Here is a 57671-nt window from a genome sequence, read left to right on the forward strand (position 1 = left end):
AGTAACTGACATTGTAACGTTTGATGTTTGGGCTGGAACAACCCAAGCCTATGGTGCGGATACCCATTTTCTGGATGGCTTCACTGACTTTGGCTTCCAGTGAAACAGTGATGACTCCTTTGGGGCGGATGTCTCGAAGGATGATTTTTAGGTCCTGAAGTCTTCTTGGGAGGACAAGGTACTCGGCCTGGAGGTTTTCACGGCTACAGAGCTTGCTGAAAGCCTTGAAGCGCTCCCGGTTGAGGTAGTTGGTGTCAGGGAGAGATCTGTCGCAAATGTAAAGGATTCTGCCGACGCCTAGCCCTCTGGATTTGGCTTGGTCTCTGAGGGCTTTTTGATTGATCTCTCGGCGCATTCCCCGCTGGGCGGGGAGAAGGATTTGCAGCTGCTCCAGGTGATCAAGTGCACGCTCTACGGTGATTCGGCTGACTTGGTATTTTTTGCCGAGAGCCTGTACTCCGGATAAGTACCTGCAGGGCTCGCGGGTGAGGTCTTCGATGAGAGCCTCGGCGAGATTCTGCCAGCGGTAGAGGTGTTGCAGCTGCATAGCTACTTCTATAGCGGATGAGGTGTGTGCGGCAAAGGTTTTGCGATTGCTTCTGAAAGAGACGTTTCTCAAAAGAAGAAAACCCTCCCGTCCCAAGGAACGAGAGGGTCACTTTGTGTTCTGCTCTCTTTACACACAAAAATGATTCACAGCACAGTCGCCAAATTTACACGCATATACTCAGGCTCCTGCATTTGCTGTTGCTCATTGATAGTTGATATCACAGGGATTTGCAAAAAATTGCAGTGAGCTTGTGATGGTTCAATTTATATACCAGTTCGGATGAAGTGGTCGGAAATGAAGCTTGGGCTTGCATACTGGCTGACGTGATTTCATGTTTCCAGCGTTATGGGAAAGCAGAAGAAAGTCTTGTTTGTCTGTACGGGGAATACATGCCGTAGTCCAATGGCCGAAGGGCTGTTCCGTAAAGCCGTGGGCGGCCGTGGTGACTACGTGGTATTGGGCTCTGCAGGAGTGTCTGCTTTTGATGGTGACCGGATCAGCCAAGATACCCAGATCGAGCTGAAGAAGCGCGGTGCAGAGATGAAGGAGTTTGCCAGCCGCATGGTGACCGAAGAGATGCTCAAAGATGCCACCCATGTATTTGCCATGACGGAGGCTCATCTGCACATGCTGGTGAGTGCTTTCCCTGAATATCAGGATAAATGCCACTTGGTCTGTGACTTTATTGAGATCGATGGCCAGGCTGGGCTCGATGTGCCAGATCCGATCGGCATGGGGCCACGGGCTTATCGGGCTGTCGGTAATGTGCTCGAAGCGGCGATTCCGGCGCTGATTGGTTTCATGGATCAGCCCGAGGGGGAGTGATTTTTCGCTAAGAGTAGTTTTTACAGGGTTTAGGCTTGAGGAGTCAGGAGCGAGAGTCCATGTTCGCAGCATAGGGGATAACCCCACTTTCATTATGGTTTCTGTAGATCCCAATAGTTCCGATTTCGCCTACGATTCTAAGATCGAGGGAAACATCATTTTCACTCGCGTAGACGCCGCCATCAACTGGATGCGTAAGAACTCACTCTGGCCGATGCCGATGGGGCTTGCATGCTGCGCGATCGAGCTGATGGCTACCGCTTCTTCACGATTCGATATTTCCCGCTTCGGTGCGGAGGTGATGCGTTTCTCACCACGTCAGGCAGATGTGATGATTGTGGCTGGAACAGTGACCTACAAGATGGCTCTCGCCGTGAAGCGAATCTGGGATCAGATGCCTGAGCCCAAGTGGTGCATCGCCATGGGTGCGTGTGCCTCATCTGGCGGTATGTACCGCAGCTATGCCACCCTTCAGGGGATTGACCGCCTGATTCCTGTGGATGTGTACATTTCCGGCTGCCCTCCGCGTCCAGAGGCTCTGATTGAAGGCCTGATGAAGCTGCAGAAGAAGATTGAGGAGGAGCAATCCGCCAAAGGTCTCAAGAGCGATCCTGAGGAGGAGAAAGTACGCGGCCTCTCTATTTAACTGAATGAACGACTTTTTGTAGACGGACTATCATGAGCGAGCACGTTTCCCGTATTGAATCCAAGTTTGGCGACCAAGTCATTGGCAGCAAAGAATTTCGTGGCGAACACACCGTCATCGTAGCCCTGGATGCTCTGCACGAGGTGCTGGCATTCTGCCGTGATGAACTGGGCTACAACTTCCTGATCGATATCAGCAGTGTGGATCATGAGACTGTGCATCCACGCTTTGAGATGGTCTATGAGCTCGCTTACGTGGACAATAGTCATCACCTGCGTGTCAAAGCTCCCGTGGCCGAGGACGAGCAGGTAGAGAGTGTGGTCGATCTCTGGAAGACCGCCGACTGGCACGAGCGCGAGGTCTATGACATGATGGGAATCAAGTTTTTGAATCACCCGAACCTTAAGCGCATCCTGATGTGGGAGGGCTATCCTTACTTTCCACTGCGCAAAGAGTTTCCGCTGGCAGGCAAGCCTACCGAAATGCCGGATGTGGCGACCACGGGTGTAGCCCCTATGGAGGGCGGACCATTCGTAACCAGCTCCTGTGCGAAGTCTACGGTGGCTGGTGAGCCCCGCGCCAAAGGGGAAAGCTAAGTGTCTGAATGCAAGCCTGTCATCTTCATGACGGGCTTTATTTTTGAGCGTTTTCAAGCTCGACTTGTCTGATACACTGAGTGATCGACAAGAATGTACGTACAGTAGGGTTTTACACCCTGGAGAAAAAGCGTGCTTGGTGGCGTAAGGTTACGCTGCCTAAGCCGGGCTTTGACGTGATCACCCTGACTTGTGTAGCGCTCTTGTTGATTCATTTCGTGATCGAGCTAAAGGGGGGCGCGCTTTACTGGCGGCCGCTTTATTTTTCACTGGGCTTGTCTCATGAGGGGATCATGGCGGGTAAAGTCTGGCAATTATTCAGCTACGCCCTGTTGCACGGGAACTGGCCGCACGTGCTGGCCAATGTCTTGATGCTCTGGCTGATCGGAGGAAGGGTGCAGGCGATCATCGGGCAAAAGAAACTGGCACTGACTCTGCTGGCTGGTGTGTTTTTGGGCGGCGTGTTTCATTTGATGGCAGACCTCATGACCGGGCCTGAGGGCTGGCGTCTCTTGGTAGGGGCTTCTGGAGCGGTGATAGCTCTTTTGCTCCTGCTGACGAGTCTCTCGCCTGACTCGAAAATGTTCCCGATCCCAGTGAGTAGCCGTAATCTGGGACTAGGGGTGATGATGGCTTCTTTGCTCTTGGCTTTGATGAGGCCAAGTATGGGGGTGCCAGGTCTTTCTCAGGCGGGTCTGTGGATCAGTAGCTTGGGCTTTGAATCCATGCTCTCTCAGGTAGCGCATGCCTGTCACTTTGGAGGTGGAGTCGCCGGTTTGTTGATGGCCCGTGTCGTCTATGGGCGGAAGGTCACCTTGGAGTATCTTCAGAAACAGCGGAGAAAGCGGGAGGGGAACTAACAGGCCTCTGTCACGCTTGAGGGTTGAGTTTGTCCAAGATCTCAGGCAGGAATAGCTTTATGGAACACCATGTCTATTTCTGGCTCAAAGATGAGCACCAAAACGATCAGGATAGAGCTGCCTTTGAGGCTTCTCTGGACCAGCTTCTTAAAACCCCGAATATCGCCAGTGGTGGATGGGGGAAGCCTTCTAATACACCTGAGCGCCCTGTGACCGATAAGAGTTTTGATTACGGTCTGTACCTTCGCTTCGATTCTCTCGAGAAGCATGATGCCTATCAGGTGCATCCTGAGCACGATGTTTTCATTGATGCGAGTAAGCATCTCTGGGCAAAGGTACTGGTGATGGATGTCGATTAATCCGCTCCGGCGAATTTATTTTATGAAAAAAGCGCACCAAGGAATCTTGGTGCGCTTTTTGATGAAAGGGGAATGTGAGACAGCTTACTTGTAGTCAGCGCTGTACTTGTCACGGACCTTGAGGAGAAGCTCCTTGGTCTTTTTGATGCCTTCCTGTTCGGAGATCTTGCCGCCTTCCCATTCGATGCCTACGTGGCCGCGGTAGCCGGCGTCGAGGACGATCTTCATGGCTTTCCAGTAGTCGGTCTGGGTTTCCTCGCCCGCTTCGTTGAAGACGCGTGACTTGGCGGATACGCCCTTAGCGAATGGCATGAGTTCTTTGATGCCCTTGTAGCGGTCGTACTGGTGGAAGTTGCCAAAGTCTGGGAGTGAGCCGCAGTTTGGCATGTTGACAGCCTTGAGAACGCCTTCCACCCAAGCACCGTCAGAAGAGAGGCCGCCGTGGTTTTCCACGCAGATGCTGATATCGAAATCCTTGGCGAAGGTAGCAAGCTTGCTGAGGCCTTCGGTGACGCGCTTGGCAGCTTCCTCGCGGTTGCCGTGGCCGTGTGCGTTTACGCGGATGCTGTGGCAGCCGAGGAACTTGGCAGCTTCCACCCACTTCTTGTGGCGGTCGACAGTCTTGTCGATAGCTTCAGAGGTCTTGGCTCCGATGTGGCCTTCGCGGTCGATCATGATGAGTACGTTGGTCACGCCTTCATCAGCGGAGCGCTTCTTGAGCTCGCCGAGGTACTTCATGTCCTTGGCCTTGTCGAAGAAGAAGCCATTGACGTATTCCACGGCAGTGATGCCAAATTGCTCCTTGGAGTATTTCGGGAAATCGAGGTTGTCGAGCTTGCCGCCGTTGATGGTGCGGTGCAGGGACCACTCAGCCAGAGAGATCTCAAAAAGTGGTTTTTCTTCTTCGCCTGCCATGAGGAAGCTAGGGAAGCTTGCGGCGGCAAGAGAGCTAAGGGATGTGGTTAAGAAGTTTCTGCGGTTCATTGTATAGTATTCTAGGATTAGAGGTGTTAGGTTACTTGAAGTTCTAGGTTAAATCTGAGAGTGTGGCTAGTGGTAGTTGTGGCAGCATGAATGAAAAATTTTTTAGCGCAAGGCAGCTTCGAAGATGTCCTTCTTGCCCTCGAAGGGATCGCTATCGATGCTGAACCAGCTGGATTTCGCCGCACGCTGTGGATCATAGGGTGGGGCAAAGACGTCCACCAGCTGGGTCAGGCTATGGGCTTTCAGGGTGTGGATGTTGCGCGCCTTAGAGGTGAGGGAGGAGACCTCGCCTTTTTTCATGACCGTGTCTGCGGATTTTTTGAAGAGGAAGGTTTCATGGCCCTTGCGCACGCCGAGCATGTCGTAGTTCTGCACGGAGATTTCACCCGTTGCGCACTGGATGACGCCCGTCATGCCCGGGTGGTCATGTGGCGGGATGAACTCACCTTTCTCAAACTGGAGCAGGCAGACAGCGAAGTCGCGGTTCTTCTCCAGGTCCTCGAAGTCTACGCGGCCATTCCCGAGTCCGCGTTTGCAGTTTTCAAAGCCTTTCAGAAGTGCCGGATCTTTCAGATTGAGTCTCTTGGTGAGCTGAACAACTTGCTGGATGTAGGCTTCCTCTTTCCAGTGATCGAGGTGCTGAGTCTTGGCGACCTTGTCTACCTCGCTGAGGAAGGCATCCCAATTGATGGTGGCGTCCTTGGCCAGACGGCCGTTGCAGGCATTCGCCCGGGTGGCCAGTGAGGCGATGCTGGGTAGCGCTAATGTAAGACCCAGGAAGCCTGGGAGAGAGGTGCGTATGAATTGACGGCGGTTGTAATCATCCATGGTATTGAGAGCAGTGTTGTTTTCTTCCATTCTGAGCGTCGCCGTGCAGCAGCTCTGTCTTCTTGAGACGGAAGTACGCTTCTCATTATTCATATTTTGCAAATAAAGCCAATCTCGCTAATCTCGTCCTATGAGCATCAGTACGCGAAGGGGCGATGAAGGAATGACCGATCTTATGTTTGGCAGGCGTGTGCCTAAAACGCATCCACGTATGGCCACGCTGGGGGCTGTGGACGAGTTGAACGCGGCTCTGGGTGTCGTGAGGGCCGGTGAGGTGCCCGAGGAGCTCAGAGAGTGGGTGGATGGCGTACAGTCGCGCTTGGTCGGGCTGATGGGAGTCATTGCCACACATGAGGAGGATCACGCCAAGTATCAGGAAAAAGGCTACCAGGGGATCACTGGGGAGGATGTGAGCTGGCTGGATGATCTTGTGCAGGAGCTGGAGCAGGAGCGGCGCAATCGATTCCGCGGCTGGTCCAGGCCGGGTAAGGCCGGAGCGCTGAGTGGTGTGCAGCTGGATGTAGCCCGTACCATCGGGCGCCGTGCAGAACTCTGCAGCTGGAGTGTAGAGGATGAGGCGCTTAGCGTCGCCCGCCAGTTTCTCAACCGCCTCTCCGATGTGCTCTGGTTACTCGCCCGCGAGGGAGAGAAGCAGGGCTAGCGCTTGGCTGGGTTCTCACGGCCTCCGCTTGAGGTGCTAAATTTTGGAACACAAAAAAGCCCCGGTCCTCTGAGTGACCGGGGCTTTTATTCAATAAGATTTGAATCGAGATCCGAACTATCGGCGACGACGGAAGAGTGTCGCAAGCGCTCCAAGGCCGATCAGGGCGAAGGAGGATGGTTCTGGGATGGCAGTAACTTGGTCTGCCACGAAATCAGCTTGGGGAGTAGTGCCTCCTACGGTCGAATCTCCAAATAATATTTCAAATGTGCCATCAGTGTCTGGAATTTCAAAAGCAGGGCCACCAGGAGCAAGGTTCTGATCAGCTGTCATTCCTGTCAGGACGCCAAAATTTTCATTTGCTCCGACTGTGCCTGATAGTGAGGTAATGGACTCAAAGAAGACAAAGACGAGTGGGTCATTGTTGGAAATACCTGAGTCTTTGAGGATGTCATCAACTGCGCGTCCTACAAATTGACCGTTCGAGTCGCCATTGAACGCTGCTATTAGTTCAAAACCTCCAACGGTTATAGGTGTAGCGACAGCTGAATCGGCCTGAGGTGTTTGGGAGAGGTCAAAACCAATTAATGCAGATCCAAAAGAGCTGGTAGAAGAGTTGTCAGTGTTAACGAAAAGTAGACCTACTGCATTATCCTGAAGTGAAGTGGTCCCATCACTTTCGTAGAATGTCCCGAGTGACATTGTATAGCTGACAGCGGCAGAGCCGATAGGAGTCAATAGTAAGGCTGAAATTGCCGATATATATAAGCTTTTCATAGATGGCTTTGTGAGATTAATTGTTGTATGTTGATGGGTTTGTCCAGAATACGACGCCATTGGTGCCTTTGGCTTTGCGGATTACGATGCCTTGAGATGGGCTGATCACTTCATCTCCGACATCGCCAGAGTCACCACTCGATACAAATTTTTTCCAAGTCTGAGTTGGTCCATCAAAGTAGTATCTGGACTCTGGGTTCCTGTTTTGAGTATTTGGATCACTGTTGTCGAAGACAAATATCTGATCAAAAATACCATCAAAGCCGGAGTCCCTGGGTTCAAAATTCTTTTCAGCCCCACTAGTTATGAATCCTAGATCTTTGATTTTGACATCAATAGGTCTCGGAATTGCAACAAAGTTGTCCTGTGAGGAGGTGTCATTTACAGACAATGGTATCACGCTGTCTCCAAACATTACTGTCCCTGTTGGGCGATATGTTGTAGGGTTGGTAACACCTGCTGTGTGACGGATGATGAAATGTCTGTCAGGCCACAATATTGTATCATTTGCTGATCCACTTTTGCCTACCTCATTCCATTGATCGTTGAAGATGTAGAATTTGCGTTTGGGGTTTTTGTTTGTTCCGATTGCGTCGAAGTCAGGTAGTTGGATTGAGGAGTTTGCGGTTCCAGCAAAGACACTTGGAGCAGGTACTAGTGTAGCCTGTGTACTTGGAGGAAAGAGGGTGCCTAGAGTCCAGAATTTATAGATGGTGAACTTGTTGCCATCTTCGATCATGGTGCGGGTGGCACCAGAGGCGTCGAGGGTATCTATAGTGACGGTAGTGGCAGTATTTCCGGTGATTTGGTAAATTTCGCCTTCGAGTTGGCCGCTGGTGAAGCGGACATAGTACAAATTAGAGTATTGGTCGGTGGTGAGGCCGGAAACGTTGGCCATCGTGAATGTGGCGCTACTTCCACTGCCTGAAGGACTTCCAGAAACAGTCGTGCTGATACTGTCTGTGGTGTTTAGGAAAGGAACTGAGACAATCGTGTCCGAGTTTGGAAGGCAGGTAACGGTGTTGTAACCTACTGCTGCGGTGGTCGCCTGGCCGTGGGCCATGAATGTCAGGCCAAGCACGGAGCTAAGGGTTAGGATAGTTTTTTTCATGGTATGATTGGTTGATCGCTGAAGTTGGAGATTTAGAGGTGATTTCATGACAATGAAATCTGTGCATGAGTATAGGCGGGTACGCTACTGCACTACCTTGATAAGAATCTTTTGCATAGATGGTCATCTGGCAAGTCGAAAAGTGGGAAAGATTCTTAATCTTCTGTTAATGCTAAGTGATTTGTTGATTTTGCAACTATCTGACGATGAGTGTTTACGAGTGATTTTCGAGGAAAATGCCTTGTTGAAAATTTAGTTATGTAAATGAAAAACCGCCCTCATTGGAGGGCGGTTTGGAAGTTCGGATGATGAACACGCGTATGAAAGCGGGTTCATCTTGATTGATTGTCAGAGTCTTAGACGACGGCTTTGAATTTGGCGTCGATGTAGGCGAGGACGAGAGCTTCGAGTTCTTCGTTCTCGAGACGCTCGACCACCTCCACGGAGAATCCGCGGGCAATGAGCTGTCGGGCGACCTTTGGCTGAACACCACGGGCCTTCAGGTAGAAGATCTCCTCGTCGCTGATGGCGGCGGCGGTGGAGCCGTGTGAGCACTTGACCTGGTCGGCATTGATCTGCAGTCCTGGCATGGAGTTTGCCTCGGTGGTGTCGTCCATGAGGAGGTTGCGGCAGGTCTGGTAGGCATCCGTGTAGTGAGCGCCTTCTTCTACGGAGATGAGTCCGGAGAACACGGTCTTGGCATTGCCGTAGAGGGTGTTCTTGTATAGGAGGTCACTGTAGGTGTGCGCAGCGGAGTGGTCCTGGAAGGTGCGCTGGTCGTACTTCTGCTCGCCGGCCGGGATAGAGATGGAGAGCATGTCTGAGTGTGCGCCCGCACCACTGAGGGTGGAGAGGGACTCGTTGCGTGCCCAGATGGCGCCGACATTGAGGATGAATCCTTTGGCGTTAGCGTCTTTCTCTACCTTGGTGTTGTTGATCTGGATGATCTTGGAGGCAAGGTTGAGATCCTGGATGGCGGAGTAGTTGAGATTCGAGCCGGTGCCGGCGATGAGGTCATTCATCGCGATGCAGAGGGCTGGCTTGTCGCCTGCGGTCTTGAAGTAGTCTACCACGGTGACTTTAGCGTTGTCTTCGGTAACCACGAGAGTGTGCGGGAAAATAGCCGCGTTCTCGCCAGAGACGATGTGGTACACCTCGATCGGGAGGTCGACTTCCACGTTTTTAGGGACGTAGACGAAGAGGCCATTGCTAAGGTGTGCCTTGTGAAGGGCGGCGTACTTGGCGGAGCCAAGCTTGGTGTCACCCTGCATGAAGTATTTTTCAACGAGCTCTGCGTGCTCGTTCAGTGCGTCCGCAAGTGGGAGGCAGATCACGCCTTCCGGAAGTTCAGCCTCGGCGTGAACGAGCTCGTCGTTTGCGAAGATGAACTGGGCGGCGGTGTTCTCCAGGCCAGAGATCTCCATGTCGATATCGTCAGAGTCCACGAAACCGGCCGGGGCGAATGCGTCGAAATCAAGTTGCTTCAGATCACCAAAGCGCCAAGTTTCATCCGTACGAGATGGTTTCGGCAGCGCGCTGTAAGTCTCCCAAGCCTTAGCCTGAGCGTCGGTGAACCATGCGGGAGCTCCTTCGAGTGTGCTTGGTCGGGAGTTGGTGATGGATTGAATTTCCAATGTTTCCATTAGTCTTTTGGTTGAGCTGTTTTCTGCCACAGATTATTTAGATTTGAGACAGATTTTATTGTTTCGGGTAATTGTTCAGTTTGGAGACTCTTTTAAACTCCAGGGATTGATTTTTGAAATTGATGAGAATTCCGACTTCAAGTCCTGTGATAGCCAGATAGCTTAAGATTTGAGAGTAATGAGCCCCATTCAGGCCGTCTACAGACTTGGCTTCAACGATGACGTTGTTGGCGACAAGTAGGTCAGGGATTAATTTGCCAACTTCATTCCCACGGTAATGGACGGGGAACTCGGTTTGCTGGGAGAATGGGATGTTCTGGTGTTCGAATTCGATGCAGAGTGCGTTTTCGTAGATTTTCTCGTTGAGCCCACCTTTGAGTTCGCGGTGTACCGTCATGGCAGCACCGATGATTTGCTTGGTCAGGGCTTGATGGGGGTATTCTTTGTCAGGAAAATCCATCTACACAATCTGTCTCAAATCTAAATAATCTGTGGTTAAAAGAATCGTTTGGGTTGGGCTAGCCGACTGAGCCTTCCATTTCGAGGTCGATGAGGCGCTTGAGTTCGACGGAGTATTCCATAGGGAACTGGGATACGAGGTCGTTGACGAAGCCGTTCACGGCGAGGGACATGGCTGCCGCCTCAGAGATGCCGCGCTGCTGCATGTAGAAGAGCATTTCCTCGGATACCTGGGATACGGAGGCCTCGTGCTGGGTAACGTGCTGGTTACCGCGGACGGTGATGGCTGGGTAGGTATCGGTACGGGAGTTGCTGTTGATAAGCAGGGCGTCACACTCGGTGTTGTTCTTGCAGCCTTTGAGGTGCTTGGGAATGTGAACTTGTCCACGGTAGGTGGAGATGCCTTCACCCACGGAGATGGACTTGGATACCACGTTGGAGGTGGTGTTGTCCGCCGCGTGGATCATCTTGGCGCCGGTGTCCTGGTGCTGGCCGTTGTTCGCGAGAGCGATGGAAACCACTTCGCCGCGAGCACCTTCGCCCTTCATGACGACGCCTGGGTACTTCATGGTCAGGCGGGAGCCGATGTTACAGTCGATCCAGCGGATCTCTGCGTCTTCATGGGCAAGACCACGCTTGGTCACGAGGTTAAACACGTTGGAGGACCAGTTCTGTACGGTCACGTACTGGATCTTGGCGCCTTTCATGGCGACGAGTTCCACGACAGCGGAGTGCAGGGTAGAGGTCTCGAACTGAGGTGCGGTGCAGCCTTCCATGTACATGACCTCGGAACCTTCGTCGGCAATGATGAGAGTACGCTCGAACTGACCGAAGTTCTCGGAGTTGATACGGAAGTAGGCCTGTAGGGGCTGCTTCACTTTCACGCCCTTAGGTACGTAGATGAAGGAGCCGCCGGAGAATACTGCGGAGTTCAGTGCGGAGAACTTGTTGTCACCGGTCGGAATGACCTTGCCAAACCATGGGCGGAAGATTTCCTCGTGCTCGCGGAGGCCTTCGGTGGAGTTTACGAAGATGACGCCTTCCTTCTCGAGCTCTTCCTTCACGTTGGAGTAGGCAGCCTCTGAGTCGAACTGGGCTTCTACGCCAGCGAGGAAAGCACGCTCCTGCTCAGGGATGCCGAGGCGTTCGAAGGTTTCCTTCACGTCGTCAGGTACATCGTCCCAGCTGCGTTTCGGGCGCTCACCGTCGGAGAGGTAGTAGCGGATTTTGTCGAAATCGATGTTGTTGAGGTCGTCGGTAGCCCAGTGAGTAGGCATCGGCTTGGATTCAAACACGTCGAGTGCCTTGTGGCGGAACGCGCGGATCCAGTCCTTTTCCTTCTTAACGTCTGAAATGTAGTCGATGGTCTTGGCGTTCAGACCATAGCCGGCATCGTACTTGTGCCGCTCAGGGAAGCGGAAGTCACCCTTGGCGCGGTCGATGGAGATCGCCTCGTGGGTTTCCTGGTCGATAGTGGCTGTGTTGTCTTGGAGATCCATATGATGGTTAATGGTAAATCGTTATTGGTTAACGGGGGCTTGCGGCTCTGGGGAGCCGGACGATTTAGAAGAAGGGAGTGATTCTCTCTTCTTGATGCTGCTGCTTAGGCAGTCACTGGCTTGGTGAGGTGGTCGTAGCCTTTTTCCTCGAGTTCGAGGGCGAGCTCTGGGCCACCGGTCTTGATGATCTTACCGTCGAACATCACGTGTACTACGTCTGGCTTGATGTAGTTGAGAAGGCGCTGGTAGTGGGTGATGACGAGGAAGCCGCGCTCTTCGGAGCGGAGCATGTTGACGCCTTTGGAAACGATCTTGAGCGCATCGATATCGAGGCCGGAATCGGTCTCATCGAGGATGCAGTACTTAGGATCGAGCATCATCATCTGGAGAATTTCGTTACGCTTCTTCTCACCGCCAGAGAAGCCTTCGTTGACGGCGCGGGAAGTGAACTTGCGGTCCATTTCCAGTGCGTCCATCTTCGCGTAGAGGTCCTTGTAGTAGGCTACTGCGTCGATTTCTTCACCTTCTGGAAGGCGAGCGGAGAGGGCAGCGCGGATGAAGTTGGCGTTGGATACACCTGGGATTTCCATTGGGTACTGGAAGGCGAGGAAGACACCCGCGCGGGAGCGCTCGTCTACTTCCATCTCAAGGAGGTCTTCACCGTCCATGGTGATGGAACCACCAGTGACTTCGTAGTCTTCGTGACCAGCGATGATCTTGGAAAGGGTGGACTTACCGGAACCGTTTGGACCCATGATGGCGTGCACCTGGCCCTTAGGGATTTCCAGGTCAAGGCCCTTGATGATCTCAGTGTCACCGATCTTGGCGTGAAGGTCTTTGATGATGATGGACATAGCGAAGTGTAATTCGTTGTTGGTTGTTCGTGTGTAGGTTGGTTTGCCTCTGTACTGAGGCGAAATGCTTATTTCTTTGAAATGGTGCCGTGGAGGGTGATATCCAGATTCGTGATGGTGGCGTTCTCCGGGAGATCCAGAAAATCGGCGAGGTTGACTCCCTTCTTGAACTGGATGTCGTGGATGCGGCCGGTGGCGTCATCATAGAAATGCCCGTGTTCCGTCAGGTTCGGGCAGTAGCGGGATGACTCACGCTCGAAATTCACCTGTTTCACCGCGCCGTGTTCTACAAGTGCTTCGAGGCAGTTGTAGACTGTGGCTAGCGAGGTGCCGGGTGCGCGCACCTGGACGCGATCGAATACTTCCGATGCGGTAGGATGGTCGCGGTGCTCCATGAGTACACGGTAAACCTCCTGACGCTGCTTGGTCATGCGCAGGCCGGGGATGTTTAGTGTGTGATTTTCGTGATTCATGGGCACGCGGGAAGCTAGCCTCGCCAGAGACGGGTTCAAGCCTTAATTTAGAATTATTCTAAATAAGTGATCTGGGGTAAGGCTGCGGCGTAGTGCTAGCTATCGCGCTGATAATCAAGTCAATATTCCATAAAATAGGAAGAAAGGGGGCGCTGATAACTTAGACTGTCTTGTCAGCAATGGCTTTGAGTGTGTCCTCGATGATGGGAACTCCAGTGTATTTCTTCAGGAGTTTGTCTACAGCCTTGATGACTTTCGGGTCACTGTGTTTCATTTTAGATCCTGAGCCAAAGCCGGAGAGGACGTCCTCTGAGAGATCATTGATGTCTTGCAGAGCCTCGTAATAGAGGACGTTGGTTTTCTCTTTGCCGAGTTCATCTGAAATGCTCTCAATGGCGGCTTTGTTTTTGCTGGTGGGCTCGTATTCAGACAGCAAGAGCTTGGCTGTGGCGTAGGCCCGGTAGGGTTCCTTGGCCTTGAGTTCGTTGATCCAGCTGAGCATGGAAACTTCAAAGTCGGCAGCCTCGTCCATGTGGTCTTTCTGTTCCCGGGCGAGGTAGCGTGTCTGCAGCCAGATCATGCCATCGATCATGAGCCACTTCGGAGAGACGCCGTGGCCGCCGGGGTGCATGCGGTGAATGGCCTTCTTGCCTAGTTTCTTGTTGGCATGGGCAGAGGTGTAGCGGTTGTAATCCTTGCCGCCGCCGATGATGAAGTAGTCCTTGCCTTTGGGGTCATGGCCATCCGGAATGTAGCCGACGTTTGGCATGGCTCCTGTGCATTTGTTCTCGGCGCTGTTGGCAAAGGCCGTAGCACCGCCGCCGGAGTTGCCCATGAAGTAGGTGCGTTCTTTCTCTACAGGAAGAGTTTCATAGATGTGCTCGAGGCAGGACTGGCACTTCTTGAGGTTGTCCTGAAAGTCGTTCTTGTTTTTGGATTCCACGGAGATGGCGAGAATCCAGCCGCAGGTTTCGGCTCCTTCGGAAATGGTATTCAGGAGGTTTTTGTTTCCACCGCCGGAGTGGGTGTAGAACATCAGTGGTGCCTTGCGGCCTTGCTTGAGTGACTTCGGCAAGTAGAGCAAATAGTGGGCTCCGTTGCTTGCCTCGATCGGGCCGACAACTTCACCTTGCGGGTGTGGGAGGTCGGTAGCGGGTTGTGAGTCCGAGCCGGATGGCTTGCTGGCCTCAGCGATCTCGGCCTCGAAATGCTTGTGGATGAAGTCCTGGTCTTCCTGGATGAAGATAGTGATGGGAACCTTGACGGTTTTGCCGTCGTCTTTCTTCATGACGACTTTATCCCCTTCAATGGAGGTGATGCTGGCATTGACAGTTTTACCGTTGGAAGCCGTCCAGAGGCGTTGCTCAGTGGGGGCGGCGTTGATTTGGGTAGAGAGTAGGAGGAGCGAGAGTAGGTAGGTTTTGGAGCGCAAAAGCATAATCCATACTAAGTCAGGTAGGATTCTACTCGGCAAGATATTTTAGGGTGGGCAGATGTTTTTTGAGTCGTTAATGGTTTATATGCACAAGAGCATCGACAAGGTTTTGATTACTGAGGAGGCTATCCGTGAGCGTCTGGATACTGTGGCCAAGCAGGTGATGGAGGATTTTCAGGCGGAGGAACTCGTGGTGGTGGCCTTGCTCAAGGGGGCCTTGGTGTTCGCCGCAGATATGTGCCGCAGGATGCCGGTTCCCTTGATCATCGAGACCGTGAATGTGGCCAGCTACCACGGCGGTACAGAGAGCTCGGGTAAGGTGAAGTTTCTGGATGCTGGGATGCCTGACGTCGGCGGGAAGAAAGTGTTGGTGATGGATGATATCCTGGACACGGGTTTGACCATGGATGCGGTGATTCGGGAGCTGCTAGAGGCGGGGGCCGAGGAGATTCGCAGCTGTGTGCTGCTGAGCAAACGCAAGCAAAGATCCGTGGAGTGCGAGGCCGACTACGTGGCTTTTGAAATCGATGACGAGTTTGTGGTTGGCTATGGCCTTGATTACCAAGGACTCTATCGGAACCTCCCCTATGTAGGGGTTTTGAAGGTGTAATTTTTCAGAATCGGGTGTAGAGCTAGAGTGTATGAGATGTTCGATTGTTAGGGAGCTGGATAGGCTGGATGATTTTCTTCAACAGAAGGGGCAGTTGCACTGCGCCGTTGTGCAGGGGCTGGATTTCAATGGGGTTGAGATAGACTGGCAGCGCCTGGATTGTCAGGGAGCCGTGTTTCTAGGGTGTCATTTCCCGGTGGAGGTGACTGCAGAGTTTCTGGCGGCCAAAGGAGCTTTAGTATTTCCGAAGATTCCAGGCCTTCCCTATGAAACCTACCGTAACCGGCTCTACTCGCGTGCCGAGCTGATGAAGGGGTGGACTCCTCTGCATGACCGCAGTAAGGACAAGATCATCTATGATCACTTTGTAGCACGCGGAAAGGGGCGTCCGGATATTCTGGAGTCGCTCGCTCAGCGTTTGCACGACCATGCCATTGATGATGCTTTACAGGATCTGTTAGAGGGGCGCGTGGAAGAGGGTGGGAAGAAAAAGGTCATCGGCATCATGGGCGGGCATAGCACGGCGCGTGATGATGAGTATTATAAGAAGGTGGTCCGCTTGGCCAGAGACCTCAGTAAGGAGGGCTACTTCATCGCCAGTGGCGGTGGACCAGGAACGATGGAGGCGGCGAACCTTGGGGCCTGGTTGAAAGATGTGGATGATCAGGGCTTGGAGGAAGTCTTTGCCATTCTGGCGAAGTCTCCACGCTACACGGATGAGGGATACATGGAGGCAGCGCAGGATGTGCTGGATCTCTACCCGCACGGTGGCTCCAGCCTGGCTGTGCCAACCTGGTTCTATGGGCACGAACCTACCAACCTCTTCTCCGCGCACATCGCCAAGTATTTCTCCAATAGCATTCGCGAGGATGGTCTGTTAGCTATTGCGGATCAGGGAGTCATCTTTGCTCCGGGGAGTGCTGGCACTACCCAAGAGATATTCATGGATGCCACACAAAACCACTACGTGACTTTTGATGAGATCAGCCCGATGATTTTCCTTGGCGTCAAGCGCTACACGGAGGAGACCATGCTCTATCCATGTATCCAGAACCTCTCGGAAGGCAGGAAGTACGCTGAATACCTTCTCTGTACGGATGAGGTGGCAGAGGCGGTGCAGTTCATCAAAGACCACCCGCCTATCAGATAAACAAGATTCTAAAAAACAGCCCGGTAGATGAAGCATCTTACCGGGCTTTCTCTTGGTCGTGATTTGCTTTTAACTCTTCCTCTTCTGCCTCAGTCTGGATAGGCCGATGTAGGTGCCAGAGAGGGCCAGAATGGCAGGGGAAAGGCCGAGTACACACCAGATGATTTTCACTGGAATGCCACCGAAATTTCCGTAGTGCAGCGGACGGAAGGCATCGTAGGCCTGCAGGTAGGCTGGGGTGTCGCGGATGTCTGTCGCGCTTTGCAGTTCGCCAGTCTTGGCATTAAAAACGGTCACGCAAGAGTAGTCAGAGTGCATCGGTGAGCGGGTCTCCGAGTAGCCGTAGAAGTAGATAGGGTCATCGCCCGGGTGGTGGGGCAGGGAGATGTACATTTCTTTGAATCCTTCTATCTCCTGTTTGCTTTTGGCGATCATCTCATCGAGCGACACTTCTAGCACCGGAGTGCGCTCCAGATGAGCGTGCTCTTCCTCGTGTTCTTCATTGAGGTGGCCGAGGATGTGCTGGATGTTCCAGAAGGCGCCAGTGAAGCCGAGAATCAGGAAGAAGGGTGCGGTGACGATGCCGATACGCTTGTGGAGGTTGCCGGAGAAGAGACGCAGGGAGGTCTTCCATTTCATCTTGAAAAAGCTTTTCCAGAACTTGCGGTAGATGAAGAAGCCACTGACTCCTAACAGGCAGAGCATCACGCCGATGAGCCCGATGACAACGAGACCGACATGGTCAGCTAGGAAGGTGTAGTGAAACTCTAGCACCCATCCCGTGAAGGTGTCGGTGAATTCTGTGGAGGGGGCCAGAACCTTGCCACTGTATGGATCGATACGACCCATGGTCCAGTGTTCCTCGTCGTGCGGGTCCATCAGAAAGACATAGTCCGCGCAGTCGTGCTTCCGAGGAAGCGCCCAGCCTGCGACGATTTGATTCGGGTAGGATTCGCGGGCTGTAGCGGTGAGTTGGTCGTACGGCAGGCGCTCGGCAGAAGCTGGCACATCGAGCTTGTTCTTGGCGGGATCCCACAGTGCGTCGATTTCAGTTCTAAATACGAGGATGGATCCTGTTAGGGCGATGAGCAGCAGCGGGACGCCTGCAAGCAGCCCTAGGATGGAGTGTATCTTCCAGATGGTTTTGACCTTCATGGTGTGTGGTGTCGTGGGTGTCGATGGGCATAAAACCTCGCCCGTTGGAGGAACGGGCGAGGTCTGGTATGAGTCGGGGGGATGGTACTACTATTTCAGATCAGAACTGATAGGTGGCAGAGAGGTTGATGGTGCGGCGTGAGCCATAGAAGGAGCGACCTCCCTGCGTGGTGGCGACAAATTCCTTGTCGAAGAGATTGTTAACGTTGAGCTGGAAATCGATGTCATTCCAACGGTAGCCGATCATGGCATCTGCGAGAGTATAGGAATCCGTGTGGATGGAGTCGCTGCCATCCCAGTTCTTGCCCACATAGCGTACGCCGAGGCCGGTGCGGAAGTTTTCCAGCTTGCCTGAAGAAGGGTCGTAGGTGACCCATGCAGAGGCCTGATGCTCGGGCACGGTGGCCAAGCGTGGGTCGCCAGGGAGAGTCTCGTCCGCTGTCTCCAGGTAGGTGTAGGCGGTCTGGAAAAAGAAGTCGTGGTAGCGTGCCTTGAGCTCCAGTTCGGCACCCTGGATGCTGACTTCACCACTTTGTGTTAGGGTGGGGCCTGAGCCGACTGGGCGGTTCTTCTCCTTGATGTCGAACACCGATGCTGTGAGGAGGGCATCTGCGAAGGAAGGCTTGTACTTCACGCCTACTTCGTGCTGCTCGCCGAACTTCGGCTTGAGTTGCTGGTTGCTGGTGGTGTCGAAGCCCAGAGGTTCGAAGGATTCCGCGTAGGAGTAGTACGGGGCGATGCCGTTGTCGAACTGGTACATGATGCCGGCGTCGAATGTCCACTCGCTCTCGTCGGTAGTGAGGGAGCCATCGTCAGTCTTCAGGTCATCGTGACGGGCGCCAAGAGAGAGGATCCAGTTGTCGATGGTGAAGTGGTTATGGAGAAAGATGCCTGTCTGGCGCTGGGAAGTCTCTGGATTGTCAGTGAGGGGTCCATAGGCGCTGAGGTTGCCGTAGACCGGGTCATAGATATTGATCGCGCCACCAGTGGCGATGGTGGTGCCGAGACCATAGGCCGTATCATTATCCAGTGTGTTGTCTACGTAGTCGACGCCGAGTTGCATCTTGTGCTGTACTGGGCCGTATTCGAAGTTTCCGTGAAGGATGGCATTGGCGGACCAGGTGCGTGAGTCAGCATGACTGGCGTAGAGGGTGCGGGGTACGGTGCCGTCTGGCTGGATGACCGGTGGAGCCACGTAGGCTACCCAGTGGGAATAGTACTTCGACTTGGCATCTACGAACCGTGCATTGGCGCTTACTGAGAAGGTGTCATTGATTTGGTGATCGAAGAAGGCGCTAAGTGCGGTCTGGTTAGTATCGTAGCGGTCCCAGCCAGGCTCGCCGATGAAGGTTTCGGTGCCAATGTGTTTGCCGGGTAAGAGGGTGCCTTCGTTCGGGAGGAACTGCAGGGTCTGGCCTCCGTCGTTGTCCTGTACGTTTAGCAGGAATGTTAGGGAGGTTTCGTCACTCGGCTTCCAGGTGATGGAGGGCATGAAAATGGCGGCATCATCGCGTACCCAGTCGACCTGAGTTCCGGAGCGGCGGTAGAGGCCGACCATGCGGTAGAGGAGTGTACCTTCCTCGTTCAGAGCCCCAGTGAAGTCCATGCCAATCTGGCGGCGGTCGTAACTGCCGTATTGAAGGTTGATTTCTTTGTGCTCGGATGCGTTCGGGAGCTTGGAGACGGAGTTGATAATGCCGCCCACCGCGCCGCGGCCGTAGAGGACTGAGGCGGGACCTTTCACTACTTCCACCTGCTCCAGCGTGTAGATGTCTGGGCGAGTATTGTTATAGTAGCCGAAGAGGTGCTGGAAGCCATCGTGGAAAGACAGCGGGTTGAGACCGCGTACGCGGGCGGAATCCAGGCGGGAGTCTAGACCGAAGGGGCCAGAGAGGACGCCGGAGCTGTAGCCGATGGCTTCCTGGATCGATTGAGCACCACGTTCAGTGAATTGCTCTTGAGTGATGATGTCTATGGCCCGCGGAGTTTCGTATAGAGAGGATGGCAGTTTGGAATTCAGGCTGACCTCAGGACTGATTTTTGGGGAATCTGCGGTAATCGAGGACTCGGGCAGGTTCTGGGCGTTTGGCGCTGATGGCTCACTCTGAGTGGCTTCTTCAGCAGCCAGCACTTGATAGGATGCCAGCAGTGCGACGGGCAGGAGTACGTGTTTCATAGGAGCGCAAGCTAGACGATTGCACTCAGATTCCGCTAACGCTGGGTTGAGGATGATTAGCGGTTAATTGTCTTTTAAACTTCCGTTAGAAAAACGACAGGCAGTCCATGTCGAAGACGATGGTGACGTCGTCTGGTGGCGGGGTGGCGGCCAGGGTGCGCTGCACGTGCTGGTGCAGAGCACGGGCGGAGGTGGACTTGAGCATCAGCTGGTAGCGGAACTGGCCGTGGGCTTTGGCGAGCGGGGAGGGCATGACCTCGCCGATCTCGATCTGTCCCGGGCAGTCTTTGCTGAGGCGCTTGTGAAGGTTTTCCAGGGTGAACTCTGCGCGGCGCTCGTGGGTGGAGCGGGTGCCTAACAGGGCACAGTGCGCAAAGGGTGGATAGAGGAACTGGTTTCTGAACTGCAGTTCCTGTTCGGCATAGCCATCGAAGTCATGATGGCGGGCGTACTGGATGGATGGGGAATGGGGGGTGAAAGTCTGGACGATCACTTCGCCCTCCATTTCGCCACGACCGGCGCGGCCGGCCACCTGGGTGAGCAGCTGGAAGGTGCGCTCACCTGCGCGGAAGTCCGGCACGTGCAGGCCGAGGTCGGCATTGAGGATGCCTACGAGGGTGACGTTTGGGAAATGCAGTCCCTTGGCGATCATCTGGGTGCCGATGATAATGTCGATCTTGTGGGCCTTGAATTTATTCAGCGTGTCACGCAGGGCATTCTTGCGGCGCATGGTATCGGCATCGATACGGGCCATGCGGGCCTGTGGGAAAACTTTTTGGATGACTTCCTCCACCTTCTGGGTGCCGTAGCCTTGCAGACGGATGGCTTCATCTCCACAGGAGGGGCATTTGCGCGGGGTGATGGATTGGTAGCCGCACATGTGGCAGATCAGGCGTTCCTCCGTGCGATGGTAGGTGAGTGGAATGGCGCAGTGCTGGCACTCACAGACATGGCCGCAGGGCGGGCACTGGAGGGAGCGGGCGAAGCCGCGGCGGTTGAGGAAGAGGATGATCTGCTCCCCGTTCTCTAACTTCTTCTCCATGGAAGCGCGGAGGCGATCGGACAGGATGGCGATGCGGCCTTTCTGCTTCTGCGCTTCGATACGCATGTCCAGCACGCGGATGATGGGCATGGTCTGCGCATCGGCACGCGCGGTGAGGCGAATGAGCTCGTACTTGCCGGACTGGGTGTTCTGGAAGGATTCCAGCGATGGAGTGGCGGAGCCGAGCACGACAGGGCATTTCTCGAAATGGGCACGCAGTACGGCGATGTCTCTCCCGTGGTAGCGCGGGGCGGTTTCCTGCTTGTAGGTGTTCTCGTGCTCTTCGTCCACGATGATGATACCGAGATTGGTGAGAGGGGCGAAGATGGCGGAGCGGGCACCGATAACGATGCGGGCCTGACCATTGCGGATGCGGTGCCATTCATCAAAACGCTCGCCCTGGGAGAGGTGGGAATGGAGCACGGCCACCTGGTCCTGCATGGCGGCGAAGCGGGACTTGAAGCGCTGGACAGTTTGTGGAGTGAGGGAAATCTCGGGGATCAGGACGATGGCGGTCTTGCCCTCGTCGAGGGCGTGCTGGACGGCCTGCAAGTAGACCTCCGTTTTTCCAGAGCCAGTCACCCCGTGTAGCAAGATCGGTTTGGTCTGTCCGGGGGCTGTGATTATTTTGAGCGCCTCGGCTTGCTCTTCGTTCAGAGGCAGCGGCTTGGACTCCAGAAATTCCTGGTCGGCATCCGGATCGCGGCGAACGGCCTCGGAAATCATTTCCACGTAGTCGTTTTTGACGAGCGATTTGACTGAGGAGCTGACGGAGCCACCCCCTAGATCCTTGAGCGCCATCTGGCCACCGGAAGATTTCAGGAGGGTGAGGATGATGTGCTGCTTCGGCGCGCGCTTGGCGAGCTTGGCCAGCGTTTCGTCATCGGGAAAATCCTTGATGGCGACTACCTTGCGGGTCTTTTCCGAGTGGGTGTCCTGCCGCACGGATTCGGGCAGGAGGGAGCGCATGACCATCTCCAGCGGGGCCACGTAGTAGTCTGCGATCCATTTGCCCAGCTTCATCAGATGCGGGGTGATCAGGGGCTCGGGATCGATCAGGGAGGAAATGGCGCGCAGGCGGAACGAAGTCTGCGGTGGCTCGCCGATGTCCAGCACGGTGCCGGTGGAGTCCCGGTTGCGCAGGGGAATGCGTACACGGCAGCCGGTCACGACAGGCATTCCCTCTGGGATGAGGTAGTCGAAGACGAGCTCGGACGGGCCGTCGATGAGAACACGGGCTGATTGCACGGGGGGAGTCTTTCGTGTGGCTTGTGAAGATGCAAGATGATTGTCTGTAGCTGTCAGTGGTGGCGGTAGAAAACTAGCCTCCCATTGTAATGGCTGGAATGGGCCCTGAGGGACTACTCTCAGGGCGTTATGAAATACGGGACAGTCAAAGGAAACGGAATCTCACGTGTCGGCAAGTTGAGCCGCATGAGTACCAGTTCCGGCGTGTCCCTGCGTGGCGGCAGTAGATTGGGTAAGTCTATTCCCTCTATTCATCCTGAGCCAAACTTTGGCCGGGTGTTCGGTATCATGATGCTGGTGCTGAACCTGCTCTTTCTGGTGCTGATTGTCAGGGATAGCTCGAACATGGGACTGGTGATCGTGCTGATCCCCGGCTTCTTGATCAGCTGCCTCTTCTGGCGCCGTAACAAAGCTTTAGTGTCGTTACTAGGCCTCTTACTTGGATTGACCGTGTTGCTAGGTCTCACGGTCTAGTGTGTGGAGTGTCTTTCGTCTCCCGGCGGCTCCGGCCCATGGGAGGCGGAAGGCTAACATCAAGTAGCTTTAAGCTCAGGGGGAATGTCTGGCTAATGCCTTGACCCGTCGTGATGAGGTCGATTACGTTAGGCTAACTGTATTACTGTTTTTATGGCGGAAACTCCTTTTAAATTCTATTGCGACGAATGCGGGCAGAAGATCTCTGTTCGTGAAAAGCAGTACGGCATGAAGTCGAATTGTCCCAACTGCAAAGTGGCTATTACTGTCCCGGTGCCGGAGGGGGGTGAAAGCATGGCGCTGGCAGCTGAGCCGGACGCCCTTCTCTCCACACGGGAGGTGCTCATCTTTGGCTGTGTTCTACTACTCGGCGCTCTGATTGCCGGGGTATTTGTGGCGTTGTGAAGTGCTACTTGTCGTAGTTTCGTTCTCCTTGGCCTTCTGAGAAAAACAAAAATATCTCAAAATGATGTCACAAAGTAGGTGACTGATGCCAATGGGGGGTGAAAGACTATGCAAGCTGTGGCAGAAATAAAATTATCGAAACGCGAGGCGTTTTCCGAGCTGGCGCGGGAGCACCACCGGGAACTTCTGGTCTATGCGCGGGCGCTGACCCGGGAGGAGCACCAGAGCAGGGACATCGTGCAGGAGTCCTTTGTGGTGGCCTGGCAGAATATGGGCAAGTTCGACGTGACGAAGGACTTCGGAAGCTGGATGCGCGGCATCGTCCGCAACAAGTGGAAGGAGCAGATGCGCCGCAACAAACGCCAGATCGCTCTTGATGACGGCGCGCTGGAGATGATGGAGGCGGAGATGCGAACGTGGCAGGAGCTGCGGCAGGATGGCGGGCCGAGTGTCTTTATGAAGCTCGAGCAATGCCTGGAAAAGCTGCCCGAGGGTCTGATGCTGAGTGTGCAGAGCTTTTACTACGAGGGCTGCAGCACGGATGAAGCCGCCGAAAAAATGGAGGTAAGTGGCGCGACCCTGAGAAAGCGCTTGGAGAGAGCTAGGCAGGCACTGAAGGAATGCCTGGGAGGAGAGAATTAAAAGAATTTGTTAGAAAGGAGAATAGTCATGGATAAGGACGATAGACTGATGGAAGAGCTGCTCAAGGAGCATGCCCGCAAGGGTAGTGGAGCGGACGAGGATTTCCTCAAGGATTTGGAGGATCGCATTGATGCCGAAGACAAGGTGGTCGTGATGCAGAAGAAAGATAGCCCCGGGAACCGCTGGGCGCTGAGTGCGGGCATCGCCGCCTGTCTGGCGCTGGGTGTGGGTGGCATCTATTTCTGGCAGGAGCGCCAAGGGGATGCGGATATCATTGCCTACGACAGCACGGCGACTGAGCAGATCGCTGCTCAGAGTGAGCCGCCGGTAGCTTATAGTGAGAAGAAGGTAGCTGAGGCGGAGACTGTCCAAGAGAAGCCTGAGGTGGCTAACATGGTGGCACGCAAGCCATCTGCACCATCCGGTGCAATGGCGAAGGTGATAGGTTCAAAAGAGGCTTCACCAACGCCCATTCCTGTACCGGAGCAGGCTTTGCCTGAGCCTAGCCTGGATTTTGGTAATGGAGATGGTTTTGGCGCAGGCTGGGGGAGTGGTAATGGGCAAGGGTCAGGTGGTGCTGATGGCTTTGCTGCACCGGCTAAAGTGAAGCGTGCTCATAAAGGGGATGTGGCTGATATTGTGTATGGCAGAGATGTTGCTCAGGGAGAGAGGTTGGCAACTGCTCATGACTACACCAAGTTCAATGCCCAGGTTCAGGAGTATGAGAAAGCTAGGACCGAATTGTCTAACTTGAGGCTTGCTGGTGCCGATAATCAGAAAATCCTCAAGCAGCAGCTAGAGGTGAATGAGCAAAGAAATCGCCTCGCAGTTATGTCTCAGAAGACAGGCATTCCTTACATGGGGCAGCCTAAGAAACCAGAACTCAGCCGTGAGCAGTATGGCAAGCTGGTAGAGAACAGGTTCGTGGCTCCCGTGGATGAGCGCAGCGCTCTCTCTACCTTTGCGGTGGATGTGGATACGGCCAGCTACGCCAACGTGCGCCGGATGATCAATGAGGGCATGCAGATTCCCAAGGACTCCGTCCGGGTGGAGGAGATGATTAACTACTTCGACTACCAGTACGCGCAGCCTGAGGGTGAGCATCCCTTTGCGGTGCAGGTGGATTCCGCGGCCTGTCCATGGAATGAGAAGCATCGCATCGTGCGCATCGGTGTGCAGGGCAAGGACATCATCCGCGAGCAGCGACCGCCTGCCAACCTGGTCTTTCTGCTGGATGTGAGCGGCTCCATGAATAGCCCGAACAAGCTGCCGCTGCTCAAGCAGTCCATGAACTTCTTGTTAGAGGAGTTGAATGAGAAGGATTCGGTCAGTATCGTGGTCTACGCCGGGGCGATTGGTCTCGCGCTACCTGCTACCAAGATGGATGACACCGGGCGCCAGCAGGTGGCGGATGCCATGGAGAAGCTCAGTGCCGGTGGCTCCACCGCAGGTGGCCAGGGCATCAAGTTGGCCTACCAGGTGGCCAAGGAGCAGTTCAAGAAGGACGGTATCAACCGCATCATCCTGGCGACCGACGGTGACTTCAACGTGGGCGTCTCCGACACCGATTCCCTGACCAAGATGGTGAAGGAAAAGGCGAAGGAAGGCACCTACCTCAGCGTGCTCGGATTCGGCAGCGGGAACATCAATGACAACATGCTGGAGTCCATCACCAACAGCGGCAATGGAAACTACAGCTACATCGATACGGTGAAGGAGGGTCGCAAGGTTCTGCTAGAGGACATGATGGGTACCATGGTGACCATTGCTAAGGATGTGAAGGTGCAGGTGGTGATGAACCCGAAGAAGGTGAAAGCCTACCGCCTGATCGGCTACGCCAACCGCATGCTGCCTCCGGAAGCCTTCCTGGACAAGAAGGTGGACGCGGGTGAGATCGGCGCCGGGCACACCGTCACCGCGCTCTATGAGATCATCCCGGCGGACGGCAAGCCCTTCGGTCCTGAGATCGATGGCTCACGCTACTTCGAGAAGCCGGAGGAAAAGCCAAACCCTGCCATCAAGGACAGCGATGAAACCATGTTCGTGAAGCTCGCCTACAAGAAGCCCGACCAGAAGATGGACGATGAGAGTACCTACTTCTCCGTGCCTTTCGCCGACCCTGGCACCGGCATCAAGGAAGCTAGCGCGGACCTGAAGTTCGCCAGCGCCGTCGGTCTCTTCGGCATGGTCCTTCGCGATAGCGAGTACAAAGGCAGCGGCGACCTCAATACCGTGATGGAACTCGCCACCGCCGGCAAAGGCCCCGATGGCAAAGGTCTGAGGGAGGAGTTTATCAAGCTCGTTCAAAAACTGAACGAGAAGGAGTAAGGAAAAAGGATAGAGGAAAAAGGTTCTCCAGTGTGTGTATCAGCCCATCCGTGAAAGCGGGTGGGCTTTTTTGGAGCAGTAAAATTACTCTTCCCAGCCCTCTTTATTTTTGGGGTACCAGTAGCCATAGGCTTTGTGCATGTCTGCGGAACAGCCGCCGCCGGCCATGGCTGGGCCTACGGTTACACGGACGGTGGTTTTCCAGCTCTCTCCGTCTTTGCTGAGTTTGATATCCACGAGGGTGCCGAATTCCTGGCTTTGTTTGTCTTGATACCACGAGTGTGCGCCGCGAGGGCGCTGCTTGAGGGTTTCCATACGGCTGGCAGGGCGTGCCTGTGGCAGGGTCTTGCGGATTTCCTTGAGTATGGCTGGGGAGGGGTCTTGGCCATTCCAGGCGATGAAGTAGATGATCTCCGGTGAATTATGGGGAAGAACACTTGCGATGAGTCCGGTGGGGTAAGTCTCGATCACTTTTTCATCTCCGGCTTTGGCGAGTAACTCGCAGACGGCCTTGTCCGCGGCGTCACCGTCGCTATGCGTGAGTAGGTTGGTGATGGGGAGGTATCCATGGCGGTCCCAGATCTCGGGATCGGCACCGTTTTTCAGCAGGAATTTGACCCATTTGGCATTGCTTGAAATGGCGGCGAGGTGCAGAAGGGTATCGCCGGATTCGAAGTCGACCGCTTCGTTGACCTTAAGGCCACGTTTGATGAGGGTGGCGAGTAGGTCCAGGTCTTCGTGGTCGAATGCCACCAAGGCGGCAGGGCTGAGCTCCTTATGGATGGGGTCGCGGTCGTCTCTTTCCTTGGGGCCTGAGGTGATGATTTCTCTGGGCGTGATATGGATGGTGATCCAGCCATTGCCGTTTGACGCGGTGAACAGGTCTACCCGGATCCGCTTCTCGTCTTCGTATCCACCGTGAAGCCTGACTGGCTGGTCTGATCCCTTCAGCTTGATTTCGTTCTCGGTGTATGGCTCTACATAGAACTGGGCGATGTGTGTGAAGGGGGGCGAGTCTTCGCCGTTGGTGTACCAGAACACTCCATCATTGAGCCCGTCGTTCTTTTGGCCAATGGCGAGCGCCTCCTCGCGCTTCAGCGACTGAGCATGGCCAAGTACGGGTGATAGAATCAGGAGGGTGAGCAGGAGGCGGGTGATGTGAAGAGAGCGGTGAGTCATGGTAGAGATAAATGGTCGATGGCTTACTGGCTCACGCGTAGTTGGAGGAATGCTTTGGAGGAGGCGCTGTGGGGAATGGTGGCGGTGCGCTTGCCGTTGGCATCCGGGGTGCTGAGGGAGACTCCGGTCTGGGTCCAGTTGCTAAGGTCGGTGCTGGTCCAGACCTCGTAGTTGATGCCCGGTGTGTCCCCCTGGAAGGTGATGCCGGCGGTGGTCTCGCCGATTTCCATCTGTGGCAGATTTGGCGCGTTGTTCTGGTAGGCCTTGAGGTCAAGGGCATACTCCATGAGGAGTGGCACGTCGTCGCCATTGGGGTCCTCGTTGAGGGAGAGCGTGTGGTCCTGCTGGTTTTCTAACAACCAGGCTGCGTTGGGGTAGGTGGAGGTGTCGATTTCTACGAGGTTGTAGTCAGTCCATGGTGCTGCGTCGAACCCTGTGGCACCTTTAAGGTAGTAGATGGTGATATCGCTGCTAAAGGGGGAGTTTGTTTCATTTACTAAAGGGGCATTTCCTAGGAGATAAAGTTCATTGAGGAGGTTTGATCTGAATTCGCTAATCTGTTGTATCGTGCTGGGGAGAATTAGTCTTGATGGTGTTTTTCCAAAGCTGAAAATATTCGTCTCAATACTTGTTACGCCCTCAGGTATGATAACTTCTTCCAAATTTTCGCAGCCCTGAAGAAAGTTGGAGTATACGGTTGTAAAGTTGGGGCTGAGGGTTACGGATTTTAGGTTGTCACAATATGTGAAAAACGATCCTATAAAGATTTTTCCGCCTATGAAAGTGGATGGTAGAATTACTTTTGTTAGGTTGTCGCAATGAAGGAAGGCATAAAGGTCGATATATTGAAGTCCCTCAGAAAAATGGATGCCACTCAGGTTTCTGCAGTAACGAAATGCGCCGTAGCGTATCCAATCCACAGAACTGGGGATGGTGACTTGGGTGAGATTGATGCATTGTGCAAATGCGTAGATGCCGATAGTCTGGGTGCCGTGTGGGATTGTGTAGTTGCCAGCTCTTCCTCGCGGGAAGTTGAATAGGATGTCGCCGTCTGTTACAAACAAGACACCATCGATACTTGAGTAAACAGCGTTACTCGGGGCTACATTCAGAGCTTGTAAGTTGAAGCATTCTGTAAAAGAGCGGTAATCAATATTGGTGACACTGGAGGGAATGTTGATTTCGGTGAGTTTCTCACATCCTGAGAAGGCGTAGGTGCTCAGAGTTGTGGTGTTCTGTGGGATGGTGTAAGTTCCGACTTTACCTTGTGGGCAGATGTATAGTGTGTTGCCATCGTTCTCAAACAGGACACCGTTGCTGCTTGAGTAGATAGTATTGTCTGGATGGATATTGAATTCTGATAGGTTCGTGCACCCTGTGAAAGCGTTGTCGGCTATGGAGGTGACTGAATCAGGGATGTTAATGAATTCTATGGTGGTGCAGAGATTGAATGCTAAAGTATTAATGTAGGTCGTCCCGTCAGGGGTGGTGTAGGATGTGGATGGCTTTGCTGGAGGGTAGAATAAGAGGCCTGAACCGTTCTGGGTGAACACGACTCCGTTAGAGCTGCTCAAGGCCAAGTTTCCTTCTTCTACGTGGACGGCTTGGAGATTGGAGGTGTCCTTGAAAACGGATAGTATAACTTGCTGTACACTCTCGGAGCCAGTGTCTGCGCTGAGGCTTGCGGGGATAGTGACTGAGTTCAGGCCAGTGCATTCTAGAAAGGTGTACGGATAGAAGGAGGTGACGCCATCTGGAATAGCATAGTCTGTTGTGGTGCTGCGTGCATTAGGGTATCTGATGATCTTGGTCATGTCCGCGGAGAACAGGATGCCGTCTACGCTGGTGATGGCGGTATTGCTCTCCGCTACATGGAAAGCTTCCAGGGAGTTACAGCCAATGTAGTGGTATGGCGGGTATTGTATCTGGGAGGGATAAGAGATTGAAGTGATCAGTGAGCAACCTTTAAACGTCCTTCCGTCGACAGAGGTCACAGGCAGGCTCTCGATAGTCTCGGGGATGACGATGGTTCCAGTAGCTGCCTCATCACAGTCCGTGATCGTGACGGAGGTTCCGTTTACGATTTCGTAAGTTAGAAAGCCCAAAGTGCCGGCGCTGGCGTGGAGGCTGAGCGCGGTGAAGAGGGTGAGCAGCAGGCGGGTGATGTGAAGAGAGCGGTGATTCATGGATGCATGAGATGGGAATGTCTGTGCGCGCCTGGATGGGCCAAATGGATAAGCGCGAAGCAGTCGGACACAGTGGCGGGAATTGCCGCTATTTTTCTAGGTGAATTGTCTCGGCATGGTCAAGGGTTTCCGTGGGGAGAGTTGGTGGAGGGGGTGATTTCATAGAATGAGTTTTGGTGGCCGTGCTGGTCTGTTTGCGGGGAGGGGGGGGCTGTCTTTTGAGTTTAATTAAGCGCAAAAAGATATTATATTGGTAGATGTGTATAAATATGAGCTTTTTGTGTTTTTGGTGATTGTTTGGGGTATATGTATTTAACTAACTTTAATATTGCGTGAAAAGTAATGATGTGTGGCGTGATGTGTATTTAAAATTAATCAAATGCGTGATACGTAAAAAGATAAGTTTATCTGGTGGATTATTTTGACCGCCATGGACTTGCAGCTAGAACAAACACGCAAATACACATGCTAAAAAACACAACCCATACCATTGCCGTGCTGGCAGTCTCTGCCGCGGTGGCTCAGGCCGCGACAGTGTCCTCAGTAGGCAATGGCAACTATATCGACGGTCCTACCTGGAGCGACGGACTGGCACCCAGTGGTGGCAACGACTACGTGATCCAGAACAATGTGGAGTATGTCGGAGACAACACCCAGAACCTCGCGGGCGACAGTGTCACCATCAACTCTGGTTTCCTGCGTCTGCAGGCGAATAGCCAAACTGGTACTGACATCTACAACATCAACAACCTCACGCTGAATGGCGGAGCCCTGCATATGCGCTCCAGTAACCAGTACACCAGATTCATGCGTCTGGGTAACAATGTCAATGTGGCAGCGGATTCCGAGATCCGTCTGGGGGATGGAGGTGAGCAGTTTGAGCTACACGGCTACCTGAATGGAGGACTCTCCGGCAGCGGGAATCTGAGCTTCATCAGTAATGTGGGCAATAGCGCGGAAGACTTCGGTGGCCTGCACGCCACGGTGGCGGACAGCGGTTTCACTGGTGACTGGTACGTGAACTCTATCGATACCGGCTACGCCAATCTGCTGGCCGAGGCGAGTAATGCGCTGGGAACAGGAGCCGTCGTGCTGGACACGCGTGCCTTCCTTACCGTGGCTGCTGCGGGCGGAATCGATTCCATTGCCGGAATCACGCTGAATACCTCATCTTCCCAGCTGGTGCTCACTAATGCCTGGGATAACTCAGATGCCTATCTTGAGATCAATGACGGCACGCTCGATCTGGGTGACGGCAATTCAGTGATCGGCGGTCTGACCATCGGTGGCAATACCATCGCCAACGGCACCTACGATGCCAGCCAGCTGACAGATTTAGGCTTCGGCGGTATTTATACCGGCACTGGTTCACTCTCCGTAGTGCCAGAGCCTAGCACCAGCATGCTGAGCCTGGTGGGGGCCTGTGCCTTCATCCTGCGCCGCAAGCGCCACTAGTCGCGCCAAACAGATCTACCCTCAACCTACTATCTAGACGGCTTCTCCACATGGGGAAGCCGTTTTTCTTTGTAGCCTTAGGTTAGGCGACTGGCTTGACTTTGGAAGGTGGAGAGTGTGAGGTCTTAGTTAAATGATTTGTAAATTTGTTAGTTGGGTGGTGGTTTTGGGATTTTTAGCAGTGGGGTGTGAAGATAAGGTAGTCGTGGAGGCTAAAGAAGATACTGCGGAACGAGTGCCTGAGCCGACTGTGCAGGTTAGTGATGTGAAGCTGAGTGTTCAGATGGTCAAGGAGTATGAATTTGATTCAGGACTGGTGATGAAGGTGCTTGAACTAGTACCGCAGGGGAATGTAAACGGTGTGCTTAGGGTACTGCGTATTCAAGATGGCAAAGCGGAGGAAATGCAGAGTCTGAAGTTCACAGGCATGTATGCCCCAAGTAGTGTGGCGCTGATGGAGAGTACGGAGGTGCTGGATTTTGCCTATGATATTAAGGCGTCTAGCACGGGCAGAAAATATTATAAGGTGGAGTTTCCTGAGAATGCCGAGAAGGGGGGCACGAGTACTAAGAGTGCGCAGCTTGATTTAACGTCGGAAGAGTGTGTGATCTGGGAGCGCAGTTTCTATGTGGGTGGTGTGCCCAAGATGACTTCAACGACAGTGGGAAGGTTGGAGGAGTCTTTGTCGGAATCAAGGGAGTATCCTAATCGTGTGCAGTTCGTCGTGGTGGTGAAGATTGAGTGAAGGGGGCTCACTTTCTGTGCTCACTGATGAATTTTGTGAGGAAGCGTTCGAGGTCGTCGTCTTCGAGGTTGAACATGTCGAATCCAGTATGTTGAAAGCCGTCTTCTGCTGTTTCGGTTATTATGCCGTAGCCGCTGTTAGTTTGGGAGTACTTGTTCTGGAGTACGTAGATAAGCTGTTGGAAGCGCATGTCTGGATCGCGCTGCCAGATTTCCTGAATGAGTAGGAGGATTCGTTCGATGCGGGCGGGGTCTCTCATTTGTTGTCAGGCTGGTGGTCCGGGCAGGAGCAGGCGCGAGTGCTGAGCCAGTTATTGGCGCTGAGTGAATGGTACTAACAGTCCGCGTATTTCACGAAGTGGGTGATGATTTCACCGTCGAAGGGGCGGTCGCTGAGGGTGAGCTGGTCGTAGTCCAGTTGCATGATGTCGTAGATGGAGTGGGCTTCCTGCCATTCATAGATTTCGTATTCTGGTATTGGCGGGGCTGGGGATGAGATGATGAGAGTCCTGCCTTCGTCCACGCTCCACCCGGTGCGAGTGGGGGCCTCTGTAGGGTCCTCTTCGAAGCATTTCGGTTTCTCCGGGTATCCCCAGCGGGCTGCTCCATCCTCATAGAGCCACAGTTCCATGCGGTCAGCTGTTGCGACAGGCTCCAATTCGCTGATGCTAGGACCGTTGAGCTTGCTCACCCATTTGCCGACTAGGCGGTCGTCGTTTGTAGAGAATATGTTTGGTGGGGTCATTTTGTTGCTTTCAGGTGGGAATCAATGTGTTGGAAGAACTGGTAGGTAGCTTTTCTCTAGCAGCTGGCGGGAGGAGTGGGGAGCTTTTTCTGTGGCCGATCCTTCCTCCACCCCTGTCGGGGTGGTTGTTGTGAGGGGGGTGGGTTTCCGGGGTACGCTAGCGGGGGCAAGCTTAACCGTCGCGCTACTCTCCATTACCCCTCCGGGGTGTGAGGCTGATTACCTGCTAGATGGAGCTTTTACCGCGAATGGCACGAATCTCACGAATGCGGGAAAGGTGAAGTCTTTGTTAGATGGAACGTTTTGGACACAGCTTGGGAGGAGGGCTTTTTCCCTCTTCTATCTCCTTACTCACTTACTTACCTATTTACCTATTTACCTATTTACCTATTTACCTATTTACCTATTTACCTATTTACCTATTTACCTATTTACCTAACGACAAGACCCTACTCCACCGGCAGGGTGTCCTGGAAGAGTTTGCCGGAGAGGTGGTCGGCGGCGATGTCTTCGAGCTGGGAGACGGAGGTGACGGTGCAGAGGAGCTGGCGGAGGGGCTTGGCGCCACGGAAGCCTTTGCAGTAGGTCATGAGGCGTGAGCGCATGGCCATGACGGTGTGTTTCTCCTCTCCGCCGTAGCGATCGGATTCGATGGCGAGTGTGCAGTGGCGGATGATGAGCTTCCAGCGCTCCTCGATGGGGGCGGGGGCGAGGTGTTCGCCAGTTTCGATGAAGTGCTTGGCTTCGCGGAAGACCCAGGGGTTCTGCATGGCGGCGCGGCCGATCATGAGGCCGGAGACGGCGGTTTCCTTGCGGCGCTTTTCCACGTCTTCACCGCAGGTGATGTCGCCATTGCCGACGACGGGGACGGAGACGGAGCGGGCGCATTCATCAATGATGTTCCAATTGGCTTCCCCACGGTAGCCCTGGGAGCGGGTGCGACCGTGGATGGAGATGGCCTGCATGCCGCAGTCCTCGAGGATCTTGCAGACTTCAGGGCCGTTGATGGACTTCTCATCCCAGCCGACGCGGATCTTGGCGGTGACGGGGACTTGGTCTCCCACGGCTTTGTGGACGCCCTCGGCCACGGAGGCGAGTAGTGGGCAGTCACGCAGAAGGGAGGAGCCGCCGTTCTTGGAGACGACCTTGTTGACCGGGCAGCCGTAGTTGATGTCGATAAAGTCCGGGCGCTTCCAGTCGATGATCTTTTTGGCGGCTTCGCCCATGGCTTCGCCATTGGCGCCGAAGAGCTGCACGCCTACCGGGCGCTGTTCCTCGGTGAAGCTGGTGTACTTGCGGGTACGGTCGTCCCGGCGCACGATGCCTTCTGCGGAGACGAACTCAGTGACCATGACGTCTGCGCCGAGTTCTTTACAGATGGTGCGGAATACCACGTCTGTGACACCTGCCATAGGTGCCAGAAAGAGAGGAAATTTGCCGTTGTCGAACCAGGGAAGCACGTTTGTGAATGGTTATTAGTTAATTGGGGCCTGGCGGCTCTGGGGAGCCGGGCTGGCCGTCAGTTAAAGTTATTGGGAACCTGGGTGCTTGTGGCTCTGGGGAGCCAAAGTCCTAGGTGGCGTAGAGGATGCGGCCGCAGTTCTCGCACTGTGAGATGGCTTTTTCTGCCTGTACGCTGGCTGCAGTGGAGGAGGTGACCTTCATGTGGCAACCGCCGCACTGTGAGCCTTTTAGGGGTGCAACGGGGTCGGTGCCCTTGGAGTTGCGGAGGCGGTCATAGAGGGCAAGTAGGTTCTCGTCAATAGGTTCGACGAGAGTTTCGCGCTCTGCAAGAGCTTCTTCGAGGCGTTTTTTGGTTTCGCCAGCCTTCTGGTCGAGCAGGGCGATGTCCTCATCGACCACGGATTGGGTCTGACCGAGGGCTTTCTGGGCGAGCTCCAGCTTTTCCTTCAGCACATCCGACTTCTCCATGAGCTCAAGTTCCTGGGTCTCGAGTTCGTCGACCATCTCGGTGTAGTTGACGATTTCCTTGGCGATGGCGGTGTATTCATCGTTCTTCTTGGTCTCGAACTGCTGGACCTTGAGCCTGTCGATGGTGTTGCGGCGGGTGGAGATATCGAGCTCGACGGATTTGATGGCGACTTCGTTCTCCTGCAGGGCGGCCTTGGCGGTAGCGACGGCTTGGGTGTCGTTACTGAGTTTTTCTTCGGCACGAGCTTTCTCCCTGGGGATTAGTTCAAGTTCCTTGCGGAGTGCGTCTATCTTCTGGTCCCTGTTCTGGACGACGAGCAATGATTCTACCTCTGGAAGCATGGGATAGAGTTAGACCTTGCGGGCGGTGAGGGCAAGGCGCATCTGAGCTAGAAGAGGCATTATTTCCTCCGAAATAGAGGGCATTGCTCTGAAAAACATTGTTGCTGGCCAGAATTCTCTCTAACGATTATGATGATTAGCGTACTAAAAAGGTAGTTTATGGCAGCTGAGGGAAAAATTAAGATACAATGCAGTGAGTGTGGCCAACAGTTCGATATCGACCCCGAGTTGATGGGGAGACTGGTCGAGTGTGGTGAATGCCAGCATCATTTCCATGTGGATAGCAGCTGCATCCTGAAGCAGAGCATGCGCCACTACCCAGGAGAGAAGGTGGGGGACCTCAGTATGTTCTCCAAAAAGATTCCTGAAATGGAGACCTCCGGGCCTGTAGGCTTCCGCACGGTGGCTTATGAGCAGCAGGTGGATCCGAATGATGTGATGCCGCTTGGAGCCAAGCGTCTGGTCTGTATTTTTGCCGGGATCATCGTGGCCCTGGTGGTGGTGCTGATCTTTGTCTTTGGTAATGACCCGGCCAAGCGCGCCGGGCTGATGTTAGATGTGGGGAATGACAAGCGCTACATCCTCTGCGGTTTTGCTGCCTTGATTTCCTCCATGCTGCTGATCTACGGCTTCCGTAAGAAGCGGCTCGCCGGTGTGATCCTGAGTCTGCTGATCGCTGGAGGTTTGCTGTCTCTGCCGACATTCTATCCTGCGTACTTCTCACCCGCATCCAATCAGGAGATCGCGGCTCCCCAGGACCAGCCGGACCAGGAGCTGGATGAGCGCAAGTCCCAGCTGCGCTACAAGTCCAGCATTGGCTACGGGCCAGTGGAGACGGCGATTGCCAATTACGGGGCGGATAGTGTGGTGGCGATCGTGCTGCTGGAGAGCAGGCTGGAATTTCTGGATACGGTAAAATCCTACCTCAGCGAGGGGCTGCAAGCTCAAGCCATGCCGAAGGACTTCGCTGGCTCCAGCAGAAATGTGGAGGGCCGCAAGGTGGATCTGGTGCTGTATACCAATATCGGGGTCAGCTTCGACGAAGCGGCTGAGGTTTGCCAGGGCTTTGGCAAGGTGGTCAATCAATACCCGGAGCTACGTGTGATCGAAGTGGAGGTGAACCCTTCAGACCTGGTGACCCGCAAGGCCTCGATCCTTTCCGATGAGAATTCCATTGATTTCTACAATGCGAACTACAAGGAGCTCAGCCATATCGATCCCGAGCGCCAGCTGGCAGCGATTCGCCGCCTGGGTGCGGCCAAGCAGGTGGGACGCCGTGCGGATGTCGTGAATTTGCTGCTGCGCAGGCTTTCCGAGGATTCCTATCCCTACAAGGAGGATATCGTTAAAACACTGATGAACTGGACGATGCCGGAGGACAATGCCGGGGCTGTTGTGAAGAAAGTCGCTGACAAGGTGGTGGAGCTGAATCTCGCGATGCCGGACATCTATGTGGAGTACCTGATCGAGCACAACGTGCCTAAGATCGGCGATATACTGATCTACACCTGGAAGAAGGACCCAGCTGTTTCCGAGCCGATGATGGTGAGAGGCGGGGAACGCTCTGAAATGGCCCTGGTGGAGGCTCTGCCCAGACTGGAGAAGAAGTACATGAAGTCCGCGGCGAATATCCTCCGCAGGATCGGTACCAAGTCTTCCGTTCCCGCTCTACAGGAAATGCTGGAGCGCGCCGATGAGTCTGCCAAGCCGGCTATCGAGACAGCCATCGATGCCATGAAGACGCGTGGCTGATCCCTGGATGACATCAGGTTCAAAGTATCAACAAAGAAAGGCGCCCTCGCAGGCGCCTTTTTCGTGGGCGGGGCTTCCTAGTTTTCCGGGCGTTTCTTCGCGTAAGGTTGGAACGCAACTTGGAGCTTTTTCAGGGCATCCGCAGTCAGGTCGTATTGCCTGGTGACCTGCGGGCTGCAGTAGATGATCTCCCCGCATTCCAGGCCGATGAAGATGTAGCGGCTGATGCCGTCTACCTGCCAGCAGACCACGTAGTCCGGGTGGAAGGGGCCGCAGTCTTTCTGACCGCTGTAGGTCTTGATGGAATCTGCGTCTGTAATGATCTCCCGGATGAGGGGGCTCTGAGACGCGCTTGCCCCGGGGGCATAGAATGCCTGGGAGCAAAGGATGACGACGTCTTTCCGTGAGAGCTCTTGAACGAGCGAGCTTTCATCTTTTTGAGAGGAAGGAAGTCCTTCGTAGACCACCAGCTCATCCGCTTTCGCCGCTGAGAGGCGGAGCTGGTCGAGGGGGGTGGTACTTGTTTCTTGGGCGGTGAGAGGGCTGCTTGCGACTGTAATCATGGCAAACAGCGTGCCAGCTGTCTTGGGTAATGTTTTGAACTGCATTCGACTATGGGGGGAGGTGGTTTGGCTACCGAGGTGGCCGTGGCGCTGGTTATTAAACAAACGTCTTACCTGTCTTCATAGGTGTCTCATAATAAAAGATCAATGAGAAATTGTACGCGGGTTCGTCCTTTTTATCTCCTCGTGTTTATTGAAATATAAGTTTTGTTACCTATCGGGTTTTACAAATCACCACGCTGTCTTGCCTTTATCTCCAGCTGGAATCGTTCGTCTCTATCTGATGTGCTTGGGTCTTTGTGGAATATTTGGCTTTCTTAAGCTTTCTCTTCGAGCTTGCAAGTTAGGACAGGTGCAGTGATGTTGTGTTCATATGAGTACTTTTAGTGAGGTTTCAGCCTTGTTTCTGGATTTCGATTCCTTCTTTGCCTCTGTGGAGCAGCACATGCATCCGGAGCTGCGGGGGAGGCCGATCGGGATTGCTCCGGTGTTGACGGATACGTCGTGCTGTATCGCGGCCAGCTATGAGGCAAAGGCTTTCGGGGTGAAGACCGGGACTGGTGTGCGGGAGGCGAAAAGCCTGTGCCCGGAGATCCTGATCGTGGAGGCGAAGCCGCCGGAATACATCAAGTACCACCATCAGCTGGTGGCGGCCGTGGAGTCCTGCATCCATGTGGAGGCTACTTTGTCGATTGATGAACTCTGGTGCCTGCTGCCTGAGAATCTAAGGCAGCGGGAGCAGATAGACGAGCTGGCCTATCGTATCAAGCGGGCGATCGCTAGAGAGGTGTCTCCCTGCATTACCTGCACGATCGGAGTAGCGCAGAACCGCTGGCTGGCGAAGATGGCTTCCAAGATGAGAAAGCCGGATGGCTACCTGCTCCTGCTTCCGGAAGACCTGCCTGAGGCACTCTATGGCCTGAAGCTCTCAGACGTGCATGGGGTTGGCTCCTCGATGGAGCTGCGTCTGCATGCCCGGGGAATCCATACGGTAAAGCAGCTCTGTGAAGCCTCGCGCAGCAAGCTGCATTCGGTATGGGGCTCGATCGAGGGTGAACGGCTGTGGATGAACCTGCATGGGGCGGTGCTTCCCGAGCGTGAGGTGGAGCGGCGCAGCATCGGCCATTCTCATGTCCTGTCTCCGGAAAAACGCGAGCAGGACAAGGCGCTGCCCGTGCTGCACAAGCTTACGCAGAAGGCGGCGGTGCGGCTGCGCTCTCATGGCATGTTAGCCGGATCTCTGCACATTCAGATCCGCTATGTACACGGACCTAGCTGGGCGGCGGAGTGCCGTTTCGAGCATAGCGCGGATTCTATCTTGTTTGCGCGGACGGTGAAAAGACTCTGGCGGCAACGCCCGGACAAGAGCACCAAAATCCTCAAACTCTCGATGACGCTGGCGCATTTGTTAGAAGAGGCGAACCACACGCCATCGTTGTTTGAGGCGGACATGCGGCCCCGCATGGAGCTTTCCCGGACAATGGACCGGATCCAGGCGAAGCTGGGCAGGAAGGCGATCCATCTGGGTTGTGACCATGATGCGCTGGCTGATGCGCCGATGCGGATTTCCTTCACCCACATTCCAGACTTAGGTCTGGAGGGCTCTGCGGATCTCCATGAGGACGAAGCCTAGCAGATTTAGCCCCCCCCTTAATGATAAGGGGGGCAGAAGTGGCTATGATCTTGTAAATCCGCAGTTAGGGGGTGAGGACTCTGAGTCGCATGAACTGCTGCTTCTTTGCGGGGGAGGCGGGAGAGCTTAAGCGCCATTTACGGGTGTTCGTGCCGTCGCCATTATCGCTATCTGACATCAGTTCGATATCTACTCCGAGAATGGCATCCTCCCAGAAGCCGAGGTCGTTTGAGACTTGTGGAATCACATAGGTATTACCAAGATTGCGAATGTTTGTCTCTAGGGTGAGGTACTGGGCGGGGTTTCCATCAATGTTTAAAGTTTCTAGCTTGGGAATGTGAGTGAAGCCGCTCCCCCGAATGTCTCGGCCCAAGGCGTAACTGGCCATTTCACTCCAGCCGCCCACAACCGCTAGGGGGTCAGTTTCACCGCGGGCAGCCAGCCATGCATCAAACAAGTAGCTCGCCCCAGCCGGAGTACCGCCAATGATGTTTTCTGCAGCCCAGTTTGTTGGGATATTGTGATCTGGGCGTGTGCTGGGGTTCTGCAGGAGTAGGGAAGAACCTGATGCTAGAGGCCACGGAGAGGTATTCATATAAGTGAAGCTTTGAATCGTGCTGTTAGTAGAATCATCTAGTTTCACTTTTTCGCCCCCATTGTTTAGGGATGTACCGTCTGTAAATTCTCCGGCGATGAGCGAGGATACACCCGTGCCATAGGCGGCTTCAAACGCTGTGCGGTCTTTCACGACCAGCACACTCTTGCCCGGTGCTAGTGAGGTGACAGAAGATCCTGTAAAGCTGAACTCAATACCGTCGGAGAAATGGACGCCTGTTAGGCTGACTGTTTCTGTGGTGGAGATATTGGTTATCTCGATGAATTCTGCATTTGGGTTAGCAGGAGAGTTGTAGAGGAACTCGGAGACGACTAGGTAGCGCTGGGCGTCAGACGGGCTACCACTGTAGTTGTAGGTTTGCACCGTTTCTGAGCGTTCGTTTTTAAGGATGAGATCTTCCCCAAAGCTGGACAAGTGGCCTGCATAGGGACCTGTGACTAGGCGTTTCTCGTTACCCCTTGGTGACGAGGAGCGGGTGACAAACTTATCGAGTTTGGGAGACACGTAGAGTGTTCCGTTCCTGGGGATGACAGTGCCAGCTGGGAAGGTGAATTCTACACCGCTGGAGATGCTCCAGCCACTGATGTCGATTTCTGTGCTCTCACTGTTAGTCAGTCGGATATACTCCTGATCTTGATCTCCTCCGGCAGGGTTATAGTCCACCGCATCAATGACGACGTTTGGGTTCGTGGGTTGTGAGCCTGGGATGACCACACTCATGCCTGAAATAGTGACCGTAAATTGATTGTGGAGATCACTTCTGCGTTCAGGTATTTCTGTGTTTCTCAGAGAGGAGTAACCACTGCTAGATGGGCCTGAGAGACCTGCCATGGAATAATAGATCTCATCGACACGGTTCTCAAACCAGCTTCCTGTGGAGCTGGTCTTCACATGGGTGTCCATCAGTGTCCTGATCCTACGTAGGTACATGCGTTGCATCTCTATATCCTCGAAGGCCACATCGTAGAGCCGGTTCCACTGGTTGGCTCCATCTGCTGTAGGGAAATCCTGTGTGCCAAAGAAAGGATGTTCTACTCGGGTAGCTCCATGACTGCCAACGATGCCAAGGCTCCAATCCAGATCCCAGGGGAGCATGCGCCAGCGGCCATCGCCTGCCGCATCTTTGTACATGTAGAAGTTCTTACGCACATCGTCAGACATCTGGAGAATGCTTCGCACAGCCATGTAATTGGTGAACTGCTGGACGTCCATGTTGTCGTAAAAGCTATAAATCCTGGCCGTAGAGCTAGTCTGTTTGAGGTCGTTGGTGAATGATACCACGGAGCTTAGATCATTCTTGTCCCCGGTTTTTCTCTCTACACCAGTCGTCGCATCATTGAGGCCGGGATTCAGGTTGCTTCTCTGGACGAATTTGTAGAGCTCTCCGCCTTCATCATCATAGCCATTGCGCTTGAGGTAGTCTTCATCGACTTGTTCGATGAGTATGCTGATGCGGTCAAAGGAACCGTTTAGCTTGAGTTCCACAGGGAAAGTTTCGCAGCCCGCGTTCCCTGCTTCTTGGAAGAAATTGAATCCCAAGGTTTGTCTCACGTAGGAAGAATCCGATCCATTGGCATTCATGTTGACCTCACCCACCGAGGGCATGTCAGCATTGATGTAGAGGGGGAAGCCTTTGTTGAAGTCGAACTTCTGAGAGCTGTTGTTCGTGGCACCGCCACGCTGTCTAACATAGATGTTGTCGTAGAATTTGTTGGAGTAATAAACAGAAGCTCGGGCTCCGGTTCGAGTACGTGAAGCTGATTCGTTTTGGGTGAACCAATACATCACAGGGATTGCACCAGATTGTTGGACTGCGATCACCGTGCCATAGTATTCAGGAGACTGGCTGTTGCCCGTGTTATCCACCTGCATGGGCATGCGCGATTCTTCGCCGCCGATATCATCGGCGATCACCGTCCAGCGCAGCATGTCTCCTGGTCCAGAGGCTGAAGCAGGAATGATAGCAGCATAGATGCCGTCTCCTGCGATAGAGTCTCCGTTCGTGCCATTGTCCACCATGGTCAGGCTGACTTCAGAGCCGTAGTCTACCCTGTACTTCAGAGTCACCGTGTTGACGGCCGCGTCACGAGCCTGGACATGGGCTGTTACGGTGAGGTTTTGTGAGTCTGTGAGTGGCGGTGGATTTTCAGTCACCTCTGAGATGATCGGTCCGGGGTTTACCGCTCCGCCCTGATTGATGGCACCTGGAGAAGGCTCGGAGAGGTAGGTGTAATTTCCTGAGCCTGAAACGACCGCTGCATGCAGTTCCGGGAGGAGTAGCATGTCGCTGCTGGTGGCGGACTGATTGATGAGGCGAATGGCCAACACATTGTTTCCCGTACGTAGATGACCGATGTAGGAACTCAGGTCAAAGTCAACATAGCTACCAGACTCTCCCGCCGAGGTGTTGGTGTCATTGGCATTCGCCACACTCACTCCATTGATGAATGCTTGGAAGCCGTCATCATAGCGTAACTTCAAGGTGAGAGCGCTGATGTCTGATGGGTCGCTTACGTTGAAATCGAAACGTGCCCACAGCTGGGTCGTATCCGTATCGAGATTAGTCAGCAGGACGTTTTCATAACCAGATCCAACTTCGTAGCCGATGCCAGCCTGTGCGCGGGTTTGACCGAAGCTGGTGAAAGGAATGGATATGTTACTGTTCTGTGAACCGAGAGTGGCGCTGGAGCTGAACGTCCACTCATTATCCGTATCGCTATCCCTGCTACCGGTACGAATGATTTTGTTAGAAGTTGAATTGCCACTCGCTCTCGGAGTGCCTGACCAGGGGATGTCTGTGTAGGTGACTTGTACGGACTGGCTGGAGATGACGGTATTCAGGTTGAAGGTGCGGAGCTCCGCTTCAGTATAGCCCCAGACTACGAAGTCCATGACTTCGCCAGCATTGTTGCAGAGCATGGTCCATCCGCGGGCCCCTGCATTGTCCCAGGCGATGTTACCTAAACTGCCTGTGTTTTCAGTGTAGACTTGTATGCCGCCGGCTCCAATAGAGCTTGGCAGGAATGCGAGAAATTCCTCAGCGTCATTGATGTTGCCACTCGTGCCGGCTCCAAAAACCAAATACCAGCCGGAGGTGTTTACGCTGGAGTCTGAGACATTCTGAATTTCCACGGCATCCGGGCTGCCCGTATCACATTCGGTGATGACTACGCCGACATCACTGCTGCGCGCGCCAAGCCAGCTACTGTCATCGAAATCATGATTGGTCCATGTAGGGGCAGGGGTAGTGAGAGTATAGCGTAGAGTGGCATTGGAATCCACGAGCATGCTGGCCGTATTCAGTCCGTAGCTCACATCTTCGCTCTGAGCGGGAAAGGGATTGAATTCTGACGTCTTTGTGGTGCCGTCTGGCTTAACCAGAGCGAGGTACTCGCCTCCGCTACTCAATTTGAAGCCTGTATGAAGCTCGCTTCCAGAGACTGCCCGATCCTTGTCCGAGGCAAATACAATCAGATAGCCGCCAGCTGGGAGCACCGTGCTGGGGAAGGTCCATTTGTCGAGATTGGTGGCATTGTCTGTTAGGTGCCATCCGCCCAGATTGATCGCCGTGCTATCGGGGTTGTAGATTTCTATCCAGTCGGAGAACTCTCCATCTTCGTCGGCCAGCTCGCTATCATTCGATGCTAGGAATTCGGAGATGACAGGATCCGCCCAGGATGTGGACGTCACCGAGAAGATCATGAGGCCAAGCAGGCCTGAGAATGAGGTGAGGGGCTTCATATCAGTATTCTAAGTTGTTACCGCGAATGGTGGTTAAGAGTACTCGGTTGTTTCCGGAAGCCACCTGCATGTGCTCCATGAAATCTGCCAATTGGGTGGTTTCCTTGAGAGTCACTCCATAGACGAGCTCGGTCATCATGCCTGCTTGTACGGATTCTACGCTACGTAGTTCAGCCTCATCAGCGAACTTATTTAAGATGGGGTTGAAGGCCTCATCATAATGAATGTCATTGGTGATGCGGACCCTGAGGCTGTGGCTAATCCTTTTCGGTGCGAAGAGGTCTTTTTTAGCCAGCAGATAGACTGCTGCACTGACGATGCCCATCACGACGGCTACCAGCCATAGCCTTTCCAAAGGTAAGGCTCCCATGCTGAGTCCTGTAGCCATAGACATGAATACAAAGGCTAGATCCCGTGCCTGGGTGAGATTTCTCCTGAACCGAATAATGGAGAATGCGGCAAACATGCCGAAGGCTATTTGACCACCACCTTCACCTCTAACGATAAGGATGATAATGGTGACCACCGTACCAATAATCACCAGAGTATGAACGAAGTCTTGGGAATATTTTTTTCCTCTGTAGGTGGACTGGTAAAGTGCAGCGAGTGCTAAGTTGAGCAACAGGCTGACTAAAACTGCCACAATAATATTGGCAACGGAGGGGTTATTGGGGGAGGAACTGAAAAATTGATCTAAGAATGCAAGAGGCATGGTGTGGGAAGCGTGTGATGTGAGATGAGAAATATTTAGCGAGTGAGTAATGCTGGGATACAGGCATCTGGCGGAGGAGCAGTGAAGGGAGAGCTGTCGGGCTCAAGCAGCAATTCTCGGATGGCAGGATCGAAGGTCTCCAGAGCGGTGCAGAATTTGCTGTAGCTTTGGCGGACCAAACTGTGATCACCGATGAGGTTTCTCAGCCAAATCGGGATCACCGAGTTTGTTTTAATCTCCAGGATGCTTTGGTCTTCACGAAGCAGATAGTGCTCGAAGTCTCGAGTGTCGGCTTTCAGCGGCAGGTGGCCAAAGCGGCAGGCGATTCCAGAATCCATTGTGATGCGTAAATCTGGAGCATCTTCTCGGCCTACATAGACTTCACGGTCATAGCGCATGGTGCAGAGGAACTTGAAGTCCCGGTCTTCCACGAGTTGGCGAATCTCTCTGAGAATCATCCGAGTGGATCGTGGCTGTTGGTCCAAGTTCGCCAGCAGGTGACCACCGTCTCCTTCGACCAAGTCTAGCGCATCCTCGGTGCTGAGCATCAGCCGGCGCTTCGCGCCACGGCCAAAATGCTTGTGCTTTACCTCGATAAAGGTGGTGGGAGGCAGCTCGCCATTCTCGGAGCCATAGACCCGGATGCGTAGTTTGCGTCGGCTTTTTTGAGTGCGCTGCTTTTCCCAATAACAATCGCGGTATTCATTGTCATAGTATTGGGAAATGATCGGATAGTGAGTCGTCCCGGTGATGGCATCACAGGTGGTGTTCCTGCGGATTTCCTCCACGAGACGTTCTCTCAATGAGCGATCGACCAGAAACTTAAATTCTACTCTGTCTAAGCGATTCATCATAATGCCTGCAGGTGTCTTTTTGCTCGGCTCTATTAGATACTTAGAAGTACATACGAAATGCTGTCCAGAAGGTGACAGCATCGGCGTCCTGTCCGTTGTCTCGATCTAGCGTCTCGTATTCCACGCCAGTGAGAATCTTGGCGCGATGCCCGCAGAAGTAGTAATTCAGACCCGCATAGATGGTATGGTTTTCATCACCTTTGCGAGTGTCTGCAGCTTCCTGGGCATAACGTTTGGTTAGGCGGAGGTTGTTTCCGTCTGAGCCAGCATACTGATAACGCATCACGGCTTCCAGCTTGTCCTCAATCAGGAAATAGGAAGGCATGATGACTGCGCCATAGACTTCCTCGCCATCTAGCAGTTCTCCATACAAGGCATTGAAAAGGATTTCCCATCGACCATGCTCAAACTGATATGCCAGCGAGCTGGCCCAGCGAAACTCGAAAATATCGTCTTCAGTGGCTTCTCCGTCGGTAACGTCTACCTCATTGTAGAGGAAGTCAGCCTGCCAACCTCCATATTCGATGCCCACGTAATAGGCCTCGCTATCATTCCAGCCGCCAATGAAGTCACTGTCATCCTCGGTGCTATAGATGCCGGCACTAAACTCTGCTCCAAAACGCTCTGCGGAGACTAACAGCCCGGTAGGGCGCTTTCCTGAGTAAAAGTAGTTGCCAATATTCGAGCGCTCTACGGTTTTGATCTTGCGTGAGGATTCGTGGGATTCAGCTCCGAGCGTAAATTTCTGGCGGCCATAAGAGACCTCGACATCCTCAAAGCCCCAGAGGTCGTCGACCTTGTAAGAGAGGGTGGCAGTATCAAAATCATCTACGCCCAGGCGGTGGTTGTCAGGTCCACCTTGCTCAAGGTTGAGTCTGGTTTTGAGTTCAAAATATTTCAGAAAATCTACCTCGACTCCGGCACGCAGGCGGCGGATTTCTGTATACTGCTCGTCAAAGTCCTCGCCATCCATGGCTTCCCCCTCGGTGTAGCCATACTGCCATTGAAATCTGCCAAAGAAGGTAAGCTCCTGAATATAGGGGTTTTCATCATTCTTATACACCTCACCTATGGATTTTAAGAAATCACAGGCTGAGGTATTCTCTTCGGCGGGAGCTAGTTCTCCAGCTTGGGAGAAACTGCACAGTAGGGCGCTTAACGCCAGCATCGTGGGTGTTGTTGAGTACATGCAATTAGGAGAGTAGTTGGCTTAATAGAGCAAAAGGCACAAAACTCCTACACTTGCCGGAAATGCGTGGCTTGACCCCAATTAAGCAGCTAATTTAACTAAACAGTCACAGAGAATTACTTGTCAAGGATCCTGTAGTCGTGAAAATGATTTTGAGGGGGTGTTTTTTACTTTTTTGATAGTTGTCGCGATTGCTTGATACTCTGGAAGTTCTCGCAAGGAATGCCGCGTAAAAAGTAAGTGAATTCCTTACCTAAAGCTGCAGTAATCAGCCTACGGCTTGTCTGATCACAACTGTAAAGCTTAGCCTTTAGATCAACTTGGAGTGTTTAGGGCCTTAGTGATCTCCTGAGCTTGGGGAACCTCATGATTCGTCTGCACACATTCCAGAGCTTACTATTTCTGGAGGGCTGTGCGGACATCCATGAGGGCGAAGCCTAGTAGGTTGAGCCCTTTCCATTTGGCAGGATGTTCGGCATTGGTGTCGTCTGCAGCCAGGCCAATGCCCCAGATCTTGTCCACCGGGCTGGCCTCTACGAGGATGCGGTTTCCAGTATTGAGAATGAACTCCCGCAACTTGGAGTGCTGGGAGAATTTGGCGAGGTTCGCCTCGTAGACGATGCGGTAGCGGTGCTGCAGCCAGAGAGACTCGTCGAAATTAGAAATTTGTCGGCCGAAGTCCTTGGCCTGCTTGGGGTGGGAGCTGGTGAGGATCTTGGCGAGCATGGCCTCATCTCCGAAGAGTCGAGCCTTGGTGGCCATCATGTAATGCTCCGCTGTGGGGTAGAGGGTGTCCTCGATATCGAAGGGGGCAAACCACCACTGGCTGAAGCAGGCTTTAGTGATGCTTCCGTCTGCTGGAGGGGTGTGGCCCCAGAAGAAGAGGTACTTGAGTCTCTCTCCTGCCTGCTGGCGCACGATGAGATCACTAACAGATAACGACGGTTGCATAAGCTCAGAAGAGCACGTTGCTCCAGCTCAATGCAAGCATTCTGTTTGTGGCGGGCTTGTTTGCTCAGATTCTCTTTGCATGCAGGCTGACTTACCCTAGGTTAGCACTCTGTGTAATCCACTTGCTGTCTTCACTGGTGCTAACAGGTAAAGACGGTGTGTCAGGAAATGAGAACAATGAGCGAACTATGAAAACGATTGGGTATGCGGCGCAGAGCGCCGGAGACAAGCTGGAGCCGTATCACTTTGAGCGCCGTGAACTGCGCCCGAATGATGTAGCGATCGAAATCCTCTACTGTGGTGTGTGCCACTCGGATCTGCACCAAGTGCGCAATGACTGGGGCATCGGCCTCTTCCCGATGGTGCCGGGGCATGAGATCGTGGGTAAGGTGATCGCAGTGGGTGATGAGGTGACCTTGTACAAAGAGGGGGACAAAGTGGCAGTGGGGTGCATGGTGGACTCCTGCCAGGAATGTGATCAGTGCCATGGCGGGGAGGAGCAGTACTGCCGTGAGGGCATGACGCCTACCTATGCTGGCAATGACAGAATCACCGAGGAACTCACTCAAGGCGGCTACTCCAAGCATGTGGTGGTGAGGGAAGAATTTGTGCTCTCCATCCCGGATAATCTGGATCTCTCACGCGTTGCCCCCTTGCTCTGCGCTGGCATCACCACCTACTCCCCACTTCGTACCTGGCATGTAGGGCCGGGCAGCCGGGTGGCGGTGATCGGGCTTGGCGGGCTAGGCCATATGGCCGTGAAGCTGGCCGTGGGTATGGGAGCTGAAGTCACGGTGATCGGGCGGACGGATTCCAAGCGGGAAGACGCCATGGAGCTGGGTGCAGATGCCTACCTGATTTCCTCCGATGAGACCGCGATGCAGGTGGCAGAGGCTGGATTTGACCTCATCATCGATACGGTCCCAGTAAAGCATGACCTGACTCCTTATCTTTCCCTGCTAGATATCGACGGCTCTCTGGTGATCGTCGGTCAGATCGGACCACTGGATGAGACAAATACCATGCCGATGATCTTTGGCCGCAGACGCGTAGCCGGTTCCCTGATCGGTGGCATAGCGGAGACCCAGGAGCTGCTCAACTTCTGCGGACGAAAGAATATCCTGCCTGAGTGCGAAATCATCAAGATGGATGAGATCAACGAAGCTTTCGACCGGATGGAGCGCTCCGATGTGCGCTACCGCTTCGTGATCGACATGAGTTCACTGGAGGGCTAGAGCGAAACTCCCAAAACTACCGAGGCCCTGATTCCTGAGGGGGCGGTGCCTCGGTGATTTTCTGGCAGCTTCTTTGCTTACCTCTAAATGATTGATACAGAGACTAATCGGCCTGTCTTTTTTGCGTGCAGGCCAAGCTGCCGACGAATTATCTTGCCGCAGCCCTTCCCCCTCGGGTATCACGTCCCCGTCTTTACGATACTGGCTCATGGCTCGTATCATCCTGTGCAGAAGGAAAAGCCACCGTGGCGGAATTGGTAGACGCCGCAGACTTAAAATCTGCTGTCCTTCGGGGCGTACCGGTTCGAGTCCGGTCGGTGGTACTTACTGTAAATAAGGGGATTGAGTGTTTTTTGTGAAGACACTGTTAGGGCGATCTATAAGACTACGCCTCAGTGCCGCTCAGCTCGTGGATCTTGTCAAAGATGCCGTCTAGGACATTTTCGTCAGGAAACAGTCCATCGGGGCCGCCTGCGTGGATGCTGCTGAATGGTGGGTGATAGAGAGCGCCTGCACTGATCACGCCATTGGAAGATAATTGGGCGATGATCAATTCAATGAATCGGATCTGAGCGGGAGAGAAACTCTCTTTATTCAGATATTCCTCAAAATGCTTCAGAACGGTAGCAGCGTCCAACCCCACACAGGTTTTGATGAACGTCACTAGATCGGGGGCTTGAGAACGTTCAATAAGTTGGCCTAGTAATTTCTCTCCCTGCCTTTCCCCCAGTTTCACAAGCATGGATTCGAGCTCGTTGAGGTCTTGTGGAGTGAGCGCTTGTCCGGTGCGGATTTTCTGGATCTCAATACGATCAAGGTTAGACGCTAGCTCAGCGCGTACTTTCTTCTCATACTGCTCACCAGTCATGGTGGGAATCACGACCGGTTCATCTTCTCTCATGCTCCGGATTTCATCCTCAAACGGGGTGTAGACCGGGGGTGAGTAGCCTTTACGGATTAGATGCACCAGATCACGTAGTTTTACGCGGATTTCCTCCAGAGTATCCACATGGATATCTTGCCAGAAATCAGCATCTTGGATCGCTTGGATCAATGCGAGATGAACTTTGACTGCAGGAATATTAGCTTTCTCTTCTAACTTCGAGGCAGTCTCAATGATGCCATGCTGGAGAGGTACTAGTTTGTTAGTCAGGACTCCCAGAGTAGAGAGTTGTGCAGCTAGGAGCGTTGCATCCCACTGCTTGGCTTCGAGTTTCTCAGGTTCGAGGGTGTCGGGCAGGGTTGCCAGTTCGTTGGCCATGGCTTCTAGATCATCGTGTGGAACTGTCTCATGCTCCCAGAATGATTGCGCCTGGTAGCGTTCGACGAGTTCCTGCTTGAGTCGAATCTCGAAGTTATCCGGGTGCATCGACTGAATTTGAACTCTGAGATGCTCACGGTGCGTCTTCCACGTAGTGGACTGTAGGTTTTCTGGGCTGTTCTGCAGAGCTTGTAAAAGAGAAGTTCGTAAACGGAACAATCGAGTTCCCAGCGATTCGCTGTTAGTGCTAGCTAGGCCTTCAGGATTTTCCTCGAAGTAATCGAAATTGCCGCAGAAGTCGAAGATACGGAAATCTTCTTTGTCTTGGTTCTCTCCGAAAAGGTCAGGGCAGAGGCGGGTACCGCGTCCGATCATTTGCCAGAATTTAATCTTCGAGTAGACCGGCTTGAAAAAGACCAAGTTGGCAACCTCGGGCACATCAATGCCCGTATCCATCATATCCACGGAAATGGCAATATGTGGATCGCTCTCGCTCAGAGAGAAGGCATCAATGAGCGACTGTGGATAGTTGGCGTAGTTGTCGATGACGCGAGCGAAGTGGCCTTTTTTATCCGGATAGTGATAATTGAATCGATCCTCCAGGAAGAGGGCATGATCGTGGTTCCTCGCAAAAATGATGGTCTTGGCGAGACGGTCTCCCTTGTTCACCTTGTGTCCATGTTCCATGAGAGTCTGGAACATTTTATCGGCGGTGTCCTTGTTGAAGAGCCATTTGTTGATCGCTCCTGAGCCTACCTCACGGTCACCAGCGGACTGACTGCGATCACCCCAGTCCAGCTCGTCCCAGACAGCTTTCTCGCTCTCTGTGAGGTCATCGTACTTAATCCCCTCACGTGGGAACTTCATATCCACTTTCTTGACCTTAGGCGGCACTAGGAAGCCATCGCTTACTGCCTGCTCGAGTTCGTAGGCATCAGTAGGTACACCATTTTCGATGTCGAAGAGTTCGTAGGTGTTCTTATCGATTTCCTCACGTGGAGTCGCAGTGAGTCCAACCAGAAGAGAATCGAAGTAGGAGAAAATAGCCTGATACTTCTGGTAAACGGAGCGGTGTGCCTCATCAATGACGATCAAATCAAAATGTCCCGGAGAAAAGCGCGACTCACCATTCTTGGTGGAGTCGATCAGACCCATCATGGTCGGGTAGGTACAGGTATAGACTCGTCCTTGCTTGTCCTTCTCCGTGACTAAATTTACTGGTGAGCACTCCGGCAGATGGGCTTTAAAGGCATTGGCTGCCTGGTTCACCAGAGAGGTGCGGTCGGCTAGGAATAGTACATTCTTTGCCCAGTTAGCACGCTGGAGTAGATCCACCATCGCGATAGATGTTCGCGTTTTTCCGGTGCCGGTAGCCATCACCAGAAGAGCTTTACGCCTCTTCTGGGCCAGCAACTCGCAAATAGAGGATATCGCGCGTGTCTGGTAGTAGCGTCCGGCGATGTCTGAGTTTATATCAGATGACCTGAGCGGGAGCAGTGAATCCCTACGGGTAATCAGGCGCTGCAGCTCCTCAGCTTTATAAAATCCTGCTACCGGGCGGTGCGGATAATTGAGGTCATCCCAGAACCAAGTCTCATAGCCGTTCGTGTAGAAGATAAGGGGTCTTTGGCCGCTCTCTTTCTCCAGACAGTCTGCGTAGAGTTTCGCCTGCTGCTGACCGATCTTGGGATCCTTGGTCGTGCGCTTGGCTTCTACGATAGCCAGAGGTTTCCCATCGTCACCCCAGAGTACATAGTCTACATAGCCTATGCCCTTATTGTTGGGCATGCCGCTGACTTCATACTCAGTGGCTTTAGGAGCCTCAGGATCCCAGCCACTACGGCGAAGCTCAGCGTCGATGAGATACTTGCGGGTATCGGCCTCAGAGTAGTCATGAGGATCAGGAACTTGCTCGTTAGCTTTCTTTGCGAGTGCTAGCTCAGCTTGAAGCTCGACGATTTGCTGGTCGAGTTCGCTGCGTTCCTTCTCCTGCTTGGCCAGCTTTTCAGCATATTGGTCCAGCTCGGCTTCCTTTTTCTTGAGTTGGTCTTTGTCGGCCTTGGAGGGACTGGTTTGAGGGAAGGGGACCAGGGTCTTGTCAAAACGGATCGCATCATACTGGGCGGCACCGATCCGGCTATAGGTGCGCGCTAGCCAGTAGAGCAGATGGTGAAGCTCCTCCAGAGTTTGGAGAGCCGTAATTTGATAGATTGGCTGCTTTCCGTGGACTGCCTGATTGCCAACTTTTTGGATGAGGCGGGCTTTCTGGAAGATCGCTTCAGAGATGAGGTTTTGAAACGGGGGATGGTGGATCAGGGAGCCTAGACTATGATCATAGGGCATGCCGAGCTTGGCTTCCACTTTGTAGAGCCACTGCACCACCAATTCCAAAGTACGTCTGCAGTGAAAGCAGGCCGCATGCGGATCTGGAAAAACCGCCTTCTCAGCCAACTTCGCAGCCAGGGCGAAGTCTGGGAATTCGGAAGTGAGGAAAGAGAAGTTGGAAGGGGTGGAGGACACTGCCGTGGATGTTAGGGCAGGGTGTCAGGCCTTGGCAATACTGGAAACGGGCAGGGGTGCTGCATTTCGCATCAGTTTCGTATTAATTTGTGATAAATTGATATGAAAGTGATTCCAAAGGGAGGTCAGGCGGGCTTTTCGTTGAAAAGTGGGGTGTCGGCAGCATCGTTGATGAAGTCAAACTCCCGGATTTTTTCAAAATAGTGATGCTCGACGACATGGATGCCCGCGGCCTTGAGGTCGTGAACTACGAGCTCCGCGTGATTGAGTTTGCGGTGGAGGAGGGGAAGAAGAATGAGGTGTTCGTCGTCGTCGTCGGTGCCTTGCCAGAGACGTTTGGGTTTGCGTGCAAGTGGATTAGCCCGGCTGGCCGGACTCGAGTAAGTGGATCATTCGCCAGATGCGGTCAGCCTCGCCGCGTTCGATTACTTGGGCGGGGGTGGTGTCTTCGAAGGCGTCGTTGTGTTCCTTAAGCCAGGTTCTGACTTCGGCGGGGTCATGGACGATGCTGTCGAGGGCTTAGAAGATGCGGTGCATCTCGATGATTTTTTGACGGGCCGGTTTGGTGGCTATGGTTCCTTTGAGCCAGTTAGTGAAGGAGCGCGGGGCGTATTCGCTCAGGCGGCTGATCTCCGGCTGGGTGGAATGGTGGTGGCTCCGGAAGCGTTTAGTTCTCCATTAAGACCGGGCCGCGGCGTGTTTGGTGAGGCCTAGTTGAATGGCGGCTTCGACGAGCACTTGGATGGTGGGGAGACAGCCTTTGAAGGTGAGGGTTTTCAGGAGTTCTCGACCGTGGTCTTCAAAAAGGGCGCCGATCAGGGCGTTGATGAAGGAGCTGTTGGCAGAGCGGACACCAGTGAAGTCGATCACCAGTGGGTCGCAAAGGTTCGCGTAGGGCGCGATGTTTGAAATACGAAACGCATAGGCCTCCTCGCCGTTGCTCAGGCGGGCGCCGAAGTGTTCAGTGATGTTGATTTCGTGCTTCATTATGTGAAATTAGCAGAAAAACCACCTGGAGGCAAGAGGCCTTCCATGTCCTTGGCTTCGAGTAGTTTGTCGTCGAATTCTGCAGCTAGAGTTTTCTTGAAAGCTATGGTGATTAAAGTGCCGGGGAATCCCAGCCCCGGTAGAGTTCTGGAGCTATTTACGGCCCCTTCGGGTGAAATCGTTACGATGCCGGTTCCACTGGCAATCATTGTCCATCCACCCATCAAGCTGGCTACTTTGGTGGAGAGGGTGAGGCCGACGCCTTCGTTGGAGGGCTGGCCTTTACTGGAGACGCGGGAAGTGAGCGCTTGAAGGATGCAGCTGGTGTCGTCTCCTTCTTGAGCCCAATCGAATCCAGCTTCGCGTAAGCTGCCTCGTATTCCCATGCCTGCATCGGTAAAGGCGATACGAACATAGCCGTCCAGATTCGTGGTCTGTGCGGATACAAATCCTCTGCCTCTACTGTGCTGGCGCACGTTGTTTGCTAATTCCGTGATGAGATAGTAACTGGCGTCGTAGAGGCCAGCCATAGGATGCTCGTAATCCTCACCGCCCGGAGCCAGGCACTCGGCAAATTGCTCACCGAGCTTACCGGTCTGGTGTGAAATTTGTGTCAGCGGGATGAAGCGGCCGTTTAGCTCTGATGCCGTCTCAGGGGGAGAAGGCTGGCATAAGCGCCAGAGGTTCATGCGTTCTAGATATGAATGAATTGTGCAGGCATCCTTTCCTGCGAAATGGGTCGATAATCCATTCTTTTCGCGCCAGTGATACCACGCGCAGAGTGTTGAGAGCCCTGCTGGTGAGACTCGCTGGAGTTCGGAAATGTTTACGCTCAGGCAGGGGCTTGCTCGATGAATACTGAGTAGCTCCAGCAAGGAATACAGTCCGTTGGCGTTGATGAATCGAGGTAGGGTTAAACTGTCCATTGGATCTGTGGGTGGATTAATCGAGAGGGAACCAAGGGTTGGAGAAGGCAATTTGATCGAAAGGGAAGTCGATGTAGCGGAGGGTGAGCCAGTTGAAGGAGTTGGCGAGTTGGCGGTAGGTGTCGATGGATTCTTTTCTCAACCAGTCTTCTACGGAGGAAAAATCGCCGTGAGCCAGGGGGTCGCGGGATTTTTTCCAGGTGTCGAAGACAGGGCTAAATGTGGACCAGTCGATATCTGTGAGCTGGCAGGCGTGGTAGAAGCGGGCTTTGGCTGTTCCTCTGTGTTGTTTTGGATCGAGATTTATAGGGGCCTGCAGCTTTTCGATCTTGGTTTTGCTGTAGCCGCCGGTGTGTTTGAGGATTTCACGGGCGATGCCCTCGTTGAGTGCGGCAAGCTGGGAGATATCCCCCCAAGTGATGTGGCTGCCTGATATGGCGTTGCGGTATTGCCAGAGGAAGGTAGTGAGCGATTTCAGGCGCTCTGGGTGGGCTAGAGAAAAATGAACGAATCGTTCGAGCAAGAGCGTTGCCTTTTCGTTGTAGGGGGAGGAGGAAATGAGCCGTGATTTAAGAACTTCTAACTTCGGCACCTGGCACCATTCTTCGGCCTCGGTGTAGTCGCGGCGATGGGTGAAGTGGTAAACGTAGGGGGTGCCGCCATTGAGCCAACGAAAGCCTTCCAAGAAAGCCCGGTAGAATGCTTTGTCGTCCTCCGCACTCGGAGACTTTGCTCCATCGAGTGTGGCGATGTGGACTTCGAGGTCATCACCGGCAGCGAAGGCACGGTAACGATATGGGGAGATTTCACCGATGAATGAGTCGAGCTTTCCATGGCCCCCCAAATCACCCAGCTGGTTGCTGGTTCTCTGGATGGTGGTGCTGTCGTTTGCCGAGCGTAGTTCGGTTTCGGGGAGCCAGAATTTGATGAAGCTGGATGAAGGCTCATTACAACACCACGTTTCGAGGCTTGAGGCAGAGTTGAAAGTTGCTTCGATCGTGGTCGTGCCATCGCCGGATATTTGGCGGAGAGATAGAGACAGAGATTCGAACTTTACCGAGATATTATGGTCGATCGTTGCAGAGAGAGCCTGATATTTCTTCGGTTGGCCTAAGAACGATCCAGCGACTGCATGCAATTGAGTTGGATTTGCGGAGCCCCGGATTCGTATGAATGCCATTCCGGATTTATTGATGATCAGTTGCGCGCTCTGAGAGGTTGCCAAGGGCTTGCCGTCCAGATTCAAGCTGGTGAGTGAGAGGGCGGCATTGCCTGTGCGGAAGCATTCTGCCAATGCCTGAAAATCCTTCACCTCATAGCGGAGTTTGTCCATAAAATCACAGTTGGCCGGTGAAGGCGCGGTGTTGGAGGGAGGCGAAGAGGGTGTCCAGCTCGGCGAGATGGGCGCGGTGTCGGGCTTTTTGGCGCTCGACGGATTCGACGATGCGGGCGAATTTTTGTTGGAGGGTAAGAGGAGGTTTGATGAGTTCTACGCCTTTAAGCTTAGCTTTGGAAATATTTGGCATTGAACCTGCAGCTCCGCCGGCCAATTTCTGAATTGAGCTGCGCTGGTGTGGTTCTATGAGTAGCTGCCATAAAAACAACTTCTCTACTTCACAATCAGCCTTGAGGCGAAGACGGAAGATTAGGTCTGGAAGCATTAGCTTGGGACGGGTGTCGTAGACGTAAGCTGCCGCTGCTACCAATTCGTGAGTGTTCTTTCTGGCGAATAAGATGTCGCCCCGTTTGACTTCCAACTTTGGTCGTGGGGAGAGTGCGGCAGGAAGTGCTTTATTTTCTGATTCATCGTATACACACCATGTAATAGCCCCCAACTTGAGGACTCCCCATTCTTTGTCTGTCACAGATCTCTGCTCACATTTGGGGCTCCATCCACTATCTATATTTTCTAACCATTCGTTTAATGCTTGTTTCTCCCACCCCTTCGGATTCGTGACGGGGTCTCCGAAGAGGTCTAGGAAGGTGGACTGGAGGAGTTGGTCTAACTGGGCGAGGGCTTCGCGGCGCTTGGTTCGCAAGGCGTCCGCTGTATCCAGGATCCCCGCAATACGCTTCTGCTCGGCGAGGGGGGGGAGGGGAACATTAAGGCGTTTGAGTGACTGAGCAGTAATTTGAGGTTGAGCTACACCTGTGATGATACCATGGAAGTCGAAGTTCTTAAGATAGTGTCCAAGAAATTCTAGCGTTACTTTTGATGTGTCAAGGTCATCAAGCGCCATTGCATTGCCCGTGACGTATGATTTCGAATCGCAGACATTTATCGATCCGCATGTGGCGCCGCGGCATGTTATCAGTAGCGTAGGGGTCTCATGGTTGTATTCTGAATAGTATCCAATGATTCCATTTGCTCCGTAAACGGCATATCCTTTGTCTGTCAACTTTGATTTGGGGATGGTAGGCCATTGTCTAGGTCTACAGACTGAGTGTAAGGGGGCAAAAGGCCAGTTCATTTCAGCATGTCCTCCAGTTCTTTTCTACCCGCTTCGATCTCTGCATCCAGCTTTGTCAGACGCTTGAGAATTTCCTGTGGTGAATCGTGTTCGACGGCCTCATACTCCACTTCCTTGTAGCGGTTGATTGAGAGGTCGTAGTCCTGGCTTGCAATCTCCTCCTTGGGGACGAGAAAGCTTTGCTCAGTGCGCTTGCGTGAGCTTTCACTACCGAGACTGCGCCAGCGCTGGAGGAGGTCCGGTAGGTCACTCTTGTCCGGCTGCAGGGTGCGCTTGTCGTCGAGCGAGAAGCCGTCTGCCTGCATATCGTAGAACCAGACGTGGTCGGTGCCGCCGGAGTTGGTCTTGGTGAAGAAGAGGATGGCGGTGGAGACACCGGCGTAGGGCTTGAAGACGCCCGAGGGCATGGAGACGATGGCATCCAGCTTCTGGTCTTCCACCAGCATCCTGCGGATCTCTTTGTGTGCTTTAGAACTGCCAAATAGGACACCATCGGGCACGATGACTGCCGCGCGGCCACCGGTCTTGAGCAGGCGCAGGAAGAGTGCCAGGAAGAGCAGCTCGGTCTTCTTGGTTTTGACGATCTGGAGAAGGTCCTTGGCGGTGGACTCATAGTCCAGGCTGCCAGCGAAGGGTGGGTTGGCCAGGATGAGGGAGAATTTCTCCTCGTCGCCAGCATGGGCCTCCTCCAGCGAGTCCTTGTAGCGGACGTCTGGATTCTCGATGCCGTGCAGCAGCATGTTCATGCTGCCGATGCGGAGCATGGTAGTATCGAAATCGTAGCCATGGAAGGTCTGCTCTGAGAAGCGCTTGCGTGCGGTATCGTCCTTGAATACCTCGGTGCCGTGCTCCTTGGCCATGTACTCGGCAGCGGCTACGAGGAAGCCACAGGTGCCGCAGGCAGGATCGCAGATGGTGTCCTTTGGTGTGGGAGCGGTCATGTCCACCATCAGCTTGATGATGTGGCGCGGGGTGCGGAACTGCCCGTTCTGCCCGGCGGAGGCTATCTTGCCCAGCATGTATTCGTAGAGGTCTCCCTTGGTGTCCTGGTCGGACATGTCGATGGAGTCGAGCTGGTCGACCACGTTGGCGAGTAGTGATGCCTTGGGGAACATGAAGAGAGCATCCTTCATGTGGTGTGCGAAGGTGGAGTCCTCCTCGCTGCCATCCGGCGTGGTGGTTTTGCCCAGAGTCTTGATGAAGGGGAATGCCTTGTCCTTTATCAGCTCAAAGAGTGTCTCTGGTGCCAGATCGCGGAAGCGGCTCCAGCGCAGCTCCTGCTGGTCCTCGGAGAAGATGGGGTCCTCGATCGGCTGCTTGAGCCTGTTGGCCTTGCGCTCGCGCAGGGTGTGGATTTCATCGAGACGCTTGATAAAGAGCAGGTAGGTGAGCTGCTCGATGACAGTGAGCGGGTTGGCAATGCCGCCCGCCCACATGGCATCCCAGATGCGGTCGACTTTGGATTTGAGTTCTCCGGTGATCATGAAGTTAGGAAATTAGTGATTTAGAAAGTTGGTTTAAAAGGGTATCGCGATCCTTGTATTTTACTGGATCCTTACGCAACCAGTAATGTGCGATGTAATGGCAATTGGGGCAGAGGGTGATGAGGTCGGCAAGTGTTGTTTTACGTGGATGGGTACGTTCCGCCAGCGGGTCAAGATGGTGGACGTGTACAATCTGTTTGTGGAAGTGGAATTTGCACGCCACACATGAGTGGTTATCTCGCTTTTTAGCTTCAGCCGCTTTCTTCGCAGACCGCTGAATGCGATAGCCATTCACTTCTTTGAGGGCGCCTTCTTCCTCTCCCAAATCGGTAAATCCAACTTCACGTCCAATTTCGTCTGCAATGGATGCTTCGGTTTGTTCGCCGACTTTGGTTTTAGTCAT

General features: G+C 53.7%; 51 protein-coding genes and 1 tRNA gene (2 of these 52 running past the window's edge). 18 read left to right on the forward strand and 34 right to left on the reverse strand.

The window, feature by feature from the left end; translation table 11 throughout:
- A protein-coding gene (locus BUB27_RS15265; protein ID WP_143184725.1) for a hypothetical protein crosses the window boundary here: on the reverse strand, window positions 1-547 show its 5' portion. The gene continues 521 nt to the left of window position 1, outside the view; 547 of the gene's 1068 nt are visible here — the first part of the coding sequence; it begins with the start codon at window positions 545-547; its stop codon lies beyond the left edge, outside the window.
- A gap of 348 nt (window positions 548-895) precedes the next feature.
- Here BUB27_RS15265 and BUB27_RS15270 point away from each other — a divergent pair, with 348 nt between their 5' ends.
- The 5 genes from BUB27_RS15270 to BUB27_RS15290 all read left to right on the forward strand — a co-directional run bounded on the left by BUB27_RS15270 (window position 896) and on the right by BUB27_RS15290 (window position 3836).
- Window positions 896-1375, forward strand: coding sequence for a low molecular weight protein arginine phosphatase (locus BUB27_RS15270; RefSeq protein ID WP_143184726.1), 480 nt, complete (start codon window positions 896-898; stop codon window positions 1373-1375).
- A gap of 94 nt (window positions 1376-1469) precedes the next feature.
- Window positions 1470-2021: an NADH-quinone oxidoreductase subunit NuoB gene (gene nuoB / locus BUB27_RS15275; RefSeq protein WP_143184727.1), complete on the forward strand. Its 552-nt coding sequence runs from the start codon at window positions 1470-1472 to the stop codon at window positions 2019-2021.
- Between the two features lie 32 nt (window positions 2022-2053).
- Window positions 2054-2617 carry an NADH-quinone oxidoreductase subunit C gene (locus BUB27_RS15280; protein WP_143184728.1) on the forward strand — a complete coding sequence of 188 codons (564 nt, stop codon included), beginning with the start codon at window positions 2054-2056 and terminating at the stop codon, window positions 2615-2617.
- An 80-nt stretch (window positions 2618-2697) separates the two neighbouring features.
- A complete protein-coding gene (locus BUB27_RS15285) occupies window positions 2698-3477 on the forward strand; it encodes a rhomboid family intramembrane serine protease (protein ID WP_143184729.1) in 780 nt (259 codons plus the stop codon).
- Between the two features lie 59 nt (window positions 3478-3536).
- On the forward strand, window positions 3537-3836 hold the full coding sequence (locus tag BUB27_RS15290; protein ID WP_143184730.1) for a Dabb family protein: 300 nt from the start codon (window positions 3537-3539) through the stop codon (window positions 3834-3836).
- 84 nt (window positions 3837-3920) lie between these two features.
- Here the strand turns inward: BUB27_RS15290 and BUB27_RS15295 are convergent, their stop codons facing one another.
- Both BUB27_RS15295 and BUB27_RS15300 read right to left on the reverse strand, forming a co-directional pair.
- Window positions 3921-4820 carry a sugar phosphate isomerase/epimerase family protein gene (locus BUB27_RS15295; RefSeq protein ID WP_143184731.1) on the reverse strand — a complete coding sequence of 300 codons (900 nt, stop codon included), beginning with the start codon at window positions 4818-4820 and terminating at the stop codon, window positions 3921-3923.
- A gap of 102 nt (window positions 4821-4922) precedes the next feature.
- On the reverse strand, window positions 4923-5741 hold the full coding sequence (locus tag BUB27_RS15300) for a cupin domain-containing protein (protein WP_143184732.1): 819 nt from the start codon (window positions 5739-5741) through the stop codon (window positions 4923-4925).
- A gap of 37 nt (window positions 5742-5778) precedes the next feature.
- On the opposite strand from BUB27_RS15300, the gene BUB27_RS15305 reads away from it, so the two are divergent.
- On the forward strand, window positions 5779-6309 hold the full coding sequence (locus BUB27_RS15305) for a cob(I)yrinic acid a,c-diamide adenosyltransferase (protein ID WP_143184733.1): 531 nt from the start codon (window positions 5779-5781) through the stop codon (window positions 6307-6309).
- Between the two features lie 117 nt (window positions 6310-6426).
- On the opposite strand, the gene BUB27_RS15310 is transcribed toward BUB27_RS15305, so the two are convergent.
- The 8 genes from BUB27_RS15310 to BUB27_RS15345 form a co-directional block, all read right to left on the reverse strand.
- On the reverse strand, window positions 6427-7086 hold the full coding sequence (locus tag BUB27_RS15310; protein ID WP_143184734.1) for a PEP-CTERM sorting domain-containing protein: 660 nt from the start codon (window positions 7084-7086) through the stop codon (window positions 6427-6429).
- A 16-nt stretch (window positions 7087-7102) separates the two neighbouring features.
- Window positions 7103-8197, reverse strand: a complete 1095-nt coding sequence (locus tag BUB27_RS15315; RefSeq protein ID WP_159434996.1) for a TIGR02597 family protein — start codon at window positions 8195-8197, stop codon at window positions 7103-7105.
- A 356-nt stretch (window positions 8198-8553) separates the two neighbouring features.
- Window positions 8554-9840: a Fe-S cluster assembly protein SufD gene (gene sufD / locus BUB27_RS15320; RefSeq protein WP_143184736.1), complete on the reverse strand. Its 1287-nt coding sequence runs from the start codon at window positions 9838-9840 to the stop codon at window positions 8554-8556.
- A gap of 55 nt (window positions 9841-9895) precedes the next feature.
- Window positions 9896-10300, reverse strand: a complete 405-nt coding sequence (locus tag BUB27_RS15325) for a GxxExxY protein (protein WP_143184737.1) — start codon at window positions 10298-10300, stop codon at window positions 9896-9898.
- A gap of 58 nt (window positions 10301-10358) precedes the next feature.
- Window positions 10359-11798: a Fe-S cluster assembly protein SufB gene (gene sufB, locus BUB27_RS15330; RefSeq protein WP_143184738.1), complete on the reverse strand. Its 1440-nt coding sequence runs from the start codon at window positions 11796-11798 to the stop codon at window positions 10359-10361.
- Between the two features lie 104 nt (window positions 11799-11902).
- Complete coding sequence (gene sufC, locus BUB27_RS15335; protein ID WP_143184739.1) at window positions 11903-12652, reverse strand: Fe-S cluster assembly ATPase SufC; 750 nt, start codon at window positions 12650-12652, stop codon at window positions 11903-11905.
- A 68-nt stretch (window positions 12653-12720) separates the two neighbouring features.
- Window positions 12721-13125, reverse strand: coding sequence for a Fur family transcriptional regulator (locus tag BUB27_RS15340; protein ID WP_143184740.1), 405 nt, complete (start codon window positions 13123-13125; stop codon window positions 12721-12723).
- Between the two features lie 160 nt (window positions 13126-13285).
- The gene (locus tag BUB27_RS15345) at window positions 13286-14563 is read right to left on the reverse strand and encodes an SHD1 domain-containing protein (protein WP_143184741.1); all 1278 of its coding nucleotides are present in this window, start codon (window positions 14561-14563) and stop codon (window positions 13286-13288) included.
- Between the two features lie 82 nt (window positions 14564-14645).
- Here BUB27_RS15345 and hpt point away from each other — a divergent pair, with 82 nt between their 5' ends.
- Both hpt and BUB27_RS15355 read left to right on the forward strand, forming a co-directional pair.
- Window positions 14646-15170, forward strand: coding sequence for a hypoxanthine phosphoribosyltransferase (gene hpt, locus BUB27_RS15350; protein ID WP_143184742.1), 525 nt, complete (start codon window positions 14646-14648; stop codon window positions 15168-15170).
- 31 nt (window positions 15171-15201) lie between these two features.
- A complete protein-coding gene (locus BUB27_RS15355; protein WP_143184743.1) occupies window positions 15202-16320 on the forward strand; it encodes an LOG family protein in 1119 nt (372 codons plus the stop codon).
- Between the two features lie 69 nt (window positions 16321-16389).
- On the opposite strand, the gene BUB27_RS15360 is transcribed toward BUB27_RS15355, so the two are convergent.
- The 3 genes from BUB27_RS15360 to priA all read right to left on the reverse strand — a co-directional run bounded on the left by BUB27_RS15360 (window position 16390) and on the right by priA (window position 21941).
- Window positions 16390-17475 carry a PepSY-associated TM helix domain-containing protein gene (locus BUB27_RS15360; protein ID WP_143184744.1) on the reverse strand — a complete coding sequence of 362 codons (1086 nt, stop codon included), beginning with the start codon at window positions 17473-17475 and terminating at the stop codon, window positions 16390-16392.
- 100 nt (window positions 17476-17575) lie between these two features.
- A complete protein-coding gene (locus BUB27_RS15365) occupies window positions 17576-19651 on the reverse strand; it encodes a TonB-dependent siderophore receptor (protein WP_143184745.1) in 2076 nt (691 codons plus the stop codon).
- A gap of 85 nt (window positions 19652-19736) precedes the next feature.
- Window positions 19737-21941, reverse strand: a complete 2205-nt coding sequence (priA, locus tag BUB27_RS15370; RefSeq protein ID WP_143184746.1) for a replication restart helicase PriA — start codon at window positions 21939-21941, stop codon at window positions 19737-19739.
- A 129-nt stretch (window positions 21942-22070) separates the two neighbouring features.
- On the opposite strand from priA, the gene BUB27_RS15375 reads away from it, so the two are divergent.
- The 4 genes from BUB27_RS15375 (at window position 22071) to BUB27_RS15390 (ending at window position 25790) form a co-directional block, all read left to right on the forward strand.
- Window positions 22071-22415 carry a hypothetical protein gene (locus BUB27_RS15375; protein WP_143184747.1) on the forward strand — a complete coding sequence of 115 codons (345 nt, stop codon included), beginning with the start codon at window positions 22071-22073 and terminating at the stop codon, window positions 22413-22415.
- A 153-nt stretch (window positions 22416-22568) separates the two neighbouring features.
- Window positions 22569-22820, forward strand: coding sequence for a hypothetical protein (locus BUB27_RS15380; protein ID WP_143184748.1), 252 nt, complete (start codon window positions 22569-22571; stop codon window positions 22818-22820).
- A gap of 108 nt (window positions 22821-22928) precedes the next feature.
- Window positions 22929-23462 carry an RNA polymerase sigma factor gene (locus BUB27_RS15385; RefSeq protein ID WP_143184749.1) on the forward strand — a complete coding sequence of 178 codons (534 nt, stop codon included), beginning with the start codon at window positions 22929-22931 and terminating at the stop codon, window positions 23460-23462.
- Between the two features lie 27 nt (window positions 23463-23489).
- The gene (locus BUB27_RS15390; protein ID WP_143184750.1) at window positions 23490-25790 is read left to right on the forward strand and encodes a vWA domain-containing protein; all 2301 of its coding nucleotides are present in this window, start codon (window positions 23490-23492) and stop codon (window positions 25788-25790) included.
- Between the two features lie 84 nt (window positions 25791-25874).
- Here BUB27_RS15390 and BUB27_RS15395 read toward each other — a convergent pair whose 3' ends face one another.
- Window positions 25875-26969, reverse strand: a complete 1095-nt coding sequence (locus BUB27_RS15395; protein ID WP_143184751.1) for an ankyrin repeat domain-containing protein — start codon at window positions 26967-26969, stop codon at window positions 25875-25877.
- Between the two features lie 23 nt (window positions 26970-26992).
- Complete coding sequence (locus tag BUB27_RS15400) at window positions 26993-29155, reverse strand: leucine-rich repeat domain-containing protein (protein WP_143184752.1); 2163 nt, start codon at window positions 29153-29155, stop codon at window positions 26993-26995.
- A gap of 465 nt (window positions 29156-29620) precedes the next feature.
- Between BUB27_RS15400 and BUB27_RS15405 the strand changes: the two genes are divergently transcribed.
- Window positions 29621-30610, forward strand: a complete 990-nt coding sequence (locus BUB27_RS15405) for a PEP-CTERM sorting domain-containing protein (protein ID WP_143184753.1) — start codon at window positions 29621-29623, stop codon at window positions 30608-30610.
- A 181-nt stretch (window positions 30611-30791) separates the two neighbouring features.
- On the forward strand, window positions 30792-31355 hold the full coding sequence (locus tag BUB27_RS15410) for a hypothetical protein (RefSeq protein ID WP_159434997.1): 564 nt from the start codon (window positions 30792-30794) through the stop codon (window positions 31353-31355).
- A gap of 7 nt (window positions 31356-31362) precedes the next feature.
- Here BUB27_RS15410 and BUB27_RS15415 read toward each other — a convergent pair whose 3' ends face one another.
- The 4 genes from BUB27_RS15415 to BUB27_RS15430 all read right to left on the reverse strand — a co-directional run bounded on the left by BUB27_RS15415 (window position 31363) and on the right by BUB27_RS15430 (window position 34373).
- Window positions 31363-31614 carry a hypothetical protein gene (locus tag BUB27_RS15415; RefSeq protein ID WP_143184755.1) on the reverse strand — a complete coding sequence of 84 codons (252 nt, stop codon included), beginning with the start codon at window positions 31612-31614 and terminating at the stop codon, window positions 31363-31365.
- Window positions 31615-31688: 74 nt separating this feature from the next.
- A complete protein-coding gene (locus BUB27_RS15420; RefSeq protein WP_143184756.1) occupies window positions 31689-32099 on the reverse strand; it encodes a hypothetical protein in 411 nt (136 codons plus the stop codon).
- A 449-nt stretch (window positions 32100-32548) separates the two neighbouring features.
- The gene (gene dusB, locus BUB27_RS15425; protein ID WP_143184757.1) at window positions 32549-33559 is read right to left on the reverse strand and encodes a tRNA dihydrouridine synthase DusB; all 1011 of its coding nucleotides are present in this window, start codon (window positions 33557-33559) and stop codon (window positions 32549-32551) included.
- Between the two features lie 112 nt (window positions 33560-33671).
- Window positions 33672-34373 carry a zinc ribbon domain-containing protein gene (locus BUB27_RS15430; RefSeq protein WP_143184758.1) on the reverse strand — a complete coding sequence of 234 codons (702 nt, stop codon included), beginning with the start codon at window positions 34371-34373 and terminating at the stop codon, window positions 33672-33674.
- Between the two features lie 159 nt (window positions 34374-34532).
- Between BUB27_RS15430 and BUB27_RS15435 the strand changes: the two genes are divergently transcribed.
- Window positions 34533-36125, forward strand: a complete 1593-nt coding sequence (locus BUB27_RS15435) for a hypothetical protein (RefSeq protein ID WP_143184759.1) — start codon at window positions 34533-34535, stop codon at window positions 36123-36125.
- Window positions 36126-36202: 77 nt separating this feature from the next.
- On the opposite strand, the gene BUB27_RS15440 is transcribed toward BUB27_RS15435, so the two are convergent.
- Window positions 36203-36733 (reverse strand): hypothetical protein, encoded by a 531-nt coding sequence (locus tag BUB27_RS15440; protein ID WP_159434998.1) that lies wholly within the window; start codon window positions 36731-36733, stop codon window positions 36203-36205.
- 328 nt (window positions 36734-37061) lie between these two features.
- Here BUB27_RS15440 and BUB27_RS15445 point away from each other — a divergent pair, with 328 nt between their 5' ends.
- The gene (locus BUB27_RS15445) at window positions 37062-38321 is read left to right on the forward strand and encodes a DNA polymerase Y family protein (protein ID WP_143184761.1); all 1260 of its coding nucleotides are present in this window, start codon (window positions 37062-37064) and stop codon (window positions 38319-38321) included.
- A 64-nt stretch (window positions 38322-38385) separates the two neighbouring features.
- Here the strand turns inward: BUB27_RS15445 and BUB27_RS15450 are convergent, their stop codons facing one another.
- From BUB27_RS15450 to ybiA, 5 genes are all read right to left on the reverse strand, one after another.
- A complete protein-coding gene (locus BUB27_RS15450) occupies window positions 38386-42678 on the reverse strand; it encodes a lamin tail domain-containing protein (RefSeq protein ID WP_143184762.1) in 4293 nt (1430 codons plus the stop codon).
- Window position 42679: 1 nt separating this feature from the next.
- Window positions 42680-43390 carry a DUF4956 domain-containing protein gene (locus BUB27_RS15455; RefSeq protein ID WP_143184763.1) on the reverse strand — a complete coding sequence of 237 codons (711 nt, stop codon included), beginning with the start codon at window positions 43388-43390 and terminating at the stop codon, window positions 42680-42682.
- A 35-nt stretch (window positions 43391-43425) separates the two neighbouring features.
- On the reverse strand, window positions 43426-44244 hold the full coding sequence (locus BUB27_RS15460; RefSeq protein ID WP_159434999.1) for a polyphosphate polymerase domain-containing protein: 819 nt from the start codon (window positions 44242-44244) through the stop codon (window positions 43426-43428).
- Between the two features lie 40 nt (window positions 44245-44284).
- Window positions 44285-45433: a porin gene (locus tag BUB27_RS15465; protein ID WP_143184765.1), complete on the reverse strand. Its 1149-nt coding sequence runs from the start codon at window positions 45431-45433 to the stop codon at window positions 44285-44287.
- A 396-nt stretch (window positions 45434-45829) separates the two neighbouring features.
- On the reverse strand, window positions 45830-46384 hold the full coding sequence (gene ybiA, locus BUB27_RS15470) for a riboflavin biosynthesis intermediates N-glycosidase (RefSeq protein ID WP_143184766.1): 555 nt from the start codon (window positions 46382-46384) through the stop codon (window positions 45830-45832).
- 188 nt (window positions 46385-46572) lie between these two features.
- Here ybiA and BUB27_RS15475 point away from each other — a divergent pair, with 188 nt between their 5' ends.
- On the forward strand, window positions 46573-47619 hold the full coding sequence (locus BUB27_RS15475) for an NAD(P)-dependent alcohol dehydrogenase (RefSeq protein WP_143184767.1): 1047 nt from the start codon (window positions 46573-46575) through the stop codon (window positions 47617-47619).
- 239 nt (window positions 47620-47858) lie between these two features.
- Window positions 47859-47942: transfer RNA gene (locus tag BUB27_RS15480), tRNA-Leu, on the forward strand.
- A gap of 62 nt (window positions 47943-48004) precedes the next feature.
- On the opposite strand, the gene BUB27_RS15485 is transcribed toward BUB27_RS15480, so the two are convergent.
- From BUB27_RS15485 to BUB27_RS15520, 8 genes are all read right to left on the reverse strand, one after another.
- A complete protein-coding gene (locus BUB27_RS15485; protein WP_143184768.1) occupies window positions 48005-51400 on the reverse strand; it encodes a DEAD/DEAH box helicase family protein in 3396 nt (1131 codons plus the stop codon).
- Window positions 51401-51757: 357 nt separating this feature from the next.
- Entirely contained in the window at window positions 51758-51907 is a 150-nt protein-coding gene (locus BUB27_RS19305) for an antitoxin Xre/MbcA/ParS toxin-binding domain-containing protein (protein WP_143184895.1), read from the reverse strand.
- Window positions 51908-52078: 171 nt separating this feature from the next.
- A complete protein-coding gene (locus BUB27_RS15495) occupies window positions 52079-52387 on the reverse strand; it encodes an STAS-like domain-containing protein (RefSeq protein WP_143184769.1) in 309 nt (102 codons plus the stop codon).
- Window positions 52387-53313, reverse strand: coding sequence for an ATP-binding protein (locus BUB27_RS15500; RefSeq protein ID WP_143184770.1), 927 nt, complete (start codon window positions 53311-53313; stop codon window positions 52387-52389). Before BUB27_RS15500 ends, BUB27_RS15495 begins: the two co-directional genes overlap by 1 nt.
- 16 nt (window positions 53314-53329) lie before the next feature.
- A complete protein-coding gene (locus tag BUB27_RS15505) occupies window positions 53330-54646 on the reverse strand; it encodes a hypothetical protein (RefSeq protein ID WP_143184771.1) in 1317 nt (438 codons plus the stop codon).
- Window positions 54647-54650: 4 nt separating this feature from the next.
- Complete coding sequence (locus tag BUB27_RS15510) at window positions 54651-55784, reverse strand: restriction endonuclease subunit S (RefSeq protein WP_143184772.1); 1134 nt, start codon at window positions 55782-55784, stop codon at window positions 54651-54653.
- Window positions 55781-57268, reverse strand: a complete 1488-nt coding sequence (locus tag BUB27_RS15515) for a type I restriction-modification system subunit M (protein WP_143184773.1) — start codon at window positions 57266-57268, stop codon at window positions 55781-55783. The genes BUB27_RS15510 and BUB27_RS15515 overlap by 4 nt, the downstream gene beginning before the upstream one ends.
- 4 nt (window positions 57269-57272) lie before the next feature.
- Window positions 57273-57671, reverse strand: partial view of an HNH endonuclease gene (locus BUB27_RS15520; RefSeq protein WP_143184774.1) — the final stretch only. 840 nt of this gene lie beyond the right edge of the window; only the last 399 of its 1239 coding nucleotides appear in the window; its start codon lies beyond the right edge, outside the window; it ends in the stop codon at window positions 57273-57275.

The organism is Rubritalea squalenifaciens DSM 18772, from assembly GCF_900141815.1.
In the GTDB taxonomy this organism is placed as follows: Bacteria; Verrucomicrobiota; Verrucomicrobiia; order Verrucomicrobiales; family Akkermansiaceae; genus Rubritalea; species Rubritalea squalenifaciens.

Bases quoted from the DNA above. Each gene is read 5' to 3' on its own strand.
- BUB27_RS15270 (WP_143184726.1), top strand. From the start codon at position 896: ATGGGAAAGCAGAAGAAAGTCTTGTTTGTCTGTACGGGGAATACATGC.
- nuoB (WP_143184727.1), top strand. From the start codon at position 1,470: ATGGTTTCTGTAGATCCCAATAGTTCCGATTTCGCCTACGATTCTAAG.
- BUB27_RS15280 (WP_143184728.1), top strand. From the start codon at position 2,054: ATGAGCGAGCACGTTTCCCGTATTGAATCCAAGTTTGGCGACCAAGTC.
- BUB27_RS15290 (WP_143184730.1), top strand. From the start codon at position 3,537: ATGGAACACCATGTCTATTTCTGGCTCAAAGATGAGCACCAAAACGAT.
- BUB27_RS15295 (WP_143184731.1), bottom strand. From the start codon at position 4,820: ATGAACCGCAGAAACTTCTTAACCACATCCCTTAGCTCTCTTGCCGCC.
- BUB27_RS15300 (WP_143184732.1), bottom strand. From the start codon at position 5,741: ATGAATAATGAGAAGCGTACTTCCGTCTCAAGAAGACAGAGCTGCTGC.
- BUB27_RS15305 (WP_143184733.1), top strand. From the start codon at position 5,779: ATGAGCATCAGTACGCGAAGGGGCGATGAAGGAATGACCGATCTTATG.
- BUB27_RS15310 (WP_143184734.1), bottom strand. From the start codon at position 7,086: ATGAAAAGCTTATATATATCGGCAATTTCAGCCTTACTATTGACTCCT.
- BUB27_RS15315 (WP_159434996.1), bottom strand. From the start codon at position 8,197: ATGAAAAAAACTATCCTAACCCTTAGCTCCGTGCTTGGCCTGACATTC.
- sufD (WP_143184736.1), bottom strand. From the start codon at position 9,840: ATGGAAACATTGGAAATTCAATCCATCACCAACTCCCGACCAAGCACA.
- BUB27_RS15325 (WP_143184737.1), bottom strand. From the start codon at position 10,300: ATGGATTTTCCTGACAAAGAATACCCCCATCAAGCCCTGACCAAGCAA.
- sufB (WP_143184738.1), bottom strand. From the start codon at position 11,798: ATGGATCTCCAAGACAACACAGCCACTATCGACCAGGAAACCCACGAG.
- sufC (WP_143184739.1), bottom strand. From the start codon at position 12,652: ATGTCCATCATCATCAAAGACCTTCACGCCAAGATCGGTGACACTGAG.
- BUB27_RS15340 (WP_143184740.1), bottom strand. From the start codon at position 13,125: ATGAATCACGAAAATCACACACTAAACATCCCCGGCCTGCGCATGACC.
- BUB27_RS15345 (WP_143184741.1), bottom strand. From the start codon at position 14,563: ATGCTTTTGCGCTCCAAAACCTACCTACTCTCGCTCCTCCTACTCTCT.
- hpt (WP_143184742.1), top strand. From the start codon at position 14,646: ATGCACAAGAGCATCGACAAGGTTTTGATTACTGAGGAGGCTATCCGT.
- BUB27_RS15355 (WP_143184743.1), top strand. From the start codon at position 15,202: ATGAGATGTTCGATTGTTAGGGAGCTGGATAGGCTGGATGATTTTCTT.
- BUB27_RS15360 (WP_143184744.1), bottom strand. From the start codon at position 17,475: ATGAAGGTCAAAACCATCTGGAAGATACACTCCATCCTAGGGCTGCTT.
- BUB27_RS15365 (WP_143184745.1), bottom strand. From the start codon at position 19,651: ATGAAACACGTACTCCTGCCCGTCGCACTGCTGGCATCCTATCAAGTG.
- BUB27_RS15375 (WP_143184747.1), top strand. From the start codon at position 22,071: ATGAAATACGGGACAGTCAAAGGAAACGGAATCTCACGTGTCGGCAAG.
- BUB27_RS15380 (WP_143184748.1), top strand. From the start codon at position 22,569: ATGGCGGAAACTCCTTTTAAATTCTATTGCGACGAATGCGGGCAGAAG.
- BUB27_RS15385 (WP_143184749.1), top strand. From the start codon at position 22,929: ATGCAAGCTGTGGCAGAAATAAAATTATCGAAACGCGAGGCGTTTTCC.
- BUB27_RS15390 (WP_143184750.1), top strand. From the start codon at position 23,490: ATGGATAAGGACGATAGACTGATGGAAGAGCTGCTCAAGGAGCATGCC.
- BUB27_RS15395 (WP_143184751.1), bottom strand. From the start codon at position 26,969: ATGACTCACCGCTCTCTTCACATCACCCGCCTCCTGCTCACCCTCCTG.
- BUB27_RS15400 (WP_143184752.1), bottom strand. From the start codon at position 29,155: ATGAATCACCGCTCTCTTCACATCACCCGCCTGCTGCTCACCCTCTTC.
- BUB27_RS15405 (WP_143184753.1), top strand. From the start codon at position 29,621: ATGCTAAAAAACACAACCCATACCATTGCCGTGCTGGCAGTCTCTGCC.
- BUB27_RS15415 (WP_143184755.1), bottom strand. From the start codon at position 31,614: ATGAGAGACCCCGCCCGCATCGAACGAATCCTCCTACTCATTCAGGAA.
- BUB27_RS15420 (WP_143184756.1), bottom strand. From the start codon at position 32,099: ATGACCCCACCAAACATATTCTCTACAAACGACGACCGCCTAGTCGGC.
- BUB27_RS15430 (WP_143184758.1), bottom strand. From the start codon at position 34,373: ATGCTTCCAGAGGTAGAATCATTGCTCGTCGTCCAGAACAGGGACCAG.
- BUB27_RS15435 (WP_143184759.1), top strand. From the start codon at position 34,533: ATGGCAGCTGAGGGAAAAATTAAGATACAATGCAGTGAGTGTGGCCAA.
- BUB27_RS15440 (WP_159434998.1), bottom strand. From the start codon at position 36,733: ATGCAGTTCAAAACATTACCCAAGACAGCTGGCACGCTGTTTGCCATG.
- BUB27_RS15445 (WP_143184761.1), top strand. From the start codon at position 37,062: ATGAGTACTTTTAGTGAGGTTTCAGCCTTGTTTCTGGATTTCGATTCC.
- BUB27_RS15450 (WP_143184762.1), bottom strand. From the start codon at position 42,678: ATGAAGCCCCTCACCTCATTCTCAGGCCTGCTTGGCCTCATGATCTTC.
- BUB27_RS15455 (WP_143184763.1), bottom strand. From the start codon at position 43,390: ATGCCTCTTGCATTCTTAGATCAATTTTTCAGTTCCTCCCCCAATAAC.
- BUB27_RS15460 (WP_159434999.1), bottom strand. From the start codon at position 44,244: ATGATGAATCGCTTAGACAGAGTAGAATTTAAGTTTCTGGTCGATCGC.
- BUB27_RS15465 (WP_143184765.1), bottom strand. From the start codon at position 45,433: ATGTACTCAACAACACCCACGATGCTGGCGTTAAGCGCCCTACTGTGC.
- ybiA (WP_143184766.1), bottom strand. From the start codon at position 46,384: ATGCAACCGTCGTTATCTGTTAGTGATCTCATCGTGCGCCAGCAGGCA.
- BUB27_RS15475 (WP_143184767.1), top strand. From the start codon at position 46,573: ATGAAAACGATTGGGTATGCGGCGCAGAGCGCCGGAGACAAGCTGGAG.
- BUB27_RS15495 (WP_143184769.1), bottom strand. From the start codon at position 52,387: ATGAAGCACGAAATCAACATCACTGAACACTTCGGCGCCCGCCTGAGC.
- BUB27_RS15500 (WP_143184770.1), bottom strand. From the start codon at position 53,313: ATGGACAGTTTAACCCTACCTCGATTCATCAACGCCAACGGACTGTAT.
- BUB27_RS15505 (WP_143184771.1), bottom strand. From the start codon at position 54,646: ATGGACAAACTCCGCTATGAGGTGAAGGATTTTCAGGCATTGGCAGAA.
- BUB27_RS15510 (WP_143184772.1), bottom strand. From the start codon at position 55,784: ATGAACTGGCCTTTTGCCCCCTTACACTCAGTCTGTAGACCTAGACAA.
- BUB27_RS15515 (WP_143184773.1), bottom strand. From the start codon at position 57,268: ATGATCACCGGAGAACTCAAATCCAAAGTCGACCGCATCTGGGATGCC.